The sequence below is a fragment of the Marinomonas sp. THO17 genome (assembly GCF_040436405.1).
Lineage (GTDB): Bacteria > Pseudomonadota > Gammaproteobacteria > Pseudomonadales > Marinomonadaceae > Marinomonas.
The window spans coordinates 1,139,215-1,196,885 of the sequence record NZ_AP031575.1; the positions used below are offsets into that span (position 1 = coordinate 1,139,215).

At 43.5% G+C, this 57,671-nt stretch carries 58 protein-coding genes (1 of these 58 running past the window's edge); 43 read left to right on the forward strand and 15 right to left on the reverse strand.

Going from position 1 to position 57,671, the window contains the following annotated elements; genetic code table 11:
- The 8 genes from ABXS85_RS05350 to ABXS85_RS05385 all read left to right on the forward strand — a co-directional run.
- Window positions 1-363, forward strand: the 3' portion of a protein-coding gene (locus tag ABXS85_RS05350) for a response regulator (protein WP_353669006.1). The gene continues 315 nt to the left of window position 1, outside the view; 363 of the gene's 678 nt are visible here — the last part of the coding sequence; its start codon lies off the left edge, out of view; it ends in the stop codon at window positions 361-363.
- Between the two features lie 35 nt (window positions 364-398).
- Window positions 399-1,349 carry an AEC family transporter gene (locus tag ABXS85_RS05355; protein ID WP_353669007.1) on the forward strand — a complete coding sequence of 317 codons (951 nt, stop codon included), beginning with the start codon at window positions 399-401 and terminating at the stop codon, window positions 1,347-1,349.
- A 60-nt stretch (window positions 1,350-1,409) separates the two neighbouring features.
- On the forward strand, window positions 1,410-3,485 hold the full coding sequence (locus tag ABXS85_RS05360) for an ATP-binding protein (RefSeq protein ID WP_353669008.1): 2,076 nt from the start codon (window positions 1,410-1,412) through the stop codon (window positions 3,483-3,485).
- Between the two features lie 7 nt (window positions 3,486-3,492).
- Window positions 3,493-4,854: a sigma-54 dependent transcriptional regulator gene (locus ABXS85_RS05365; RefSeq protein ID WP_353669009.1), complete on the forward strand. Its 1,362-nt coding sequence runs from the start codon at window positions 3,493-3,495 to the stop codon at window positions 4,852-4,854.
- A 216-nt stretch (window positions 4,855-5,070) separates the two neighbouring features.
- On the forward strand, window positions 5,071-5,964 hold the full coding sequence (locus ABXS85_RS05370) for an AraC family transcriptional regulator (protein WP_353669010.1): 894 nt from the start codon (window positions 5,071-5,073) through the stop codon (window positions 5,962-5,964).
- A gap of 21 nt (window positions 5,965-5,985) precedes the next feature.
- Window positions 5,986-6,522, forward strand: a complete 537-nt coding sequence (locus ABXS85_RS05375; RefSeq protein WP_353669011.1) for a flavodoxin — start codon at window positions 5,986-5,988, stop codon at window positions 6,520-6,522.
- A gap of 309 nt (window positions 6,523-6,831) precedes the next feature.
- Complete coding sequence (locus ABXS85_RS05380) at window positions 6,832-7,146, forward strand: DUF3301 domain-containing protein (RefSeq protein ID WP_353669012.1); 315 nt, start codon at window positions 6,832-6,834, stop codon at window positions 7,144-7,146.
- A 283-nt stretch (window positions 7,147-7,429) separates the two neighbouring features.
- Window positions 7,430-9,316, forward strand: coding sequence for a methyl-accepting chemotaxis protein (locus tag ABXS85_RS05385; protein WP_353669013.1), 1,887 nt, complete (start codon window positions 7,430-7,432; stop codon window positions 9,314-9,316).
- 75 nt (window positions 9,317-9,391) lie between these two features.
- Here ABXS85_RS05385 and gltX read toward each other — a convergent pair whose 3' ends face one another.
- Window positions 9,392-10,873: a glutamate--tRNA ligase gene (gene gltX, locus ABXS85_RS05390; protein WP_353669014.1), complete on the reverse strand. Its 1,482-nt coding sequence runs from the start codon at window positions 10,871-10,873 to the stop codon at window positions 9,392-9,394.
- Between the two features lie 471 nt (window positions 10,874-11,344).
- On the opposite strand from gltX, the gene ABXS85_RS05395 reads away from it, so the two are divergent.
- Together ABXS85_RS05395 and ABXS85_RS05400 are read left to right on the forward strand one after the other, a co-directional pair.
- Window positions 11,345-12,508: a methyl-accepting chemotaxis protein gene (locus ABXS85_RS05395; RefSeq protein WP_353669015.1), complete on the forward strand. Its 1,164-nt coding sequence runs from the start codon at window positions 11,345-11,347 to the stop codon at window positions 12,506-12,508.
- A complete protein-coding gene (locus tag ABXS85_RS05400; protein ID WP_353669016.1) occupies window positions 12,505-13,323 on the forward strand; it encodes a hypothetical protein in 819 nt (272 codons plus the stop codon). The genes ABXS85_RS05395 and ABXS85_RS05400 overlap by 4 nt, the downstream gene beginning before the upstream one ends.
- Here the strand turns inward: ABXS85_RS05400 and xni are convergent.
- A complete protein-coding gene (gene xni, locus ABXS85_RS05405; RefSeq protein WP_353669017.1) occupies window positions 13,317-14,093 on the reverse strand; it encodes a flap endonuclease Xni in 777 nt (258 codons plus the stop codon). The two genes, ABXS85_RS05400 and xni, sit on opposite strands and share 7 nt — an antisense overlap.
- A 99-nt stretch (window positions 14,094-14,192) precedes the next feature.
- On the opposite strand from xni, the gene ABXS85_RS05410 reads away from it, so the two are divergent.
- The gene (locus tag ABXS85_RS05410; RefSeq protein WP_353669018.1) at window positions 14,193-15,413 is read left to right on the forward strand and encodes a hypothetical protein; all 1,221 of its coding nucleotides are present in this window, start codon (window positions 14,193-14,195) and stop codon (window positions 15,411-15,413) included.
- A gap of 204 nt (window positions 15,414-15,617) precedes the next feature.
- Window positions 15,618-16,943, forward strand: a complete 1,326-nt coding sequence (locus ABXS85_RS05415; protein ID WP_353669019.1) for a TolC family outer membrane protein — start codon at window positions 15,618-15,620, stop codon at window positions 16,941-16,943.
- Between the two features lie 83 nt (window positions 16,944-17,026).
- Here the strand turns inward: ABXS85_RS05415 and ABXS85_RS05420 are convergent, their stop codons facing one another.
- Entirely contained in the window at window positions 17,027-18,325 is a 1,299-nt protein-coding gene (locus ABXS85_RS05420) for a M18 family aminopeptidase (RefSeq protein WP_353669020.1), read from the reverse strand.
- Window positions 18,326-18,446: 121 nt separating this feature from the next.
- On the opposite strand from ABXS85_RS05420, the gene ABXS85_RS05425 reads away from it, so the two are divergent.
- From ABXS85_RS05425 to ABXS85_RS05445, 5 genes are all read left to right on the forward strand, one after another.
- Complete coding sequence (locus tag ABXS85_RS05425) at window positions 18,447-20,495, forward strand: carboxy terminal-processing peptidase (RefSeq protein ID WP_353669021.1); 2,049 nt, start codon at window positions 18,447-18,449, stop codon at window positions 20,493-20,495.
- Between the two features lie 67 nt (window positions 20,496-20,562).
- A complete protein-coding gene (gene ybfE / locus ABXS85_RS05430; RefSeq protein ID WP_353669022.1) occupies window positions 20,563-20,859 on the forward strand; it encodes a LexA regulated protein in 297 nt (98 codons plus the stop codon).
- 103 nt (window positions 20,860-20,962) lie between these two features.
- Window positions 20,963-21,541 carry a thymidine kinase gene (locus ABXS85_RS05435; protein ID WP_353669754.1) on the forward strand — a complete coding sequence of 193 codons (579 nt, stop codon included), beginning with the start codon at window positions 20,963-20,965 and terminating at the stop codon, window positions 21,539-21,541.
- Window positions 21,542-21,543: 2 nt separating this feature from the next.
- Complete coding sequence (locus ABXS85_RS05440) at window positions 21,544-22,440, forward strand: recombination-associated protein RdgC (protein WP_353669023.1); 897 nt, start codon at window positions 21,544-21,546, stop codon at window positions 22,438-22,440.
- A 177-nt stretch (window positions 22,441-22,617) separates the two neighbouring features.
- Window positions 22,618-23,781 carry a cation diffusion facilitator family transporter gene (locus ABXS85_RS05445; protein ID WP_353669024.1) on the forward strand — a complete coding sequence of 388 codons (1,164 nt, stop codon included), beginning with the start codon at window positions 22,618-22,620 and terminating at the stop codon, window positions 23,779-23,781.
- A gap of 44 nt (window positions 23,782-23,825) precedes the next feature.
- On the opposite strand, the gene rmuC is transcribed toward ABXS85_RS05445, so the two are convergent.
- Entirely contained in the window at window positions 23,826-25,133 is a 1,308-nt protein-coding gene (gene rmuC, locus ABXS85_RS05450) for a DNA recombination protein RmuC (RefSeq protein ID WP_353669025.1), read from the reverse strand.
- 121 nt (window positions 25,134-25,254) lie between these two features.
- Between rmuC and ABXS85_RS05455 the strand changes: the two genes are divergently transcribed.
- The 5 genes from ABXS85_RS05455 (at window position 25,255) to ABXS85_RS05475 (ending at window position 31,621) form a co-directional block, all read left to right on the forward strand.
- Window positions 25,255-25,872 (forward strand): YigZ family protein, encoded by a 618-nt coding sequence (locus ABXS85_RS05455; RefSeq protein ID WP_353669026.1) that lies wholly within the window; start codon window positions 25,255-25,257, stop codon window positions 25,870-25,872.
- 59 nt (window positions 25,873-25,931) lie between these two features.
- Window positions 25,932-28,703 (forward strand): RNA polymerase-associated protein RapA, encoded by a 2,772-nt coding sequence (gene rapA / locus ABXS85_RS05460; RefSeq protein WP_353669027.1) that lies wholly within the window; start codon window positions 25,932-25,934, stop codon window positions 28,701-28,703.
- Between the two features lie 4 nt (window positions 28,704-28,707).
- Window positions 28,708-29,346, forward strand: coding sequence for an RluA family pseudouridine synthase (locus ABXS85_RS05465; protein ID WP_353669028.1), 639 nt, complete (start codon window positions 28,708-28,710; stop codon window positions 29,344-29,346).
- 1,123 nt (window positions 29,347-30,469) lie between these two features.
- Window positions 30,470-30,766, forward strand: a complete 297-nt coding sequence (locus tag ABXS85_RS05470) for a DUF3144 domain-containing protein (protein ID WP_353669029.1) — start codon at window positions 30,470-30,472, stop codon at window positions 30,764-30,766.
- A gap of 135 nt (window positions 30,767-30,901) precedes the next feature.
- Window positions 30,902-31,621, forward strand: a complete 720-nt coding sequence (locus tag ABXS85_RS05475; RefSeq protein WP_353669030.1) for a SinI family restriction endonuclease — start codon at window positions 30,902-30,904, stop codon at window positions 31,619-31,621.
- A gap of 19 nt (window positions 31,622-31,640) precedes the next feature.
- On the opposite strand, the gene ABXS85_RS05480 is transcribed toward ABXS85_RS05475, so the two are convergent.
- On the reverse strand, window positions 31,641-33,062 hold the full coding sequence (locus tag ABXS85_RS05480) for a DNA cytosine methyltransferase (RefSeq protein ID WP_353669031.1): 1,422 nt from the start codon (window positions 33,060-33,062) through the stop codon (window positions 31,641-31,643).
- Window positions 33,063-33,208: 146 nt separating this feature from the next.
- Here ABXS85_RS05480 and ABXS85_RS05485 point away from each other — a divergent pair, with 146 nt between their 5' ends.
- Together ABXS85_RS05485 and ABXS85_RS05490 are read left to right on the forward strand one after the other, a co-directional pair.
- Complete coding sequence (locus tag ABXS85_RS05485; protein ID WP_353669032.1) at window positions 33,209-33,550, forward strand: hypothetical protein; 342 nt, start codon at window positions 33,209-33,211, stop codon at window positions 33,548-33,550.
- A 97-nt stretch (window positions 33,551-33,647) separates the two neighbouring features.
- A complete protein-coding gene (locus ABXS85_RS05490) occupies window positions 33,648-34,022 on the forward strand; it encodes a nuclear transport factor 2 family protein (protein WP_353669033.1) in 375 nt (124 codons plus the stop codon).
- 63 nt (window positions 34,023-34,085) lie between these two features.
- Here ABXS85_RS05490 and ABXS85_RS05495 read toward each other — a convergent pair whose 3' ends face one another.
- Both ABXS85_RS05495 and ABXS85_RS05500 read right to left on the reverse strand, forming a co-directional pair.
- Window positions 34,086-34,367, reverse strand: a complete 282-nt coding sequence (locus ABXS85_RS05495) for a type II toxin-antitoxin system RelE/ParE family toxin (protein WP_353669034.1) — start codon at window positions 34,365-34,367, stop codon at window positions 34,086-34,088.
- Window positions 34,364-34,648 (reverse strand): damage-inducible protein J, encoded by a 285-nt coding sequence (locus ABXS85_RS05500; RefSeq protein ID WP_353669035.1) that lies wholly within the window; start codon window positions 34,646-34,648, stop codon window positions 34,364-34,366. The genes ABXS85_RS05495 and ABXS85_RS05500 overlap by 4 nt, the downstream gene beginning before the upstream one ends.
- Window positions 34,649-35,136: 488 nt before the next feature.
- On the opposite strand from ABXS85_RS05500, the gene ABXS85_RS05505 reads away from it, so the two are divergent.
- The 10 genes from ABXS85_RS05505 (at window position 35,137) to ABXS85_RS05550 (ending at window position 42,183) form a co-directional block, all read left to right on the forward strand.
- A complete protein-coding gene (locus ABXS85_RS05505) occupies window positions 35,137-35,634 on the forward strand; it encodes a DUF2867 domain-containing protein (protein WP_353669036.1) in 498 nt (165 codons plus the stop codon).
- Between the two features lie 113 nt (window positions 35,635-35,747).
- Window positions 35,748-36,113: a cupin domain-containing protein gene (locus ABXS85_RS05510; protein ID WP_353669037.1), complete on the forward strand. Its 366-nt coding sequence runs from the start codon at window positions 35,748-35,750 to the stop codon at window positions 36,111-36,113.
- A 236-nt stretch (window positions 36,114-36,349) separates the two neighbouring features.
- Complete coding sequence (locus tag ABXS85_RS05515; RefSeq protein WP_353669038.1) at window positions 36,350-36,673, forward strand: hypothetical protein; 324 nt, start codon at window positions 36,350-36,352, stop codon at window positions 36,671-36,673.
- Window positions 36,674-36,769: 96 nt separating this feature from the next.
- A complete protein-coding gene (locus tag ABXS85_RS05520) occupies window positions 36,770-37,048 on the forward strand; it encodes a type II toxin-antitoxin system RelE/ParE family toxin (RefSeq protein ID WP_353669755.1) in 279 nt (92 codons plus the stop codon).
- On the forward strand, window positions 37,048-37,341 hold the full coding sequence (locus ABXS85_RS05525; RefSeq protein WP_353669039.1) for a HigA family addiction module antitoxin: 294 nt from the start codon (window positions 37,048-37,050) through the stop codon (window positions 37,339-37,341). The genes ABXS85_RS05520 and ABXS85_RS05525 overlap by 1 nt, the downstream gene beginning before the upstream one ends.
- Before the next feature lie 1,164 nt (window positions 37,342-38,505).
- Complete coding sequence (locus tag ABXS85_RS05530) at window positions 38,506-39,333, forward strand: helix-turn-helix domain-containing protein (protein WP_353669040.1); 828 nt, start codon at window positions 38,506-38,508, stop codon at window positions 39,331-39,333.
- Between the two features lie 42 nt (window positions 39,334-39,375).
- A complete protein-coding gene (locus ABXS85_RS05535) occupies window positions 39,376-39,774 on the forward strand; it encodes a VOC family protein (protein ID WP_353669041.1) in 399 nt (132 codons plus the stop codon).
- 28 nt (window positions 39,775-39,802) lie between these two features.
- Window positions 39,803-40,174: a VOC family protein gene (locus tag ABXS85_RS05540; RefSeq protein WP_353669042.1), complete on the forward strand. Its 372-nt coding sequence runs from the start codon at window positions 39,803-39,805 to the stop codon at window positions 40,172-40,174.
- Window positions 40,175-40,292: 118 nt separating this feature from the next.
- Entirely contained in the window at window positions 40,293-40,622 is a 330-nt protein-coding gene (locus tag ABXS85_RS05545; RefSeq protein ID WP_353669043.1) for a hypothetical protein, read from the forward strand.
- A 286-nt stretch (window positions 40,623-40,908) separates the two neighbouring features.
- Window positions 40,909-42,183 carry a GGDEF domain-containing protein gene (locus ABXS85_RS05550; protein ID WP_353669044.1) on the forward strand — a complete coding sequence of 425 codons (1,275 nt, stop codon included), beginning with the start codon at window positions 40,909-40,911 and terminating at the stop codon, window positions 42,181-42,183.
- Between the two features lie 134 nt (window positions 42,184-42,317).
- Here ABXS85_RS05550 and ABXS85_RS05555 read toward each other — a convergent pair whose 3' ends face one another.
- On the reverse strand, window positions 42,318-42,413 hold the full coding sequence (locus ABXS85_RS05555; RefSeq protein WP_353669045.1) for a DUF2798 domain-containing protein: 96 nt from the start codon (window positions 42,411-42,413) through the stop codon (window positions 42,318-42,320).
- A gap of 314 nt (window positions 42,414-42,727) precedes the next feature.
- On the opposite strand from ABXS85_RS05555, the gene ABXS85_RS05560 reads away from it, so the two are divergent.
- Together ABXS85_RS05560 and ABXS85_RS05565 are read left to right on the forward strand one after the other, a co-directional pair.
- Window positions 42,728-43,654, forward strand: a complete 927-nt coding sequence (locus ABXS85_RS05560) for an Mbeg1-like protein (RefSeq protein ID WP_353669046.1) — start codon at window positions 42,728-42,730, stop codon at window positions 43,652-43,654.
- A 123-nt stretch (window positions 43,655-43,777) separates the two neighbouring features.
- Entirely contained in the window at window positions 43,778-44,413 is a 636-nt protein-coding gene (locus tag ABXS85_RS05565) for an NAD(P)H-binding protein (protein ID WP_353669047.1), read from the forward strand.
- Window positions 44,414-44,781: 368 nt separating this feature from the next.
- On the opposite strand, the gene ABXS85_RS05570 is transcribed toward ABXS85_RS05565, so the two are convergent.
- The 5 genes from ABXS85_RS05570 to ABXS85_RS05590 all read right to left on the reverse strand — a co-directional run bounded on the left by ABXS85_RS05570 (window position 44,782) and on the right by ABXS85_RS05590 (window position 48,944).
- The gene (locus ABXS85_RS05570) at window positions 44,782-45,297 is read right to left on the reverse strand and encodes an adenylate kinase (RefSeq protein WP_353669048.1); all 516 of its coding nucleotides are present in this window, start codon (window positions 45,295-45,297) and stop codon (window positions 44,782-44,784) included.
- 199 nt (window positions 45,298-45,496) lie between these two features.
- Complete coding sequence (locus ABXS85_RS05575) at window positions 45,497-45,880, reverse strand: carboxymuconolactone decarboxylase family protein (RefSeq protein WP_353669049.1); 384 nt, start codon at window positions 45,878-45,880, stop codon at window positions 45,497-45,499.
- A 57-nt stretch (window positions 45,881-45,937) separates the two neighbouring features.
- Window positions 45,938-46,294 carry a MerR family transcriptional regulator gene (locus ABXS85_RS05580; RefSeq protein ID WP_353669050.1) on the reverse strand — a complete coding sequence of 119 codons (357 nt, stop codon included), beginning with the start codon at window positions 46,292-46,294 and terminating at the stop codon, window positions 45,938-45,940.
- A gap of 392 nt (window positions 46,295-46,686) precedes the next feature.
- Window positions 46,687-47,712, reverse strand: coding sequence for a histone deacetylase (locus ABXS85_RS05585; RefSeq protein WP_353669051.1), 1,026 nt, complete (start codon window positions 47,710-47,712; stop codon window positions 46,687-46,689).
- A gap of 125 nt (window positions 47,713-47,837) precedes the next feature.
- Window positions 47,838-48,944, reverse strand: a complete 1,107-nt coding sequence (locus tag ABXS85_RS05590) for an HD domain-containing phosphohydrolase (RefSeq protein WP_353669052.1) — start codon at window positions 48,942-48,944, stop codon at window positions 47,838-47,840.
- A 168-nt stretch (window positions 48,945-49,112) separates the two neighbouring features.
- On the opposite strand from ABXS85_RS05590, the gene ABXS85_RS05595 reads away from it, so the two are divergent.
- Together ABXS85_RS05595 and ABXS85_RS05600 are read left to right on the forward strand one after the other, a co-directional pair.
- The gene (locus ABXS85_RS05595) at window positions 49,113-49,565 is read left to right on the forward strand and encodes an EVE domain-containing protein (RefSeq protein ID WP_353669053.1); all 453 of its coding nucleotides are present in this window, start codon (window positions 49,113-49,115) and stop codon (window positions 49,563-49,565) included.
- 127 nt (window positions 49,566-49,692) lie between these two features.
- Complete coding sequence (locus ABXS85_RS05600; protein WP_353669054.1) at window positions 49,693-50,766, forward strand: OmpA family protein; 1,074 nt, start codon at window positions 49,693-49,695, stop codon at window positions 50,764-50,766.
- 50 nt (window positions 50,767-50,816) lie between these two features.
- Here ABXS85_RS05600 and ABXS85_RS05605 read toward each other — a convergent pair whose 3' ends face one another.
- Window positions 50,817-51,500, reverse strand: a complete 684-nt coding sequence (locus ABXS85_RS05605; RefSeq protein ID WP_353669055.1) for a hypothetical protein — start codon at window positions 51,498-51,500, stop codon at window positions 50,817-50,819.
- Between the two features lie 202 nt (window positions 51,501-51,702).
- Between ABXS85_RS05605 and miaB the strand changes: the two genes are divergently transcribed.
- From miaB to lnt, 5 genes are read left to right on the forward strand one after another with little or no spacing between them, the layout of a single operon-like run.
- On the forward strand, window positions 51,703-53,058 hold the full coding sequence (gene miaB / locus ABXS85_RS05610; RefSeq protein ID WP_353669056.1) for a tRNA (N6-isopentenyl adenosine(37)-C2)-methylthiotransferase MiaB: 1,356 nt from the start codon (window positions 51,703-51,705) through the stop codon (window positions 53,056-53,058).
- Window positions 53,059-53,071: 13 nt separating this feature from the next.
- On the forward strand, window positions 53,072-54,142 hold the full coding sequence (locus tag ABXS85_RS05615) for a PhoH family protein (RefSeq protein WP_353669057.1): 1,071 nt from the start codon (window positions 53,072-53,074) through the stop codon (window positions 54,140-54,142).
- Window positions 54,142-54,606 (forward strand): rRNA maturation RNase YbeY, encoded by a 465-nt coding sequence (ybeY, locus tag ABXS85_RS05620; RefSeq protein ID WP_353669058.1) that lies wholly within the window; start codon window positions 54,142-54,144, stop codon window positions 54,604-54,606. Before ABXS85_RS05615 ends, ybeY begins: the two co-directional genes overlap by 1 nt.
- A gap of 12 nt (window positions 54,607-54,618) precedes the next feature.
- Entirely contained in the window at window positions 54,619-55,488 is an 870-nt protein-coding gene (locus tag ABXS85_RS05625) for a transporter associated domain-containing protein (protein ID WP_353669059.1), read from the forward strand.
- Window positions 55,489-57,057, forward strand: a complete 1,569-nt coding sequence (gene lnt / locus ABXS85_RS05630; protein ID WP_353669060.1) for an apolipoprotein N-acyltransferase — start codon at window positions 55,489-55,491, stop codon at window positions 57,055-57,057.
- Window positions 57,058-57,072: 15 nt separating this feature from the next.
- On the opposite strand, the gene ABXS85_RS05635 is transcribed toward lnt, so the two are convergent.
- Window positions 57,073-57,489 carry a hypothetical protein gene (locus ABXS85_RS05635; RefSeq protein WP_353669061.1) on the reverse strand — a complete coding sequence of 139 codons (417 nt, stop codon included), beginning with the start codon at window positions 57,487-57,489 and terminating at the stop codon, window positions 57,073-57,075.
- Window positions 57,490-57,671 lie beyond the last annotated feature (182 nt).

Below are 57,671 nucleotides of genomic sequence, written 5' to 3' on the forward strand. Positions count from 1 at the left end.
CGTGAAATCGTCGCTCGCGTGAAAGCTAACTTGCGCCGCGTTGAACTTGACCAAGAAGAATCACCACGTACTGATGGCTTTGATCTTGATGTGGATCGCCTTCGTGCTACTTATAAAGGTGAACTGATTGATCTGACCACCGTTGAGTTCCAATTATTACAGCTTTTGATCAAAGAACCTGGACGGGTCTTTGGTCGTGATCTGATCATGAAAAGCATTTACACCGATAGCCGTGTGGTAAGTGATCGTACCATCGACAGTCATATTAAGAAGTTACGTAAGAAAATTTCGGCTGTTGCCCCCGAACTGAATGTTATTCATTCTGTATATGGTGCGGGATACCGTTTCGAAAACAACGACTAATTCTCACCAAGTGTGAACAGTAAAAGGGAAACAAGTTGGGCAACTTTTTAGACGTATTGGCATTTTCTTTTTCTATTACAATGCCAATATTTTTAATATTGGCATTGGGGGTCATTCTTTATCGATTACGCATCATCAATGACAATTTTATCGATACTGCGTCTAAATTGGTGTTCAATGTTACCTTGCCCGCCTTACTCTTTATCAGTATTTCTAAAACCAGCTTAACCAGTGAAACGGATTTTTCACTGGTGATTTATGCCATGCTGGCGGTGATCGTCACCTATGTTGCTTTAGAGCTCATTATGGCGGTCTGGATCCCAAACAAAGCGGAACGTGCCGTACTGGTTCAGGGGGCATTTCGCTCTAACATGGGCATCATAGGCTTGGCTTATTGTGTCAATGCTTACGGCGATAACGTATTCGCCGTCGCCTCAGTGTATTTAGGGGGCGTCACTGTTTTATTCAACATTCTATCAGTAATAGGCCTGACTCGTGGACTTGGTGGCAACACCAATTTCAAAGGCATCTTCAAGGGTATTATGAAAAACCCTTTGATCATTGCCATTGTGGCCGCCTTTGTGTTTTCCATTTTTGGACTTCACTTACCTACTACTTTGCATAAAGCCGGTGATTATTTTGCGCAAATGACCTTACCACTTGCACTCTTGTGTGCTGGTGCCTCATTAAGTTTTAGCTCAATGCGTAGGGATTTATTTGGTGCGGTATTGTCTTCTTGTGGCAAACTAATCTTTATTCCTGTTGTGCTGACTTTTGGTGGATATTTATTAGGCTATCGCGGAATGGAATTAGGCGTTCTCTTCTTAATGTCTTCAGCACCCAGCGCATCCGCCAGCTATATTATGGTAAGAGCGATGAATGGTAACGCCACCTTGGCGGCGAATATTATTGTCATCACCACCCTAGCTTCCTTGATTACCACCAGTATTGGGGTTACTTTGTTACGCAGTTTGGCGCTTATCTAAAGCTTGTTATCAGACTCTGGTAAGTGCTGTATTAACAAACCTTACCATGAGAAAGACTCATTGATCGCCTCTTTTCAAAAGCATAAATTTTGGTTTGTCAGCCTAGCTTTGGCCTGCTCAATCAGTTTATTCATCATTGTCAATAAACTTGCCTATCAATTTTTAGTGATCGAAAAGCATACTCAAGGCCAAGATAGGTTATTGAATTATGTTATCGAGCTTCGCAACGAACTAAAAGACTATCAAATACTCCCTTATGCTTTAGCTGACAACCCAACACTCTTGGCTTTCATGTCCGATCCCAACAACACTTTAATTCGGCGTCAAATGCAACGCCAATTGGAAGATTTAAAGCAAGTTTCCAATACACAGGATTGGCTTATCTTATCTGTTCAAGGTGAAGCCATCTTGTCTAGCGATCAATCGTCTAACTTCATCTTATCCGATTATTTTCACCTTCAAAATCTAAGCCAAACACTGCAAGAACACCAAGGAGAATACTTGCTGATTTCAGGTTATAAACCTACAACCTACCAATCTGTTCACTTAGCACTGGCTCCAGTGTATGACAGCGCAGGCCATTTATCGGGGGCTATAGCCATTAAAATTGATGTTAGTGAACTGATTGAACGTTGGAACCTACTGGATGACTTGGTGTTTATAACGGACCAAAACAATCTGGTATTTGTTACCAACAAGCTCAATCAAATCATTAGCAGTGATTGGTTAAGCAAACAAAGGACTGTAGAATTTTTTGACCAAACCCAAGCGAAAACCTATCGATTCAACCAACAAGATTATCTAGTGCAAGATGTACTATTAGATGATCTTCAATGGCAAATTCATTACCTGTCGAGTCTGGATACCATCAAAAAACGAGCACGCGATCTGGCTTGGATCAGCTTAGGCGTTTTTGCCTTGCTGTTTGTATTTTGGTTATATCGCCGCGAGCGCTCCTTGAAAATCGCCTCGGAACTCGAAAATCAAACTTTAATTGCCAATAGTGCTTTGCAACAGAGGGTATTGATTGAAAATACCCATGTTGGCCTGTTGCTGTTAACCGCTGACGGCAAAGTGACCTTTGTGAACCCAATGGGCAAGCGTTATTTTGGTGAAGACGCCCAACTGATTTCTTACAACCTCTTAGACTTCCTTCCCGACACCGATGAAAACCAACGGGCTCGTCAGTTCCTTTCCTCTTTACCCCACCAGGATTACCAAGCAAAAGCGGATTTTCTGGAACAAGAAGTGATGTTGGTAAAACACAATGGCGACACCTTTCCAGCCCTGCTCTCAGTATCACCTTTGCAATGGAACCATGAGCTTGGTTATCTAGTGACATTATTAAACATCAGCAAACGTAAGTTAGCCGAATTGAAATTACTGGAAGCCAATGCTCAGTTGGAAGACCGTGTATTGGAACGTACTCAAGCTTTAGAACAAGCTCAACAAGAACTGCTACGTACCGAAAAGCTAGCCGCCATCGGACAAATGTCCACAGCCATAGCCCATGAACTTAATCAGCCACTGACAGGCATTCGCACTCTTACTTATACAGCGGAACTCTTATTAAAACGTCAAGACTCAGAACAAGCCTTAAAAGTGGTCACCGATTTGGAATCCTTGGTAACCAGAATGCAGACCCTTACCAGCGAATTAAAAGTTTTCGCGTTTCGACGCCCGGAACAACTCGTCAGCACCTCGATAAGAGACTGCTTTAACAAGGCAATTGATCGACTGGGCGAGGAAGCAAAATTCCTAGATTACCAAATACAAATAACAGAATACGATGCAGTTCTGGCCGAACCCAGCCGTTTAGAACAGATTTTCAGTAATCTCATCAGCAACAGCATTCAAGCTTGTGCAGAAACAGACATCAAGCCGATAATCTCACTGTGCAGTAAAGCCGTTGGAGAACAAATTCTGATAGAATTCAAAGACAATGGTCCTGGTATAGAAGAAGACAAACTCGCGCATATTTTTGAACCTTTTTTTACCACCAAACCCATTGGCAAAGGTCTGGGATTAGGCATGGCCATCAGCGCGAATTTGGCGAAAGACATGAATGGTAAACTACAAGCCAATTACAATAACCAAGCCGAACTGGTGTTCACTTTAGTTTTACAAAAGGCATGACATGCAAATGGATACCCAAGCAATAGAAATCTGGTTACTGGATGACGATGACATTGTCCGCTCAACCACAGCTCAATGGTTGAGATTATCAGACTTTGAGGTACGAGAGTTCCAAGACGCACGCACCTTACTTAGCCAATTTCATGCCGACTTGCCCTGTATTATTGTCAGTGATATCCGCATGACGCCTATGGACGGATTAACACTCATGGCAGAGTGTTTATTACAAGACCCTAACTTGTCTTTCATCCTGATCACAGGCCACGGCGATGTTGACACCGCGGTAAGCGCTCTTCGCGATGGTGCGTTCGACTTTTTAGAAAAACCCTTTGATCCAAATCGTCTTATTCAAACCGCCAGAAAAGCTATTCAGACTCGCAAAGCACAACTGCAATTGGCCACCCAGAGGCAATATCTGGGGGACTTACATGGTTTAGAAGAAACCATCATAGGTCAAGATGAACAAATGGTTCGAGTACGTCAGCAGATTCAAACCTTCGCCAACATAGACACCCATGTCATCGTCTATGGTAAAACGGGCTGTGGAAAAGAGCTCGTCGCCAAAGCCTTACACGATGCCAGCCCCCGTAAAGACAAACCTTTTATTGCCATCAACTGTGCCGCCATTCCAAGCGATTTATTTGAAAGTGAATTATTCGGCCATGAAGCCGGCGCTTTTACCAGTGCCCACAAACAGCGTGTCGGTAAACTTGAGCTGGCCAGCGAAGGGACTTTGTTTTTGGATGAAATTGAAAGCATGCCCTTTTCCATGCAAATTAAGCTACTACGTGTTTTACAAGAAAATCAATTGGAACGTATTGGCAGTAATCAAACCATTCACATCAACCTCAGAGTGGTTGCTGCGGCAAAACAAGACTTACAAAATATGGCAGATTTTCGCCAAGACTTGTTTTTCCGCCTCAATGTATCGCAAATTCATCTGCCTGAATTACGCCATCGTGGTTCTGATATCCCTCTATTGTTTGAGCACTTTTGCCGACACGCGATTGAAGAAAGAGGCGGAGAGTTTAAACCTCTTAGTCCAATTGATTTAGAAACCCTGACATTATATGGCTGGCCTGGAAACGTTCGTGAACTACGTAATGTGGCGTTACGTTATGCTCTAGAAGCCAACACCAGTGTGGCTAAAATTCTCGCCGGCTATCAAGCGCAAGAGCAAATTAACACACAAAGCCCTTTGCCTTTGAGTGTGAAGGTTCAAGAATACGAGCGCAGCTTAATCGATGCCTGCTTGCGACAGCAAAAAGGCAACATCCAGCACGTTCTAGAAGAGCTGCAACTGCCCAGACGAACACTCAATCAAAAAATGCAAAAATATGGCCTAAATCGTGGCGATTATTTGGATTGACATCAAACCACACACTGGGCTTTTTGCTTCAATTAAAAAGCTCACTCTCACACTGAAACCTTGATCTCATTTCCCCCACCTCTCACCTTATGACGGAAAAATATTAACTCAAGCAAATTAATTTATATTTTTTAATGAGAATCACTTGCATTAATATAAAAAACATTCTTTAATGATAACCATTATCAGATCAGAGAAAAAACAGAGGCTAGGTTGATGCAAATGCAAATCCACATGCTAGACATTTATGACACCCAAGGACAGGTTCGTGAATCTGTCGAGGCTGCCTTATCTGGTCATAAGCAGGCCTATGCTCTACTGCCTAATCTGCATTTGCTCAATCAGCATATCCATGCCAAACAAAGCATGTCCATTCATGAAGTGGCACAAGCAGGATTGTATTTTTCTTTTTTAGGTCACAAGGCTATCCGTTCAGTACAAGACATAGAGTCAGTACAAATACATTATCAAGCCAGTCCATTAAGTGGCGAATTCAGCATGCAAAAAGGTCAGCAACAAAGTTTGTTGCAGGTACGCATTGCACCAAGCTTATTGGCCGCTGTACTGGGTGAGACAGAAGAACAAGTCATTCAACACTTTTCGTTAATGCAAAAAGCATTAGCAGACAATGGTGCGCCAATTAGGTTGCCTATAACCCATAAAATAGAACAAATACTCAAACCTGTTTTGACTCATAAGGGCAGTTCAATCAGTCTAGCGGGACAGATTTATGGGGTGATTTTTACTCTAATTGAACAACTGCAAATGCTTAATCATTTGTCCCGTTGTGAAGATTGTCAGAGCAAATTGTTTCATGCTCAAAATCTGATTGAAGCCCAAGAGCAAGACACACTCTCTATTTCAAGTCTTGCTGAACAAGTGGGTCTAAATGACGAAGCCTTAACCATAGGCTTTTATTTAATCGTCGGACAATCCATTGAAAGCTATTGTATGCAAAGCAAGATAAAATATGCCGCGGCGAGATTGAGAGAAGATCCTTCTGCAAAGTCTCATATTGTCGCGGAAAGTGGCTTTTCAGAAGCTCAATTTGAAGCGGCTTTTATTAAACATTTTGGCGTGAGCAGTCAGCATTACGGCCAAATTCATTAAGTTACAGGAAAAAAGTTAACCATGGCGCAAGCATCAATAGCCCTGATTTACGGTACAGACACAAACAACACAGAAGAAGTTGGCCACAAAATAGCAAAGCAATGGGAAGAATTGGGTGAACAAGTCGATATCTTCAACATCAAAGATATTGAATTAAGCCAACTAGAAGAATACAACACTCTGATAATGGGTATCCCGACTTGGGACTTTGGTGGCATCCAGTCTGATTGGGAAGACATTGGCGACAGTCTGTCAGAATTGTCTTTGGAAAATACCACCATTGCTTTGTACGGTTTAGGTGACCAATTTGGTTACGGAGATTATTTTGTTGATGCGATGGGCTGGTTGTATGAAAAATTGCTACCTACCCAAGCCACTTTCATTGGCCAATGGTCAACAGAAGGTTACGAGTTTGAAGCATCGCGTGCTTGTATCGAAAATAAAGAAAATTTTATTGGTCTTGCCATAGACGAAGACCAACAATTTGAACTCACTGACGAACGTATTGAGCAGTGGGTTATCCAGCTTTACGCTGAAAGAGCTGTGGAGGCCGCATAATAACCACTGACTGGCCATTGTTCTAAGTAAACGACTCAAATTTGGATTCCCACACATTCGCTGCCCCGAATGCCCAAATTTTACTTAGCAACAATGAGGTTATTATACGACTTGCTCTTGTTTGCGTAAAGAACGTGGCTACCTCTCCTTTCTCTCCTGCTTGGAGGTAGCCACGTATTCCCTTTCTCTATCATCACCTAATCTAACTATTCTTAGTTCATAATTGACGTTAAGCGTTAAAATCTTACCCTACCGATATTACCTTAGTTCCCACATATTGGATATCATGAGAGGAATGTGAGGAGTATTATGAACCTACAACTGTCTGATATTGTTATTGCGCTTATACTTTTTAGCTTAGCTTATGCCTGGTGGCGTAATACCGCTATTCGAGAACAAGCAACCAAATCGGCCAAACAACATTGTCAGTCACTTCATCTTCAGTTATTGGATGAAAGCGTGGCAGGCATTACTTGGCGTCCTTGCTTGTATCACGGCGCTCCTGCCATTAAACGCACTTACAAATTCGAATTCAGTTCTTCTGGTATTGCTAGGTACACAGGTACCATTACCTACATAGGCGCGCAGCAAACTAAAATTTGGCTGAGCCCACATGATATTTAAGTTTAGGAAGGTGCGAAAAATGGGATTTTTGTAGCAAAAAATGAGTAAATAAAGCGGTAGAATCAAAACTTGTCTATACTTAAAAAATGCAATTTACCCGCTTAAAAAGCGCTTAATATGATTGCATTCATAGTGGATCGCGCAATAATATACTTTAGTTACTTTTGTTCACATTTGTATGAAATGATCTGAAAGAATCATGTAACATCAAACTCTGACAATGGTAATGAATTAATCTAAATGATTATTTCAAAGATAAATAATAATAAATGCAGGATTTCATATGTTGGCAAATCTAAGTTTTCGCACTAAGTTACTCTCTCTCTTGATTGCAGCAGTTCTTGGCTTTGTGGTAGTAACTGCCGTAGCAATGCAAGGATTACATGTACAAGAAAACTCCTCATCTCAATTTGATAGACTGACCACAGTCGATAAAGATCTTTCCTCATTAACCATCATATTAATGGAAGAATACGAATCACTTTCCAGTATTGACGATGCCAGTTTCGATACCTTCGTTACGACACTAGACAACAACTACAATAATTTCACTGAGATCCTCAATAAGGATCAAGATTTATTGCAAGATGCAGAAGCCAAAGAGCTTTTGGGCACAATTTCCACTTCTTTGGAGAATTACAACTCATCACTCAAACAATTGGTGTTGCAAAGGCAAAAGGTAGGTTTTAATGGTTCTTCAGGTTTGAAAGGTCAAATTTCTGCTTTTGGCGAGCAAGTTACTGAAGAAATTTCTTTCTTGAGCCTAGTAAAACAAGAGTTTCTACCAGTACGAGAAGCAGAAAAAAATTATATTTTTGAACCTATTGAAGCCAATAAACAATCCTTTATGGAACGTTTCGACAAATTTAACAAGCGTGTGGTTAATTTTGGTTTAGAAGAGCGTTTTGGCGGATCAATCAATCAATATCTGACCGCGGTACAAAACTTTGATAACGAGAACCAAGTACTGAGTCAGCTACAAAATCAATTTGAAACAGCAAAAACAGAATTCAGCAACACTCGTTTAACCGCAGCCAATTATATGCAACAAGCGGTTGTTGAAGCCCGTCAACAAGCGTCTGCAAGCTCACAACAAGCCAGTATTAGTCTGATTATTGTCAGTATTGCCGTCACTATCATTGCCGCTTTGATGATCGCCAGTATTGGTCGCAGTGTGAACAAGACCCTAACACAGATCATCAGTGATCTTGCCAAGGTGAAAAATGGTGATTTGACGGCGCGTTTATTAGTAAACAGCAAGCGTAACGATGAATTTGATTCTTTATGTGGCTCGGTCAATGAAATGACAACTGGCTTAAGCTCGGTTATTAGCGATGTTGCTAGCACAACACGCGGAGTTAGCAATATGGTAACTGAGTTAAATACCTCAGTGTCTAACATTGCCCACAGTAATCGCTCGGTCAGTGAACAAACCAATTCATTGGCAGCGGCGACGGAAGAAATCTCCACCACCATTTCAAGTATTTCTCATACCACAGAAGACTTAAGCTCACAGTCACAAAATACCTATGAGTCCGCCAAACTTGGTTCCGAAACCATTAGCGGCGCCTTATCAAATCTGTCAACCACCATTGAAGTGGTCAACAAAACCAGCACTCAATTAAATGAGCTAGGTCAGTTGTCCAAAGACATCGATAATGTGATTGCCATGATTAATGATTTGGCTAACCAAACTAACTTGCTTGCCTTAAATGCTGCCATTGAGGCTGCTCGTGCTGGCGAAGCGGGACGCGGTTTTTCCGTAGTGGCCGATGAAGTACGCTCTTTGGCTGAGAAAACGGTGGATGCGACCGCCAAGATCACCGACATAGTTAGTACCATCCAATCTTCAACGCAGAATGCCATCGAGACCATGCAAAATGGTCAAGAGAACCTTCATGCCATTGAAGAATTTAGTGAAAAAGCCGAGCAAGCCATTCGAGAAATTGAGAAAAATGCTCAAACCAGCTCATCCTCTTCCGTTGAGATGGCGCGCTCCATTCAAGAAGTCGCGAAAACCGCTATTCATATGAGCGAGGAGATGGACAAGATTGCACAACAGCTGCAACGAGATAACAACAACATCAACAATATTGAGGGGAATACCCGAGATATCCATAATCAAGTATCGAGCTTGGACGACAAGACCAGCGTCTTTACTACAGATTAAACATCAAGTTCTACTTTTTATTGAATCAAAAAAGCCGGCTTTGCCGGCTTTTTTAATGAGTAGAACCAATCCATCTTAAAGGGCTGCGTACTCTTTTTCCCAACGTTTTGCTTCTTTCTTAGAAGGGCTACCCAAAGCATTTACGGCTGTGCGCATACGAGCCCGGGAAATATCTGACCCTAAAATCGCCATAGCATCAAAGACGGATACTGAAGCCGTTGTGCCAGAAATAGCAACAAACAAAGGTGCAAAGAAATCTTTAGGCTTGATCTCCATAGCTTGCGCTAAGGATTTCATTTCGTTAAAGATGTTGTCTTTTTCCCATTTGTTCAATGCTTCTAAGCGCCATAAAGCACACTGCATGGCTTTACGTAACACCTCTTCTTCCATCTTAATACTGGAAAAATCTTCTTTGGTTAACGGCAATAAACCTTTTAGAAAGAAACCTGCTACATCCGCTACATCCGAGAAAGTCTCCACTCGCGGCATCACTAAGGGCAGAATTTTCATCAGGTACTCTGGGTTCAACGCCCACTCCATGTATTTCTGAGCAAAGCTTTCAGGTGTCAAGTTTTCACGAATCCACATGCCATTCAACCAGCTTAGCTTCTCAACATCAAAAACCGGGCCACCCAGTGAAACACGTTGAATATCGAAATGCTCAATCATCTCTTCGAGAGAGAATTTCTCACGTTCATCCGGCATGGACCATCCCATACGACCTAGGTAATTAATAACGGCTTCCGCCATATACCCCATGCGTTGATAGTACAAAATACTGGTTGGATTTTTACGTTTTGATAATTTGGATTTATCTGGATTGCGCAACAAAGGCATGTGACATAAGGTCGGCATTTCCCAGCCGAAGTATTGGTACAACAAAATATGTTTAGGCGCCGAATTAATCCATTCCTCACCACGAATAACATGGGTGATTTTCATCAAGTGATCGTCGACAACATTAGCAAGATGATAGGTTGGCATGCCATCGGCTTTTAAAAGCACTTGCATGTCCACCTGGGCCCAATCAATCTCTATGGTGCCGCGTAGCATATCATGCACCACACACACCCCTTCTTCAGGCACTTTCATACGGATGACATAAGGCACTCCAGCATCCAACTTGGCTTGAACTTCTTCTGCTGTCAGTTTAAGGGCGCGACCATCGTATTTTTGCGGTAAACCTTGCTCTTTTTGGTCGGCGCGCATTTGGTCTAACTCTTCTGGCGTTTCAAAGGCGTAAAAGGCATGACCTTTTGCAACCAATTCCCGAGCGTATTGACCATAGATATCACCACGTTCACTCTGACGATAAGGACCATACTCCCCGCCTACATCTGGACCTTCTGCCCAATCTAAGCCTAACCAACGCAAAGCATCCAAAATCATCTGTTCTGATTCAGGCGTACTACGAGTTTGGTCCGTGTCTTCAATACGCAAAATGAACTTACCACCCATTTTACGAGCGAAAGCCATATTAAAGAGTGCAATGTAGGCCGTTCCAACGTGAGGATCACCTGTTGGAGACGGAGCAATACGTGTTCTTACCTCAGACATAAATTTCTCAATTATCCACTTGCTGAAAAATGTGCCTATTATAAGCATCTCCCTTTCGTTGAGTAAGGGGCTATCACCATCTTTTCCTAAGTAGCAGAAGTTTTTCTCTTCTCTTTTATGTGCTTTCCAGCAACCATAGCCTGCATGTAGTGATATCACGCACCAATGTACTACTCATCTTCCCTTTAATCGCACAAAAATAAAACACTCCTTCCTCAGCAAGGACAAACCGTGAGTCACATCAGGGTTATGACTAAAAAAACTAAAAAAAATAATACGCTTCCCCTCCCAACAGCGATGAATAAAGGAGCTTAGAAGCAGATGAAATCAATATAAGTATTATTTATGCCCTGTTATGTTCCTTTCTTTGAACAAAATTTGCACTAAATTAAAACATTTATGCCTAAATGGTCTGTTTATTGCTTGTTATGCCCTTAAAAACAACATTATTAACTACTAGGAGGGAATAGGATGCTGCTAAAACCCGGTACCATACTCATAGCTGCACTACCCTATTACGCTAGAATTGCTATTATGCTTTTGCTCGGCCTGGTTTGTATTTCAGCTTTGTATTGGTCGTTTCTTCAACCGCAGGCAAATACTCTGATTTTAATTGGTACGGGCTTGTTGATGTATTTTGCCATGTCAGCCAACTATTTGACGCGGCAGCGTATCAGAGAACTCAATCATCATCTTAAAGATTTTGATACCGATCAGGTATTAGAACTGTCCTACAATGATAAAGAGTTCAATCAACTGGCCAGTAAAATCAACAGTTTATTGCGTAACATTCATCGCAAACAACACCTACTCAAAAGCTGCTCTCAAGAGACACAATACACAGCCAATGAATTGCATAATTCGTCCAATAAAGTGGCGCACGGTGCCGAACAGGAACATCAGGCGTTGGACTCCTTGGTCAATGAAAGCACAAAGATGAGTTTGGCCATTAATGACATCTTAACTCACGTTCAAAGCACCTTGGATACCGCGCACCAAACCCATCGCCAATCAGAGGAAGGGCAAGTTGCGCTTGACAATTTACGCCAGCAAATCACCAGCATGCATACAACGGTAACAAACAATCAAACACAAATGCAGGAGCTGATTGAAACAACGGAGAAAATCAAAAATTTCGTCGCCACCATAGAACAAATCACCTCACAAATTAATTTATTGTCCCTCAATGCCGCGATTGAATCAGCTCGAGCAGGTGAAGCAGGTCGCGGCTTCGCTGTGGTAGCCAATGAAGTCAGAGAACTGGCATCACGAACAGAAGTGGCCGCTCAAGATATAGATTTGATGGTAAACTCGATTGCTTCTCAAGTGCATACCTCTGAAAAAACCAGCCTCAAGTTAATCGACTTCGCTAATCAAGCCTCACTAGGATCAGAAGAAGCCAGCATGGCTTTATCCGAAATATATCAAGCCGCCCAATCCACACAAAGTGAGGTAAAGCAATCATTAGAAGGAATCAGTGAATTTCAGTTCACCAACAATCAAATGTCAGAACGACTTAAAGACATAGCTGAGGTCAGTGAACAACACAGTAAAGCCAGTAAAGACGCAAAAGACATGGTCAAATATTTGGAATGGTTGTCATCGCGCTTGGATCAAAAGGAAGCCTTACTATGAATATTATCTTACTGCTTATTACGACCTGCTTTGCCATCATTGGTTTGGCCTTGATCCGACACACCTATGCAAGAACACAAGCCAAGCAACGCACCATAGATGGCATTCAAGGGGTAAACCATTTTGTTGAGTTAATCAAACTAACCCAGCAACATAGGGGAATGCATTCTGGCTACTTAAATGGCAACACAGACTTCAAAAGCAAATTGACCGCACTGGAAAAAACCATTCAAGCGGAATATGAACAGCTGCTAAATTTTGAACAAAAACACCGCTACCCAAGCCAATTAAGCATTCAATTCACCCATAAGCAATGGCAACGACTCTTGCAAAAAGAAGACTTACAAAGCAGCCAAAGCTTTCAACTTCATACTAGTCTGATTAACCGTCAGTTAGAGGCTTTGTGGGATTTAGCAGATGAGTTTGCCTTAACTACTAATCGCCAACAGAAGGTACGTCTCACCTCCCAACAATTAGTAAAAACCTTACCCGAATTAGCCGAAGCCATAGGACAAATTCGAGCGCTAAGCATACAAGTGGCGAGCAAACAGGATTTAAGTTCCGACAAAAAATTGCAGCTGATTTTCACCTTGAGCAAAATCTCAGAACACCATAGCCAATTAAGACAAGTACTCCCCACTGACAGCAATCAGGGGTTACAAGCGTTTGTTGCAGACATTAAAAACAGTGTCGAACATGACACCTTAAGCCAGCGAGACCCTGACAATCTATTTCAAGAAGCTAGTCAGATTATTAACCAACTATTTGCTTTTATAAATAATCGCTTACATCAGTTAAAAGAAAACCTTCACTGATACTTAAGTTTGGATAAGCGAAAACCCAGAGACACATCGGTTTTCAAGGTCACTAGGGAGCGGGACAAAATGCATTGTTCATAATTGCCCGCTAACTGCTTTTGGATACGTTCAGGAAATCGAGAGTGTTGCGCATAAATGGCTTCTATTGTGTTGGCTTGCGCCAGAATGTTCAGCGCTGTTTTCGGACCAATGCCTTTCACTCCAGGAATACGGTTAGTGGTATCACCTACTAATGCCCAATAATCCACTAACTGTTCCGCTTCCACACCGTATTTCCCTGGCACCCAAGCTTTGTCATAACCCAACTTAGCAAAGTAGTCATATTGCAATATGTATTCGTTTGACAATAGCTGGGTGAAACCTTTGTCAGTGGACACTATGTAGGCTTTCATCTGATTTCGAGCGGCTTTTACCGCCAGCGTTGCAATCAGATCATCGGCTTCCCAGCCTTCCATGCGCAAACAAGGAAAATGGTTATAGCGAAATACTCTTGCAAATTCTTCCAAGGCATCTAATAAGGTATCGTCCATCGGCACTCGGCCCAGCTTGTATTCGGGATAGACTTGATGGCGCCAGGTTTTACCACTTGAATCAAACACAACCACAGCATAATCAGGCGAGAATTGTTTGGCCAACTTAACAAGTGCATCGATCGAGATACTCTGAGTTCGTTCAATTCGCCTTTGAGTATCTTGTTCTGATTCCAAAGCCGCATACAAACGACGAATCAGGTTTAAACCGTCAATAATAAGTAATGATTTCGCCACACAAATACCCTATATTTCAAAATTTCTCGGTATGCTTATAGGGTAACATGACGACATAAACATCACGATCTAACCACAAGAATTAAAAAGGACAGTCATATGCAAACGACCCAACAGATGCTCACAGGGCTTATTCTGAGTGCCATTTGTCAACCCCTGTTGGCAGACCCTATTACGGCTGTTATCGGTTTAAACAGCAGCCAAATTGTGGAAGACAATAAGCAACTTAGTCTTACTCCCGTTGTCGGTAGCCTATTGCCACTTACCACCGACTTTCGCCCTTTAAGCTATCAAGACCAATCTTCCCAAAATCAGTGGTTTCATCAAATACAGCATCAAGTTCGAGTTGAGCATAAACAAAGAGAACTGAGTTTTACTGGCAAACTCGTTAAGGTCGACCTAGGTCAACAGCAATTCACACTGCTGGTCGATAGCCGTCCCCTACAGCTACCAATAGATGACTTTTATCTACTACCACTTGAACAGCAGCCACTGCCTCAGAACAATCTTGAGGTTCCAGTAAGTTACCAAACTGAACAATTGTCTTGGTTGCCTCAACTCAGTCTGATTTTTCATGGCAACAAAGTCACCCTTGCCCAACAAGCCTTATTGCAAAACCATGCCAACCAACCACTGATAATAGACAAAGGCTTACTGCATTATTCCCATCACGAAACCATGCCTCAACTTAAAATGGAACGCACCATGACCTTAATGGATTCAGCGGCGCCTCAAGTAACTTACCAAGACAATGAGGCGAGTTTTAAGCTTACTGAACAAATTGAAATCGCACCTTATGGTAAATTGCTTTATCCCCTACCGAGCAGCGAATTACCAATCAAGCACCACCAACACATCGCCCAACAGTTCACTCACGCAAGCCAAACAGGCAGTATTGCACTGGACTTTAACAATCAGTTGAGCTTTACCCTTAATCAAGACAGCATGCCGGGTACGTACAAAACATTTTGGCAACGGGATGGTCTGCTAATACCAGCCAAGGTCACGTCTTTTGAAACCATGCGAGAAGGACAAGAGGTTCAAGTCATAACCAATAAAAGCCAAACGATAAAAGGCCAACTCACCTTGGTCAGTGCCACATCAAAACAACTGCCCAGCCGTCAAATGTGGCGTTTAACGGTTAAAAATCTTGATAAAAAGTCCGCTGAATTTGCCCTCACGCAAAGCACCAATGGCGTATTAGACATAATTCAAGGCAATGGAATCCAAAAAGTGTCAGCCAACAGTCTTTTGATTGCTGGAAAATTAAATCCCAACCAAGAAAAAGTCATCAACTATACTTTGCAGGTGAATAAATAACAGCATTTAGGGGGGTTAACAGGACAAGGCAATCTAATAAAGACTCATGCTTGCTATAAGTTTTCACATTAAAAGACTATTTAAAGCATTTCGTTATGATATGGTCAGTAGTCATAATAGATATAGCGAAAATGGCACTGCAACCCGACCGAAAGTTACGCTAGTATTATAACTAAATTTCATACTATGGGCCTACAGAAATCTATGAAAAAGCATATTATCTCATCTTTGATCACAGCAGCCGTTCTGTCCAGCACTGTAACACATGCTGAAAGCATCTACGAAGTTTACAAACTGGCAAAACAAAATGACCCAGGTCTTAGAGCTGCAGCGGCCACTTATCAAGCGGAAAAAGAAGGGGTCACTGTCACTAAGGGTAACCTTTACCCACAAATCAGTTTCAGCGGCAACCTTGGTTACACCAATATAGACAGCCCTTCTGTGGAATACAATAACAATTCCAACACCTTATCCTTAGAGTTGAATTACCCTATTTACTCACCAGCACTTGACTATGCGGTTGACGCAGTTGAAATCAGCAGTCAAAGTTCAGGCGTCAGTTACGAAAATTCTGAAGAAGATTTGGCACTGACCACCCTAAACGAATACTTCAACCTATTGATCGCTCAATCAACGTTACAAACCACTGAAGCCTTGGTGAAGAGTACTGCCAGTCAGCTTGATCGTGCCAAAAAACAATACGAAGTGGGTTTGGCGTCCATTACAGATCTACAAGATGCTCAAGCCGAATACGACTCAGTACGTGTCAACGAACTAAGCGCACGTTCTAGTGTTGCCTACGCTCAAAAAGCCTTATACCAAAGAACAGGACGGGTCATAGAAAGCATCCCAACCTTATCAGCTGATTATCCAATTGAGCTAGACCCCAATATGACTGTGGAAAGCTTAATCGCTAAGGCGCGAAAAGATAACAAAGAGCTCCAGATTCTTAGTCTCTCGGTTGACAGTGCAGAAAATAACGTCAACATTCAAAAAGCCAATGGTCGTACTCCCACCTTCTCGATTGGCGGCTCTATTTCACGTACCGATAATGACTACAGTATTACCACTCAATCATTGACCAGTGGTGCAACCAACACATCGGCCGTGTCACTCAGTGTTAGCATTCCTCTTTACAGTGGTGGTGCCATCAACGCATCTGTTCGTCAAGCCTCTGCCCAAGCGGAATCTGCCATTGAACAAAGAGCCAGCACCCTACAATCTATTGAACTAAACATTCGTAGCTTGTACCTTGATTTGCAAACCTCTGTTGCACAGATCGCCGCACAGCGACAGTTAATACGTTCACGTCAAAGTGCCTTAGAGGCGACTCAAGCAGGCTATGATGTGGGTACACGTAATTTAGTTGAGCTCTTAGCAGCGCAGTCTAACCTATACGATGCGCAAAACACTTACGAACAATATCGTTACAACTTTGTGCTGCAACAACTTAGATTGCTAGAAGCCACTGGAGACCTCACAGAAAGCAAGATCAAAGAATTGGATAGATGGTTAGTGGCGAAAAACTAACCCCTCTTCATAATAGGCTCAAAAAAGCGCAACATGATGTCATGTTGCGCTTTTTTGTTTATGTATCGACTCAACTCTAGAGTTTAACGACTAATCAACTTTTCACGCTTGGTAAAGCGCGTTAACACCTTATACAAACCATGAGCATCATGGCTGCCTGCCAACTCACGAATCGAATGCATACCAAAGGTCGGCAAACCGATATCTATGGTTGGTACCCCAATCTCACCCGATGTAATTGGACCAATGGTACTGCCACACCCCATGTCACTGCGTACCACGAAAGTTTGTACATCATAATCTTCTTGCGCCGCCACATCACGGTAGATACTGGCTGTTTCACTGTTCGTTGCGTAGCGCTGATTGGCATTCACCTTGATTACAGCGCCTTTGTTAATAGCAGGAGCGTGATTATTATCATGACGGCTGGCATAGTTAGGATGCAAGGCATGGGCGTTATCCGCAGACACCAACATAGAACGCTGCACAGCCTGTACAAATTGCTCAGGATTGGGTGTTAAGCGACGTAATACATCCTCTAAGAAAGGCCCATTAGCGCCGCAAGCGGACAAACTACCTATCTCTTCATGATCGGTACAAATCAACAAGCTTGGACGTTCGTTGTTAGCACTTAACAAGGCTTGTAACCCCACATAACAACTCAACAAGTTATCCAGCCTTGCCGAACAAATGTATTCTTTGTGCAAACCCACCAAGGCGGCTGGTTGCGTGTCATATAGGCTTAACTCAAAATCTAGAACCTGTTCTACTGCTAAATCTTCATACTGCTTTTGCAATTGCTCTAATAGCATTTGCTTGAGATCAAACTCATTATCCGCACCACAGAGAATCGGCAAAATCTCTTCTTGTGGATTAACAGAAAAGCCTTCATTTACTTTACGATTCAGGTGAATCGCCAGATTAGGCACCACTGCAATCGGTTCTTTAAAATCGATTAAGCGACTTTCAATATCGCCAGATCGAGTTTTAAAGGTGACTCGACCCGCAATCGATAAATCACGATCCAACCAAGTGTGCAGTAATACGCCACCGTACACTTCAACACCAAGCTGATGATAGCCAAAACGATCCACATGCGCGTTAGGTTTCAACTTCAAACAAGGACTGTCCGTATGGGCACCAATCATGCGCCAACCGGTTTGACTGACATCCAAAGTCGGTGTGGTAAAAGCAATTAAGGAAGATTCATTGCGAGTAACAAAATACTTGCCCCCCTCTTCAATCACCCAATTATCCTCTTCAAACAGCTCCTCATAACCTGCTGCTAGTAACTCTGAACGCATGCTATCAGTGGCATGAAAGGGAGTTGGTGACACTTGTAAGAAGGACAATAAGCTGTCATTAAATTTTGAATATTCCATATTTTTCCATAAGCAAAATGTTACAAAAGTGACTTTTTCACACTTAAGCTGGCCATACAGCCCAGTGTCTAATATGATTTTAACAATGATGTACTAAATAAACAGAGAGACACGACACCGGATGAACTTAAAACGCCTCATGCTTTGCCTGGTAACAGGCTATACTTTTGCCGTCTCCCCGGTATTCGCTTATCAAGAGTTACAGCCGCCTCATGAATACGATGACGTTTCACGAGAATTGGTTGAAATGCTCGAAGGCATTCATTACAACCGTCCTCATATTGATGACGCCATCTCCTCTATGGCCTTCGATTATTACATCGATGCCCTAGATCCAACCAAAAGTTTCTTTCTGCAAAGTGACATAGACGAATTGGAGCAATACCGTTATCAATTCGATGACGCACTTCGCGATGGAAACACTCAGGTGGCCTACACCATTTACAATCTCTACCTGAAACGCTTTGAAAAACGTCTGCAAGACTTGCAAGCTAATTTGCCTGACATGGTGAAAAACTTCAATTATGAAATTGATGAAAGCTTAAATAATGACCCTGATAATCAACATTGGGCAAAAAGCATGGTGGAATTGGACGATTATTGGCGTAAGCGTCTTAAAAATCGTGCCCTCATTCTCAAAATGAATGGCGAAGATCCAGACAAAATTGTTTCTGTTTTGGAACGTCGCTACAAAAATCAATTAAAACAAGTGGATCAAACGGATGCGGTAGACGTCTTCCAAACCTTCGCTAATGCCGTCACGGCAGCGCTTGATCCTCATACCACCTACTTTGCCCCGCGCGCCTCAGAAACCTTTAACATCAATATGAGTTTGTCCCTAGAAGGCATAGGTGCGGTTTTGCAAATGGACGACGACTACACCAAAGTCGTGCGTTTGGTTCCCGGTGGCCCGGCAGCCACCCAAAGTGACCTGGCTCCCAATGATCGTATCATTGCCGTTGGCCAAGAAGATGGCCCTATGGTTGACGTAGTGGGCATGCGTTTAGACGACGTGGTAGACATGATTCGTGGCGAACGTGACACCACAGTTCGCTTAGAAATTACCCCCAGCAAAGGCAATACCCAAGCCAGCAAAGTCATCAACATAGTACGCAAAAAAGTCAAACTGGAAGATCAATCCGCGAAAAAAGAAATTGTCGAAGTAGAACGTGGTGGCGAAACCTACAAGGTTGGCGTCATTACCCTGCCAACCTTTTACTCGGATTTCGCTGCCATTCAAGCGGGAGAAAAAGATTATAAAAGCTCTACCCGTGATACTAAAAAACTGATTGAAGAACTGCGTAAAGAAGACATTTCTGCGCTGATCCTGGATTTACGTAATAACGGTGGCGGTTCATTACAAGAAGCCAACGCCCTAGCAGGCCTTTTTATTCCTTCTGGCCCAACCGTGCAAATTCGTGATCAAAGTGGCCGTGTGACTCCCCTTGGCGATTCTGACCCAAGCATCACTTACAGCGGTCCTATGGCAGTACTGGTAAATCGTATGAGTGCCTCGGCATCAGAGATTGTGGCAGGCGTGTTACAAGATTACGGCCGCGCTTTAATCCTAGGTGACCAAACCTTTGGTAAAGGCACAGTGCAAGTACTACAAGAAATGGACAAAGGTCAGCTAAAAGTCACGCAAGCCAAGTTCTACCGCGTATCAGGTGAAAGTACACAACACAAAGGTGTCATGCCAGACATTATGTTCCCCTCTTTGATTGATAAAGAATCGGTGGGTGAAAGTGCACTGGATAACCCTTTGCCTTGGGATAAAATCCACGAAACCCGCTACCCTGTGTACTGGAACATGCCAGCTTATTTACCAATTTTGACACCGCGTCATGAGGCCAGAATGGCAAAAGATCCCAACTTCGTCGCCATTAATGCGCAAATTGCGGATTTTAAAGAGCAAGTGGAAAAATACAAAACCATCTCTTTACAAGAAAGTAAGCGTGAACAACTCAGAGAAGAGAACGACCAACGTGATTTAGATCGAGAAAACACACGCCGTAAGGCGTTGGGGTTAGACACTTTGGCTTCAGTAGATGACATCGAACCCATTGAAGAAGACACCTACGCCAAAGAAGCGTCTGAAATTCTGCTCGACTTTATTGCCACCAATCAAATGGCGCAAAAACAAGCGGAAAAACAAACTGCTCAAAAATAATCTATTCTAACGACTAGGACACAAGCCCTTGGCTTGTGTCCTGCTTTGATGTAAGACTGACACTCCCATGGCAAAAGCGTCCACCGACCGTAATACCATCGATCTATTTGGCAAATCTCCCGGCCGTCCTAGAACCAGCAATCTATCTCGCAAAGATCAACTTAAACACAATAAACGAGCACAACGCCAAAAAGAGAAAGCCCTCGGCATGAAGCGTTTGGAAGTCATAATTGATCAAGACACCCTAGACTTACTTGATCAATTATGTGAGAACTCAGGATTAAAACGCGCTGAATGGTTAACCCAGCAGATTCAAAACAGCGCCAAAAAGCTCAAAAAGCGCCCGCTAAAAGCCGCTAAATAAACTGACCAAGAAAAGCTACCAATAGCCTTGCCAAGAAAAGCCGCCATTGCCAATAGACTTTTGCTATACTGTTCGGCCATTTCATTTGATCGAACATGGCTTTATGGCAAAACTCTATTTTTATTACTCAGCGATGAACGCGGGCAAATCCACCGTGCTTCTACAATCGGCACACAATTATCAAGAACGAGGTATGCAGGTTCTACTGCTCACCGCGGCCATTGATGATCGCTTTGAAACGGGCAAAATTGCCTCTCGCATCGGTATTTCAGCACAAGCCAGTCTGTTTGATAAAACGACCCAAATCGCCGAACTGATTCGGTCTGAGAACAAGCAAGAAGCTCTCAGCTGTATTCTCATCGACGAAGCGCAATTCTTAACCAAAAAACAAGTTTATGAATTATCCGAAATTGTCGATAAAATGGGCATTCCGGTTTTGGCCTTTGGCATTCGTACCGACTTCCAAGGAGAATTGTTCGAAGGCAGCCAAGCCTTATTAGCTTGGTCAGACAAACTAATAGAGTTAAAAACCGTGTGTCACTGTGGCAGCAAAGCCACTATGGTGATTCGCGTAAACGAGCAAGGAATTCCTGTAAAGGAAGGGGCTCAGGTAGAAATTGGTGGCAATGACCGCTATTTATCTGTGTGCCGAAAACACTTTAAAGAAGCTGTGAGAGATTGATTATGTGGTTTAAAAATGCCCAAATATTCCAACTAAGTGACACGGAATCATTGGATACCAATGAGCTGATTCAAAAAATACCCGAGTTTCCATTACAGGAATGTGGTTCTCAGGAAGAATTTTCCTTCGGCTGGTTGCCCCTGATTCGTAACAGTGAACAATGGAGTTTGGCGAGCGACCGCTGTCTTTTGTTTCGTGCCGGAAAAGAAGAAAAAGTCTTACCATCTGCCGTCGTGCGTGAAGAACTGGAAGCCAAAGTGGCTGAGATCGAACTGATCGAAGGTCGCAAAGTCGGCCGCAAAGAAAAAGGCGACATGAAAGACGAACTGGTCTTCTCTTTGCGCCCGAAAGCCTTCTCTAAACGTTCTGATATTTGGGCCTACATTGACTTAAATGCCAAGATTTTGGTACTGAATAGCACCAATGCAGGCATGACAGAATTACTTTTTAAACAGTTGCAAACCACCCTTGGCAGCTTCCCAATGACCCCTTTACAGGCACAAGTGTCACCCGCTGGCCTAATGACCGACTGGCTAACGAAAAATGACGTACCAGCTAGCCTAGAAACCGGTGAAGAATGCGAAATCCAAGACAGCTCAGAAGACAAAGCCAGCATCCGCTTTAAAGCGTTAGAACCGCTTTCTGAAGACGTCACCCGACATCTTGAACAAGGCATGTCCGTGAAAAATCTGGCGCTGCGTTGGACAGATAAAATGAGCTTTGTGCTACACGATGATCTCACCTTACGTAAGATCAAATTTGACGACGCTCTAAAAGAAGCCGCTTTCAACGATTCTCAAGGGGGTGGCCTATCGGATATGGACGCAAACTTTTCTTTAATGTCATTAACCATGAGAGAGTTTTTTGCGTCATTCAGCAACTGGTTTGAGATCAAATAGCCCCTCTCAAACTCAAGTGTTATCTTACTCCACAAGCCTTTTCCACAGATTGCGTGGATAAGCTTGGGGAGAAAGCTCGGCAAGCCAGATAAGCTGGTATTGCGCCCTAAATAGCACACTAATTAGCCAGCCTTTCACAAGGCATTTGCGTGCCAATCTTGTATAGCGAGTGGATAAATGACAAAACTCAAGCAAGAACAACAGATAGCCAAAAAAGTCACCTTGGTCGGTGCTATTTGGGATGCCCTGTTGGGCCTTGCCAAAATTCTTGCGGGTCATTTTTCTCACTCCAATGCTCTGCTGGCCGATGGCATTCATTCCTTGTCTGATCTGGTCACAGACATCTTTGTCTACTTCACTTCTGCCAATGCCCGCCGTGGGCCAGACGAAAATCATCCTTATGGGCATTTACGCTTTGAAACCCTTACCACAGTCGCATTAGGCTTCATCTTGATGTTAGTCGCAATTGGCATTGCCTTTGACGCCTTTGCTAGTGAAGGGCAAAACGCCCAATTTACTTGGTACGGTTTGGCCGCCATCCTCATCACCATAGTGGTTAAAGAAGGCATCTTTCATTACACCAAACTGGCAGGTGAAAAGATTCAGAGCAAGATGCTGATCGCCAATGCCTGGCACAGTCGCAGTGATGCTTTGTCGTCCGTGGCGGTATTGGCGGGTTTAGTGGGTATTTATCTGGGCATTCCTTGGGCCGATCTCGCCGCCGCAGTGGTTGTGGCCTTGCTGATTGCCAAAATGGCCATTGGCATGATCTGGGAAAACCTTGCTGAATTGGTGGATACCGCACCCGATCCAAAGCTGATGGCGCAAATAAAAGACACGGCGAATAGTCTAAAACACGTCATGGCACCACACGATATGCGCGCCCGTTCCATGGCAGGCAAAATCTATCTCGATATGCACATTCATGTGCCCAGCCACGCCACGGTAAGTGAAGGTCATTACCTTGGGGATTTGGTCGCCTACACTATCAAGCAAGCCCACCCACAAGTGGCCGATGTGATGGTTCATATTGATACCGACGACAGCATTCAAACCGACAGTTTCCGTGAGGAAAAAGGCAAACCACCGCAACTAAAACTGCCCGCTCGTCAGCAAATTTTGGCCGACTTAGGTTACTTATTAAGAGAGCACAAGGCTTACATAAACCTAGAGAATACCCGCTTGCATTATCTTAACAAGCAATTGGAAATGGAAATCATAGCACAAGCCGAGCAACTGCCGGTGGAGCAACAAGCGGCCGCCAGCCAGCAAATACTCTTCATTTTGAATCAAGTAAGCTATCTGCATCAGGCCAGTGTGCACTGGGTACACAACGCCTAATCGCTCATTGAATCAAACTCTTATTTTGAGCAGGCTTTGGAAAATCAATCCGTTTGATCTTCCAAAGCCTGATTAAGATGACCATCCGGTAAACTTTTACTGGTTTTAGCACCCATCTGTTTCAGCTTCTCGGCACGAGACAACAAATTGCCTCGCCCCGTCGTCAGCTTTTTCAACGCCGCATCGTGACTGCGATTCACCGCCTCTAGCTTGCTGCCAATGTCATCCATGTCTTGCACAAAGCCCGCAAATTTATCGTACATGGCTCCCGCTTGACGGGCGATCTCAATGGCATTTTGACTTTGTTTTTCATTGCGCCAAATGTTTTGCACCGTGCGCAATGTCGCTAATAAATTCGATGGCCCAACAATGATGATATTGTGTTCAAAGGCTTCACTGAACAAACCATTGTCCGCTTGTAACGCCAAACCAAACGCCGCCTCAATGGGAATAAAGAGCAACACAAAATCTAATGACGACACGTCCGGTAGGTCATGATAAGACTTGGCACTCAGCTCCTTCATGTGGCGTCTTACCGCTTCCAAATGCTGCTTCAAAGCACGGCTCTTATCTTCCTCTGTTTGCGTTTCCATGTAAGCCAGATAGCTTACCAAGACCATTTTCGAATCCACCACAATTTGTTTATTGTCTGGCAGATGAATCACCACATCTGGCTGCAAGCGACGACCGTCCTCGGTCTGATAAGACGCCTGCACTTGATATTCACGGCCCTTTTCTAAGCCTGAGCGCTCTAAAATTCGCTCCAAAATCACCTCTCCCCAACCGCCTTGTAGCTTATTCTGCCCTTTTAGAGCGTGGGTAAGGTTGACCGCATCGTCACTGATTTTTTGATTGAGTTGTTGTAGATTTTTGATTTCTTTCGCCAAGGAGAAACGCTCGCGGGCTTCTTCTTGATAACTCTTTTCCACCCGTTCTTGAAATTTTTGAATCTGACTGCCCAGTGGGGTTAACAAAGAACCTAATTGACGCTCGTTCTCTTGCGCCAAATGACGACCTTGTTGCGCCATAATTTCATGGGCAAGCTGTTTAAATTCCACCTCATTTTGCTTTTTTTGTTCGCGATAAAAGGCTTCTTTTTCTTGCCACACTTGTTGTGCCGCTGCAAATTGCTGCTCTAAGGTGATGGCTTCTTTCTCTAAATAATGTAATTGATCCTTCGACTGGGACAAAAGTCGTTGTAATTCTTCATTTTGTTGCAGAATTTTTGCCTGCTCCTGCTGCCACTTGCGACGCATAGCCTGTACAATAAGCAAGGCAACAAGAGACACCAACAGGGTCGCGGTAAAAAAACCAGAAAGCGCCCAAATGGATTGCCCAAGCCAATCAATCATAAAATATACAACCTACTATTTTTAAAAAGAAAAGATTAAAGGATAAGAGACCTTTTAAGCACCAAAGTGATGTCAGCACCTTAGTGACGCATAATGGCCGAACAAGTCTTAGTAAGTTTACATGGATTACTATCTTAGCCCAACACACAGACAACGCTTTGAACTGGAAATCAAAAACAGCCAGTTCATTACCACTGTCTGTCGTACTCAAGGCCGTGACGCAGCGAAACAATGCATAGATGAGATTAGAAACGAATTTCCCGATGCTAATCACCATTGCTGGGCGTTCGTGGCAGGCGCGCCCAATAATGTTCACTTATGGGATCAAAGTGACGACGGCGAACCCAAAGGCACGGCAGGCAAACCCATGTTGAACGTCTTACAGCACTCTGACTTTGGCGAAATCACCGTAGTGGTCACTCGCTATTTTGGCGGCATCAAATTGGGCGCAGGCGGTTTAGTAAGGGCTTACAGTCAAGCCGTACAAGAAGCCTTAACTCAAACCCTATATGAAAATGTTTACCCACGCCGCCCTGTGCAACTAAAAATCGCCTACCCTTTATTGGGCAAGGTAGAATATTGGCTAGAACAGAGCGATATTGAAGTCACCAACAAAACATACAGCGACAGCATCATTCTTGACCTTGCTGTCATTGAACGTACTTGGCCAGAACAAAAGTCCGCCCTAACGGACCTCTGCCAAGGCAGCTTAACCTTAACAGAACTGGACAACGCATAACCATGTACCAAACTGGACAAAGATGGAGTAGCCGCAACGAGCCTGATCTCGGCGTCGGCATGATAGTCGAAAAACAAGCCAAATCCTTCACCCTGCACTTTGCTGATGCTGAAACGGACCGTCAATACTCAAACGATCAAACCAGCTTGGTAAGACGCACCTTAACAGTGGGTGACCAACTGCATTTTCAAGACGAAACCTTCACCGTTTTAGAAGTGGAAGAAATCGATGGTTTGATCGAATATCGTGTCAGCGACGACGATGACTGGCTCGAAGAGTCCATAATTCAGTTCCCACGTAATGACAAGAACGAATTGGATTCCTTACTGGCCTTATCCCCAGCCCGGCGCATGTGGTTTGACTTGCGCCGTCATACCCTAGAACACCAAGCCGCCAACGCCGCCTCACCAGTACGCGGTTTAATGGGCCTCAAAGCCGAACTCTTGCCGCACCAAATTTACCTTGCCCATGACATTGCCAGTCGCCCCAAAGCCCGTGCTTTGCTGTGTGACGAAGTAGGCATGGGCAAAACCTTAGAAGCCGGCTTGATTCTGCACCAACGCCTACTCAATGGTTTATGCAAACGGGTTTTGATCCTGACGCCAACCAACCTACAACACCAATGGTTAGTGGAAATGCTGCGTCGTTTTCATCAACCCTTTTCCCTCATCAATGAATCTGTCTACGAAGACTTCATGGAAGGCGACGATAACCCATTTGAGCAACAGCCTTTTGCCATTGCCCCCATTGATTGGGCCAGCCAACACCGCCACGCGGCGCAACACATGCTGTCTGCCGAGTGGGACATGGTGATCGTTGACGAAGCGCACCACCTAGCTTGGCACCCAGACACCCCCAGCATGGGTTATCAACTTGTCGCCCGTTTGGCGGCGCAAAGCGAATCCCTCCTGTTGCTCAGTGCGACCCCCGAACAAACCGGTGAACGCGAGCACTTTTCGCGTTTGCAATTAATTGACCCAGACCACTACCACGACTTTGATCGTTACTTGGCGCAGCAACAAGAATTCAAACAAGCAGCGGAATTGGCAGAAAGTTTATTGCCTTACAGCCAAGAGAATCATGGCCTTGCTGCCAAAGATTGGACAGCAGCATTCGCTCAATACCTAGATGAAGTGCAAGGCAAAGACTGGTTTGCTCAACTGCAACAAAGCCAAGGCGCCACTCAGGTTAGTGCCGCGCAAGACGCCATTAACTGGTTGATCGACCGTCATGGCACGGGCCGCGAAATGTTCCGTAATACCCGCGCTGCGGTAGGCGGTTTCCCCGACCGTTACCTGCACTCCTACCCACTGGAAAACAACGAATTTTTTGTCTCAGCCACACACCATGTGCAACCAGAGCATGAGGTGGCACACGGCCTATGGGAAAAAGACCCGCGTTGGGTCTGGCTGAGAGAATTCCTCGAATGTCAGGCGGACAAAGTCTTAGTCATTTGTCATACCGCTGACATGGCCCAGTGGCTTAACGATCAACTCACCTTTGCTGGCTTCCAAAGTGCCGACTTCCATGAGCAAATGCCACTCATTCACCGTGACCGTGCTGCCGCTTACTTTGCTGACGAAGACGGCGCGCAAATTCTTGTCTGTTCAGAAATTGGCAGTGAGGGTCGTAACTTCCAATTCAGTCATCACTTAGTCATGTACGACTTACCTGAGCACCCTGACCTGCTAGAACAGCGCATTGGTCGTCTGGACCGTTTAGGCCAGCTCAACGACGTACAAATCCACGTACCCTATCTCAAAGACAGCGTACAAGAACGCCTGTTTCACTGGTATCACCAGGCTCTTAATGCCTTCTGTCGCACTACAGGGTCTGGCGATAAGGTGGCGGAAGCCTTCCGCGAAAGCCTACACGCTTACTTGCATGGTCAGGACGATGACAGGGATTTACTTCAAGAAGCCCATGTTTACCATGAAGCCTTGTTGAAGCAGATGGACGAAGGTCGTAACCGCTTGTTGGAAATGAGTTCCTGCCGCCCTGAGCAAGCTCGCCAATTGATTGATCAGATCAATCATCAAGCCACCAAGGGCTTGCACCATTACATTGAGCAAGTAACCCATGCGTTTAACATCTACGCCGATTGCCAAAATGACGATGCTGATGCGGCTGCTTGGTTTATCCGCCCTTCTACCGACATGATGCTCGAAGCCCTGCCTGGCATCGAAGAAGAAGGCAAAATGCTGATGCTGGATCGTCGCCAAGCCAGCCAACGTGAAGACGTGGCCTTTGCCACTTGGGAGCATCCTCTCATCACCATGTTGATGGACGAAGTACAAGGTTTTGACTCAGGCAAACTGACCTCTGCTATCCTGCCCATTGCCGCCTTACCAGAAGGCACAGTGTTGGTCGAAAGCATGTTCGTGATTGAAGCCACCGCACACCCGCGCCTCAAACTGGCTCAGTCATTACCCATGACACCAATGTGGCAATTGTCCGACGCCAAAGGCAAGTTCCTACATCAGCAATTCACCGCTGACAAATGGTCTGAAAAACTGAAAAGCGTGCCCAATCGCGTGGCAGAACAATGGGTTGCCGCCTTGCGAAAAGACCTAATCGAAGTGCTGCAAGCGCACCAATTGAATGCCCAAGATCAAGCGCGCCCTATTGTTCATGCAGCCAAGACGGCCTATCAGCATCGCTGTGAAAACGAAATCGACCGTCTGCGCGAACTCAAAGCCTACAACAGCTTAATTCGTGATGAAGACATCGACGCCTTGGAAAACAACATGCAAGAAGGTTTAGTGCGCATTGATGAACATCAGATTCGCCTAGACGCGATTCGCATCATCTTGACCACCAAACCGGAATAACTCAGTGATCGACGACCCTTCCTTATTGGAGATACTGTACGAAGATGACTGGTTCGCCGTCATCAACAAACCAGCAAACTGCTTGTCTGTGCCCGGTCGTGGCCCAGACAAGCAAGACTCCATCCTCCATCGAGCTGAGCAAACCTTCGGCCAAGCCTTTGCCATTCATCGCTTAGACGAAGCCACCTCTGGCTTAATCTTGGTGGCCAAAACCCACGACTGCCAAAAGCGCATGTACGCCCATTTTCGTGAGCGAGAAGTGAAAAAAGAATACCGCGCCCTGCTGCGTGGTCGCCTCCAAGGCGAACACGGTGAAGTGCGCAAACCCCTTCGCTGTGACTGGCCGAACCGCCCTAGACAAATCGTCTGCACCGACCAATGGAGCAAAGACGCCATCACCTTCTGGCAAGTACTCGACTACCAAGACAACACCACCCGCGTGCGACTCACCCCATACACAGGCCGCTCGCACCAACTGCGCGTCCACATGCAAAGCCTAGGGCATAGCATCATAGGCGACGAATTCTACGATCCAGAATATTCCAGCGCGGATGAAAGATTGCTGCTGCACGCCTATCGATTGGAGTTTCGTCATCCTTTTACTGGGGCATGGGTGGCGTTTGTGGCACCAATTCCTTTTTAGGGGTTTTGTTTTGCCCGATATTTTGTGAGTTCCTCGGTTTGGCTTTGGTTGGGGAGGTTTTTTTAGTCTCTGCCCGAGGGAACTTATGTTTCCTCGAAATGGCTTTGGTTGGGGAGCTTTTTTCCGCCCTGCTAGGCGGGTAACTTTTGTCTAGCGCCACAAAAGTAATCAAAAGGCCGCTTAAATCCTTTCGCGCAATCGGGATCGCGTCGAGGGTTACCTCAAGAAGCGAATTATCTCTTTTTACGTTTAAAAGCGTTTCACACCTGATGAACTCTCATGTCTCCTCCCCTTTCCAAGGGGAGGGTTAGGGTGGGGTTAGCCCAGCAACCAAAAATTCACTTTGCCTGAGGGTATTCTGGATTCTTCTCATTGGCTTTGTTTGGGGAGCTTTTTTCCGCCCTGCTGGGCGGGTAACTTTTGTCTAGCGCCACAAAAGTAACCAAAAAGTCGCTTTTATCCTTTCGCGCAATCGGGATCGCGTCGAGGATTTTCACCAGTGGCTCGTTACCTCTTTTTACTTTTAAAAGCGCTTCACACCTGACAAAATCTCAAGATCCTTCCCATTACCTAAAAGAAAACTTCTTCAAGGGGCTAGGATGGGGTTAGCCCAGCAACTTCAGACAAATTCAAAGTAAACCGCGAAAAAATGTAGGTCTGATAAGCGCAGCGCCATCAGACAAAATTTGTGTGCCTAGGCGTTAAAAAAACAACGAGTTGAAACACAACTTAAAATAACAATAAAAGTTGTTTTTTGGTGTTTATAGTGCCTGAAACTAAATATTTAGGGATAGTCGACAAGTTGTTTTCACTAAATTTGTGTTGAAAGGATATGATTCACTAGAAGCAAGTAAAGTTAAAAAACAGGAAGAAATACATCACAAACTCCTTGTGTATATGTTTAAAAAAACTGTACAAATATACAGTTTATTTTTTGAGTTGCCAATTTTTGGCTCGCTTTGCCTGATAAATAATCACAGTATTGCGCGTTTGCGCTGGTAGAAAAATAAAAAGTCTTTTAGTATCAATGGATAAGAATATCCATAGTAAAAATAACGCGCTGTGGATAAATGGAATAACGCGCATGCGCACTATTAAAATGTTATGCATCAAAGAGGAATTCATGCAAGAAGTAGACGAAGAGTTTTACGATCGAGCTGATACACATATTCACTTATCTAATGATCAAATAAATGAAAAAGTTGGCATGGGTAAAGTGAGCGCATCAAATATGTATGCTACTGCCAGGTTTAATGCCTGGGTTAGTGCCTGCGGTTGGCAATCAGGCCAAGAAATGGCCGAAGCCAAGGAAGAAACTCTCGAATATTTCGTCGCCGAGTACCGAAAGATGCTCGAAGATAATCTTAACGACTATATCGATAATTTCGAGTCCTATATGCAGGTAAACAAAAATGCATAACAAGGCGCATCACAAATTGCCGCTATGCGGCAAGGACGCTCAATACGTGGCTTCGCCACTCCAATCGCGCCTGTGTGCGCGGCGTTAGGGCTCCCTCAAGTAGGATATTCCTCAAAATATTTAAAGGTATGTAAATTGATATTTGATAAAGAAAAAGCAAAAGACATAGCAGCAGACCACTGTATCAATGATGAAGAAAGAGCGCTTATTCCTTCATTCGCTGAAGTTTGCAGTTTTCTTTCAGAATTTCCTAGTGAGCTTTCATGGAAAACGAAGAAGAATAACCCAATAAAACCCGATCCAAATACTGATGAAGGGTTAAATATCTTAGCTAGTAAATATTTTGAATCTTACCGTAGGTCCGATTTCCCAGCTGAACCTTCGACCGTTCCTGACGAAATGGTATCCGTAATAATGGAGCAAGCCTATGGTTACACCGCCGAGGAGTGCAAAAGAATTAAGTTAGAGCATCAATACTCTATGTGTGCGGAGAATTGTGTTGGCAATTTACTTGAACGGTATATCAATTCTAAATTGAGCAAAAGTCATTGGAATTGGTGCTGTGGTGAGTTTGTGAGAGCAGTTGATTTTATTGGTAGAAATGAGAAAAACGAATGGATAGCGCTACAAATAAAAAACAGGGATAACTCAGAAAACTCGTCAAGCAGCGCCATTAGAGATGGAACAAGAATTCAAAAATGGTATCGTTCGTTTTCTAAAGACACAAAAAAAGGAAGGCCTAGCTTTACACGTTGGGATAAGTTGCCGCCTCTTATGCAAGGTTATGGTCTAAATGAAGAAGATTTTAAAAAATTTGTGACATCATATATTGCCAAAGAAAAGACTAAAAAATAACAGCGAAGTTAGGGTTTGGCTAGCCAAACCCTAACTCTCCCTGCTCAGCTCGAGAATTATGCCCATCTACAAGTTTCTGAAACTCCTTTTTCCATTCGGTATTTGTAGTGTTTTTATAACGTGAGTATTTAAAATCTTCATACTGTGCATTATCAAAACCATTCAATAAATTTAAAACTAAAGTTCCAACAGCCTTGCCCAGGCTGACCGGCACGGCATTGCCAACTTGCTTGTATTGCTGAATTAAAGGGCCGGCCAACTCCCAGCTATCAGGAAACTCCTGTATCTTCTTGTACTCTTGAATGGATAGGGGTCTGTCTTCTTCTGGATGAGCAAGATCCGTTGCAGGCATAGCAGGATGGGTGACCAGCGTTGGGGAAGGCTTATCCCATGCCAATCGTCTAAGAAAACCGGTCTTTCCTCCACCAGAGTAAAACGATTTGCCCATGGCTTCTTTTTGTAACTCCACGGGAAGATTTTTCCAATTTTCGCCGGACTTCAACAGTCTGTAATATTTCAGCCTCTTCTCTGGGAAAGTAAGGTGATCATGTTTATTGATCCTCAAAAGACATTTCTTCAAAGTGTTCCATTTTGGCAAACCATACTCACCATTTTCAGAATGCGTAGGAGTTAGAAATGGCGGTGTTTTTCCGTCACGAGCGCAGACAATAATTACTCGCTCTCTAACTTGAGGAGTTCCAAAGTTCGCGGAATTATATAAGTTAAATGAATAGCCATATCCAGATTTTTCAAGCCTTTTTATAATGAAGTTTAGAGCGCCACCTTTCAGTTCATCTTCGCTAAGGTCTGGAAAATCTTTTCCTCTTTGCTCATGAGGTCTATGCTCCATTGGGCATGATAAAAGTCCTCGAACATTTTCAATTACAAAATATTTGGGTCTTAACTCAAGACACAAATCCAGATATTTTAAAAAGACGTTACCACGCTCATCGTTAAAGCCTTTCCTATTACCTGCTGTACTAAAAGCTTGGCAAGGTGGCCCTCCAACAATCAAATCAATATCATCGCTTTTATTTAATCCGGCTTCACTCCTAATACGTGCAGCATCGTAGTCATTGATATCTGTTAAAAGAGCAATGTCAGGTTTATTCAAGGCAATAGTTTGCCTACAAAACTTATCTATTTCACAGGCAAGCCGAATGTCGAAACCAGCCTTCTCTATTCCCAAGTCAAGCCCCATTGCCCCTGAGAAGAAACTTAGTGCAATAGGTTTTGTGCTATTTGTTAAATATGCTGGGTGATCTTCGGCTACATTGTGAGCTGTTTTTAGTCCATATCTATTCAGGCTAATGGGGTCTATCACCCAAGAATTGCCAATTTTTCTGGCAGCCAAATCTCCTTGGCGGCACAATGTTCTAACTCTTTGCTCGCTAATATCAAGTTGCAGAGCTGCTTCTTTGATGGTAATTTCGGTACTCATTTGTAGTTTCCTTGTCGAAACCTGTAATAGGTACCAATATAACTGTATAAAAATACATGTCAAGCCCTAACAAGGCGCTGCGCTCACTGGCAATTTTACGCTGCGCTACAAATTGCCAGTGAGCGCAGCGTTAGGCATCTATATAAATGAAGATACGAAAAGAACAAACAGTTTGCGAATGGATAGGTGTTAATCCAAATGAACCCTTAGCTGGCACAAAGCTAGGTATTGCTCTAAGTACTTTAGGCAAAGAACCAATTAATGGCTTAAGGCACAAAGAAGAAAATGGGACAAACGGTTGGTATATTTGGTGCGGTGAAGAACTATCAGAAAATCCTGATTTTTTCTCACCGTTGCATGTTGAGCATGTATCTAAATATCTCCCACAAATACTAGAATATTTGGCTCTACCAGCTGGCTATCGCTTCTTAATAGACAGCAACAACTACGAAGATGTTTGGTTTGATGGCGAATTACTCAATGCATAACAAGTACATTAAAAGTCGCCCGCTAAAAGCGTGGGCTGGACTCGCTGTCGCTCGCGCCTGCTTGCGATGTTAGTTGTATAAAAGTCTGGAGATATTAATGACGCCAAAAGAGGTAGTGATTTTATTTTGGGAAGCAATGGAGTCCAATGATTTTGCCAAAGCTAGTCAATGGCTTTCCGAAGATTTTGAAGGGTTTTGGCCTCAGAGTTCGGAGCTTATTGTTGGACGTGAAAATTTCACAGCAATAAACCATTATTATCCTGCAAGCGGTAAATGGTTATTTGACATCAATTCTATTGTTTGTGAGGAAAATACGGTTGTAACGGATGTATCAATAACTGATGGTGAAGTCAAAGCAAGAGCAATTACATTTCATACCGTAGAAAATGATCTAATCAGGAAACAAGTAGAATTTTGGCCAGAAGATTATCCAGCACCGGAGTGGCGCTCGAAATGGATCAAAAAGGTCTAGAGGTATGAAATACAACTAACAAATCGCATCAATTGACATAATGTAGTGGTCAATATTGTGGCGTTAGTTGCTTTCAGGGAATTTTTGCTTTTGGTGTAAGACTCGGAGAATGTGAAGGGTTTCGTCTTTTATGAAATAGGAAACTATCATTGAGACTTCAGGAATAATTAATAATCTTCCCGGTATACCTTCTCTCTCAACGCCCATTAGAGGTTGTTGATTCAAGTTTTCGATTTTTTTCTCAATTATTGCGTCCGTTTTTTCTGCTGCTAATGGGTTAAATTCGTACAAGAATTCGAAAATAGCCTCACGATCGTTCAGCGAACTTTTTTCCCAAACGATCATTTTTTGGCTTTATTCCTAATTTTCATTTTTCGAGCTTCCATGTCCAAGTTGGCCTCTTCATGGCTAACAAACTCACTCTGCCCTTTTTCTAACTTGTTAAACGCAGCATTTACTTCATCAGTAAGCCACTGGTCATGTGTCATTATTTTGCGTTGCTGTTCAGCAAGTTCTTCAGTAAGTTCTCTACAAGCGTCACTTAAAGTACGCCCTTGGCTTTCAGCCATTGTCTGAGCCAAGCGTTTGGTTTCTTCATCCACTCTAAATTGTATGCGAGTATCCATGGTAGACTCCTTAGACATGTACGCACAAATGTTAGCACGCACATTGAATTAACGACAACTATCTTCGAAACTTGTCGCCATACTGGTAGAAAAAACGCTGAAGATTCCTCAGGGTCAGAGTAAAATTAAATATGATTCCGCGAATTCTACTCTGACACCTTTTAATTACCTTTTAATCCATATTGCGAAGATATTTCTCGTTTTGTGCCATTCAATAGTCAAGAAAATGCGCGTTTTGCACTGGCAAGAAATGAAAAAGCGTTTTAGTATCAATGGGTAAGAATCTTCGCAGAAAAAATAACAGGCTGTGCTCACCTAAAAGAAAGATGAAATAACGCGCACACTCGTTTTTCCATTTTTGGGTTTTGTGAATAGGTTTATAAAAGCATTATTTTTCAGTTACTTATAGAATATTTGGCGAAATTTTGGCATTGTCTAAACGCGCATGCGCACTATTAAAAATGTTATATGCTCCAAGGAGGTTTAGCATGGTTTCAGAAATAGATTTCCCAGTAGAAACGAAGATTAATGGTAAAGAATTAAACTCATATTACCGAGATTCATTTAAAGTACAGGTTAATAAAGTCGACCTAGAAGCGAAAAATGTATATCACAGCATATTTGGTTTTTTGCCAAAACCAATTCAGCTAGCATTATCGTTACGTAATTCAATTGTTAAATACATTGGCTTTTCTGCTAGCAATACTGAAATGAGTTTGCCTCTAGAAGATATAGAATCAGGTAAAAAAGCAGGTTTTCTCATTATTGAGTCTGTCGAACCTGATGAAGTTGTTTGTGGCGCTTATGAGCCTAATATGGATATGTGGTTATCAGTTTTAAAATTGTCAGAGCGCGATTTTGCCGTTTCCACTTTAGTAAATTTAAAAACTAAAACTAGCAAGATATATATGGTGTTTATAAAACCATTTCATAAATTGGTTGCTAAATATTGTATTAAACAAGCGCTCAAAGCAGGTCGCATATAACAAACGCTTCAACAAAGGACGCAAAAAAGCTTGGCTTGCGTCACTTCGTTCCTTAATTTTAGTCAAGCTTTTTTGCGCCTGTTAAGCGGGCGCTATGCATCCAGGAAAGTTAAATGGAAAAAATAAATATCAGTGAAAAGTTTTCTTTGTTCAGCGAAACGTGGACCCCTAAAATTATTGCCGAATCCAATGGCCAACTTGTCAAAATTGCAAAAGGCGAAGGCGAACTCGTTTGGCATTCACATGAAAATGAAGATGAGCTATTTATAGTTTTTAAAGGCAAGCTTACATTAATGTTACGGGATCGTTCTGTAACACTGCTTCCTGGAGAGTTGTTTGTCGTCCCAAAAGGAGTAGAACATTGTCCCGTTGCTGAAGAAAATACACACTTCATGATGATTGAGCCAGCAAGTACTGCACATACAGGAACGGTTGTATCAGAACAGACTGTCGGCCTTAACAAACAATCGCGTATATGATGCATAACAAAGCGCTTAACTCGTTCACTGCGTTCACTGGGACACAAATGCGGCGCGCCTTCGGCATTATCGCGCCACGTTCGTGCCCGTTAGCTTAGCGTTATATCCGAGTTTAAATAATGATCTACAAACTTCTCAAAAGCCATTTGGATACAGATGTGCTTGGATGCTGGAAGAAACATTTGTCGCACTTTAATAAGGTTATTGGATACTCAGCCACAGGAACAATTTTTCTTATGTCTTCCGAGACAAATGAATACATAGCCTTTTATCCGAGTATGCCTGGTAATAATTGTAAAAATTACGGTGTATTTAAAAGCGAAGATGAGTTTGAAAATACAATTTTGAAAGAACCTTCATTCCCGCAGTATTGCTTGTACCCAATTAACCCAGAAGATCTGCAAGTTCTGGAATCGAACCTAGGGCCACTCGACAATGAGCAAGTTTACTACCCTATTCTCGATCCCATTCTTGGTGGCTCTTTAGAGCTAGGCCGATTTGATAAAGGCAATGTTTGGATCAGGACAGAAATTGTCGGGCAAAATCGGGGCATCGAGTAATGCACATAACAAGCGCATTGCGATTCACACCAGTTGACAATGTGGACAGCAGCGACTAGTTTGCACCTCGTTGCGCAACACGCTACACTCAATCAGATGATTAAGTCATTTAAACATAAAGGTCTGAAGTTGTTTTTCGAAACAGGAAAAACGTCAGGCATTCAGACAATGCACGCGAAGAAACTTCGTATGCAATTAGCGGCTATCCATACCGCACAAACCATCGATGACATTAATCTACCCGGTTTTTCCCTTCATCAACTTAAGGGAGACAGGGCCAATATTTGGTCAATATCAATTAACGGTAATTGGAGAGTTACTTTCGAGTTCACGGATGGTAATGCTTACATCTTAAATTACGAGGATTATCACTAATGAATATGCATAACCCACCACACCCAGGTGAATTTATCGAAACCATTTACATGGCACCACATGGCATCAGTTGCCGAGCATTAGCGAAGCATCTTGGTGTGGCGGCCTCAACCCTTAATCGAATCGTCAAAGGCAAAAGTGCTGTCACGCCAGAAATGGCTTTAAGGCTATCAAAAGTATTGGGACGAAGCCCCGAAAGTTGGCTTAGCATGCAGGACAATTATGAACTTTGGCAGGCCAAGCAAAACATCAACTTAGACAATGTTCAGCCAATCGATCTGACGGCAGCCTAACAGGCTTGATAGCTTTTTGGGATTTGTTTTGCCCGATATTTTGTGAGTTTCTTCTGAATGGTTTTGGTCGGGGAGGTTTTTTAATCTCTGCCCGAGGGAGCTTTTGCTTCCTCTAAATGGCTTTGGTTGGGGGCTATATTACCTCTGCCCGAGGGAGTTTCGAGTTCCTCGGATTGGCTTTGGTTGGGGGGCTTTTTTTAATCTCTGCCCAAGGGAACTTTTGCTTCCTCTGAATGGCTTTGGTTGGGGAGCATTTTTCCGCCTTTTAATTCTGGGAAAGGCTAGGCGGGTAACTTTTGCCAATCGATGCAACACTCTCTTTCAATAGGAACGCAAAAAATCTTTTGGGTCCTTTCGCGCATTCCATTACTGCATTAAAAAGCGCGTCGAGCATTTTTTGCTGACAGGCTCGTTGCCTCTTTTTACGTTTAAAAGTGTTTCACATCTGATGAAATCTTATGTTCCTTTCCCTTTTTAAATACAACTTTAGCTTACAATAAAAGTTGTATTTTGGTTTTCTATAGAGCAAGTCTAATGTTTAATCTGCCTGAGGGTTCTTGGTTTTCCTCTGGTTGGCTCTGGTTGGGGGCTATATTACCTCTGCCCGAGGGAGTTTCGAGTTCCTCGGATTGGCTTTGGTTGGGGAGCTTTTTTCCGCTTATAAATTCTGGGAAAGGCTAAGCGGGTAACTTCTTATTTGAATTTAAGAGTAGCGCCACAAAGCTCACTTTCTAAAGGTAAGCAAAAGGTCGCTTTCATCCTTTCGCGCAATCCATTACTGCATTAAAAAGCGTGTCGAGAGTTGCCTCAAGAAGCTCATTATCTCTTTTTACGTTTAAAAGCGTTTCACATCTGACAAAATCTCATGTTCCCTCCCCCTTTTCTTTAAGAGGAAAGCTAGGATGAGGGGGATTCCAGTATTCTCAAGAAAATGATTTCCGACTGGCGAAGTACAAAACACTGTTCTAGATTGAATCCAATATAGGAATCATTAAGGTCTGAGTGATTGGAAAGGGTGATAGGAAAGGACAAAGGCAATCAGTGCACTTTAAATAGCAATAAATGGCGGCCAAGCGCTTCTTGTTAGGTATTGATTTTGCTAATAAAAATTGGCTTGCCAACAGAAGAGAGATTGGATGAGAACGAGTCGTCGGGAAGGCTTATATGTTGGACATCAGTTCTAAAATATTTTTAGATTATAATCCGCTTCAAGGAAAAGTCGCTGATGGTCGCATTTTTAAAACCCAGCAACCATCCGTTGCCATGACCCCTTGGGTGCAATCCTATTGGCAGCTCACGGTGCCCAAAGGCCTGTTTCACTACCACAGTGTGCCGGACAATTGTGTTGATTGGATTATCAATCTGGATTGCTTCGAAGATAATTTTCTTATTCCGCCATTTCTGTCATCGACTGTGTTTCACATTGATGGCCCAGGGTCGTTTTTTGCTATACGTTTTCGAGTTCTAGGTCATAAAAGCTTAATTTCTGTACCTTTAGGGGAATGGGGTGAGCTGGGTATGATAAAGGCAGAAGATGTATTACCTAGGGAGGTCCTTTATTCTGTATTTGACACCATTCATAGGGCAGAACATTTTGATAAGCGCTGTCGTAATTTGTCGGCTTTGTTGCTCTCGGTCATCAAGCTGCCAGAGATAGATCCGCGCCTAGGGAATTTTATTCGCTTCTGTTATGAAAATATCGGCTCTCATCTTGATTTGTCAGATGGCCAAAGCTCTGAATTCGGTGTGTCTGCTCGTCAGCTTAGACGCTTGGCCAAACAGCATGTTGGCTTATCTCCGAAAGATTTTTACCAAGTAATAAGGTTTCAAAACACCCTCAAAACCATGAAGGCATGGCCACAGAATAAAGCTTATTTGGATCATTACTACGACCAGCCTCACTTTGCACGCGAATTTAAACGCCTGTCTGGTGTCACGCCGACACAATTCAGAAATATGTCCGTTTTGTACAATCACGACTCTTATGAATGAAAAATAATGCGATTCCAGCAATGAATAATAGGAGCTAATAAGATGATTAACATTGACGCCATGTTTCCTGTGATGGTGACAGCAAATTTGGAAGCGGTGAAAGCATTCTATGAATCTGTGTTTGGCTTTCATGCCGTATTTTACGACCCTGATTTTTACTTGCATTTGGTATCGGCCAATTCTGGTGTTCAGCTCGGTTTCTTGATGCCAGAGCTTGCCAGTCAGCCTGACTTTCTTCGACCATTAATGTCGGCCGATGGCTATGTGATATCGTTAGAAGTTAAGGATGCCGCTCACGCCTATGCGCAAGCTCAAAAAATGAGTTTGACGATTGCGATGGCACTCAAAGAAGAAACCTGGGGACAAGTGCATTTTATGCTTCAAGACCCAGCAGGTTTTCGAATCGATCTGGTCCAACATATAGAGGTTTCTGACCACTAGTCACAACACTCTGTAATCGGAGAAAATTATGCAGCTTGGATGTTTCTCAGTCAGTTTAGCCGTTAATGATTTAGACAAATCGAAAGATTTTTATGAAAAATTAGGCTTTGAGGTTTTTGCAGGTGATCCATCCCATGGATTTTTGATCATGAAGAATGGAGACACAAATATTGGGTTATTTCAGGGTATGTTTGAAAATAATATACTGACCTTTAATCCTGGTTGGGATCAAAATGCCAAGTCGGTTTCATCATTCGATGACGTTCGAGCGCTTCATAAAAAGCTTCAGTCTGAAGGAATAGAGATCATTCAAGACGCCATCACAGGAGAGCAAGGACCTGCCAGTTTTTCGGTCATTGACCCTGATGGTAATCAAATACTTATAGATCAACATGTTTAAGAAGACCAACACTCTTGCACAGGATTCATTAGATTATTAGGGGCAAAGTAAAATTAAATACCATTTTGCTTTGCCGTCTTTTATCTTAAATATAAGTTTATGAAAACAGGGTGATGATATGCCTATAGCAAATTGTTTGGTCTCTTCTAAGTGTCAACCTGGCAACACAAATTTGATCGATTTGTGGGCGAATGCATCCGGGCAATCATCAGAACAGATGACCGTTACCATCAGTCATTACGATCAACAATTTGGTCATGACTATGAGGTGATCGTGAATCTGTATTTACCTTCCCTATGGTCAAAAAACACTATTTCTCTTTTACAAACGGGCTTATCAAAAGCCCTATCAGAACACTTTAGCTTGCCCATTGAACAGGTTTTCATCATGACAAGCCTAATTGATTCGGGTTTTGTTGTAGAATCCGGAGAAGCAGTTAACTGGTAAAAAACTAGCTGGTAAAGAAAGCTTATGGGCTATCTGCGGCCCTAAAACCTGCCAACTCCTTCACTTCATCTCATCGTTTCAAACATTGGCACCCTTGCATTTTCTCTCACTAGCCAAATAAGAATTATCAACTACACTCAATGACTATGGCCTAATAAAAATAACAAGGTATCGGTCAAGGTAATTGCCTAACTACAGTAAGATACCTGCAAAAGACGTTACCAGACCTTAACCGCATTTTTTGTGCGTCTTTTCGATATAACACAGACATGGTTATGGAGGATTTATGTTTTGGCCCCATCATAAGATACCCCATCTCCCCCCTTTGTTGACTCAAAAATGGGATGAAATATACACCCCCAGCCAGCTCATTCGCAGCATGTTTATTCTATTGTGCATCTTGGGCAGTGCTATTCTGATTTTTTCCGCCCTCACCATTTACTGGGTTTCAAAAGCCTACATTCTTGATCGAGCCGAAGCGGAAGCCATTAGCATCAGCCAATCTTTTACCAACAATCATTATGAATTGGTACTCGCCAGTGAGAATGCCAATATTGATATTAGTAACATGGCAGAGGACAAATTAGACACAGCCTTTCGCCAGACATTAGCGCCTTTTCATATGATCAAGGTGAAGGTCTTCACACCGGATAGAACCATTGCCTACAGTACGGATAAAAGCATTATCGGCACCACAAATATTGGCAATGATTCCCTTGAAAAAGCGCTACTAGGGGAAGATGTTTCTAAGATGTACACTAAAAACAGCGAAATGGATTTACGCTTTGAACAACATTTTGATATTGACGTGGTGGCGACTTACACACCCGTTTTTAATCAAGCAGGACAGATCGCTGGTGCCTTCGAAATCTACCAAGATGTGACTCGCTTTCGCGATGACATGAACACGGCCATCCTTACTGGCACTTTGATTGTGCTGACCAATCTATTGATTATTTTTTTCATCGCCTATCGATTTATGAGACTGCCACTGTCTGCCCTAAAAGTAGCCCATAAAAAGTTACAGAGGATGGCAACAAAAGACAGTTTAACGCAGATAGATAATCGCTCTCAGGCATTGTCTTTTTTTGATAAGGAAATATACCGTTTGAATCAGTTTGGCGGCAAACTCAGCATTATTTTAATGGATTTAGATAAGTTTAAATTAATCAATGATACCTATGGACACCCCGCGGGGGATGAAGTGATCAAGCAATGCGCAAAAGCCATTCGCGCTTGCCTTCGCCAAGGAGACTGTGTGGGCCGCTATGGGGGCGAAGAATTTATCATCATATTACCCCACGCGAATGAACAGCAAGCCTTTAATGTGGCTGAACGAATCCGTAACGTCATCAAAAACCTAAAGATAGTGTACGATGGAAAAACCATTCCGGTTTCCATCAGTGCAGGCATCACTGAAGTGCTCTCAACAGAAGAAAACACAGATGAGGTTATAAACACGGATGACCTTATTAAAGAGGCGGATCAAGCGCTTTACGATGCCAAAGCGAAAGGGCGTAATTGCAGTATTTGCGCATCCCAGTTTGCCATGGCCAAATAACAGCAATAGCCAAATAACAGCAATGGTCAAATAACAGCAATAAACAAGTTACCAGCTATGGCTGGACGATTTTCACAAGAACACCGCAGTTTGGCCCTGCGGTGTTGGTTATTTATTGCATCCTAGGGCTCTGTCTACTGAGTTATTTTCGCCACTATTTTTCTGACCAAAGGTGCGACAATGGCAACCGTGGGGAAAGCAATTGGCCATGTGGTGATACAAGTTCTCAACCACTGTTGAGCAAAACCTGTGTGAATGCCTTGTGACTTTGATAAGTCGAAATCAAAGTAAAATGTCTTTCCATATCAATCCTCCCTAGTGGCAAATAATGTCTCTCATCATATTGGCAATATTCTTCCCTCTCTTCTAAGCTGAATTGATGAGCTCTTCCGAGTTCGTATCATGGATTCCAATAATAATCACCGTCACTTTTTCGTTATTTTTTTTAATACTGCCAGAGTTCACACGACTCAATGTGAAGAGACGTTTTGTCTGATTTCGGCTTTTAATCTTATCCATCACTCTGCTTCTTAAGGAGAAATCTATGAAACGATTCTTCATTTTTATATCCTTAATAGGGCTTGTAGGCTGTGCTCCATTAAAACAAGAGGTTGTATTATTTCCTGATGAGTATGCCCCATCCACACATGAGGTAGTGGACTTCAATAAACCCAGTGATCGACCGAGATTTCTCAGTTGCAACTACGAACATTATGCAGATGCTTACAGTAATCAGGTGCCAGATAATAAAAACCACAATAAAGCCGCCGTAGCCGCTTATAAATTCGCTTTAATGGCTAGCAATAGTTATCACGATAATGCTTTTTTTACGATTAAAGATTGGCACTATGTTAAGCACTATCGTGGTAAAGAAGGAAGCCATCAAGAAATAGAGTTTCAAGCCGACATCTGGGAATACAGACAGCAAGATCAAGTTGAGAAAATTGCCATTGTGTTTCGTGGTACAGATGGAAAAGGTGATTGGGATGCTAATTTAAAGCTGGCTACGGAACACTCTGGCCGGATGCCAGCCCAATATCAAATCGCAAAGACATTATACAATCAGCTTAAATCCCGTGATGAGTATAAGCAGGCAAGGGTTTATTTAGTAGGACATTCTTTAGGCGGCAGTCTTGCTTATCATGTGTCTTGGTATCATGAGAATGTGCTTGCATTTACCTTTAACGCTTCAGAAAGAAAATGGGTATCTGGTAAGGCGACAAAAGCGACACGATATGTTCTAAGAGAAAATGACGAAATACTGACCAGAATAAAGTTTATTCGCTATTTTTCGCCATTAGCACCTGATACGGTCACAGCTGAAGAGTACGATTTTTCTTTAGGAAATAGTATTCGACAACACAATATGTACAACTTCGCCAGAGGCCTGTTGCTCCTAGCAGCAGCGAATGGTGATTCAGACGCAAAAGCCATTCTAAACGATAACCTCATGTGTGAACTGGCTTTGTGAATCGTGTTGGTATTAACAAAATTTTTCAAACTTACCTTTATGATAGTACTTACTTTAAGTAAGCAAATGATATTATGATCATGCTTTGAACGATAAAAAAAATTATTCAGTTTGGAGTAAAGTATGAAAATTGCCATTTTGGGTGCTACAGGTTTTGTTGGCCGAGCAGTATTACAACAAGCTATCGAAGAAGGCTATGATGTAAAAGTCCTAGTGAGAAACCCTGCAAAATTAGCTATCTCAAGTGACAAAATAAAAGTCATACAAGGCAGTTTAGAAGACAAAGAGAAAGTAGAGGAAACACTGGCTGGTTGCAGTGCCGTTGTTAATGCAGCTGGCGGTGTGAAAGGCTCGGATCAATATGAAGCCTTCATCAAAATTACAGGGATTTTAGTGAACGCCATGAAGCGCGTTGGCATCAAAAAATTAGTCAGCATTAACGGTACAGGCACCATTTTACCTAATGAATATGTTGGTTTTAAGCGTCGTTTTTTAAGCACCATTGTCGGTATTTTTTTAAAGCACATGAAGGATGCGAAGAAAGCGGAAATGCGAATATTATTAAAACAAACAGACATTGACTGGGTAAGTGTCCGCGCCAATTTAATTCTGAAAAAGCCAGCCACAGGAAAGGTGGTGGCCGACGATCAAAAAATGCCAGGCGGTAAGATTACCCTACCCGATCTCGCCAAATTTATGCTCGATCAAATTGACAATGACCAATGGATTCATAAGGCGCCATTTGTTGCCATAGCCTAACAAAACTGAACACCAGGGAAGGTACCAGTCCACTGACTAGGGCAACGTGCTCCCGCCCTAATGCCCTACCTCCATGTAGATCTCCTTTGGGTCTTTATCAAGATTCAAAACTTGAATATGCTGATATCAGCTTTCGGCGTCTTATGCCAGCAAGTGCATCATAAAATTACTGCTGTGTTGAGGCTGATAAACATCTTGCAACATAAAGGCACAACTACCCAATGTAAAATAGGCCAGCATGAAAATAAGACACCATTTCAAACCTCATTTTTTGGGTAAAAAAATCGCCCCTTCAAAATCCTTAGCTGGAACAAAGGCTGTTATTTCGACTAAATTCAAATTTTTCATACTGCCCACTGCCTTATCCATTATTGAAAATTCCGTGTCGCGAACTGATTCAATTCAGCAACCGATTTGATGACATAGACTTGCTTCTCAGCAGAATAAGCCTCTAATTTGAGACTAAAATCTTGATTCCAAAATAACGGACAAAGGCGTAAGGTTTTATAACTTTGCCAACTGCCCTTAAGGATAGAACTGCCCTCAGGCCAACCTTCTGGTGTAACAAACACACCTTTGAGCAAGCGTTTGATCACAAACCAATAGCTGGTTGCATAGGCAAGATCCACATAGATCAGGGTGTCTGCAATCTCTAGCCGCTGATAAAAAGCGCTGATCGGACCAAAACCGTCGATGATCCAAGTATTCGTCGACAAGAGTGCGGCGTGCGCTTGATCAAAGACTTCGCGTGGCACCAAGTCGCCATTAGCTTGATAAACCAAGCTATCCAATGGGTGTAAAGGCAAGCCGGTTTGCGCAGCCAAGGCTTTACTTAAGGTGGATTTGCCACTACCAGGCTTGCCAAATACCGCGACTTTTTTCATGGTTTCTCCTCAATTTTTTCTATGAAAATGACCTTGAGGGAGTTTTAAATGCACATAAAAAAACCCACCTCAAGGGTGGGTTTTAACAATTTTGCACACATCAAATCCCACCATTCCTATGGAATGATGATAATTCGAGCGACCTGATGTGATGGATTCGTATTCATGTCTTTATACTGCGTTAGTTAGCGTCGTTAAGTCAACCTATTTCACTGCGTTCTTGTAGGACATCTTGAAAGGCAAACATGCCATTTAAGGCCGCTGGAAATCCAGCATACACTGACATTTGCAATATCACTTCTTTAATTTGCGTCTCACTGCAACCTACATTAAGTGCAGCATTAAGATGGACTTTAAGCTGTGGCTGACAATGTCCCAATGCCGTCAGTGCCGCCACAGTAGCAATTTCGCGGGATTGCAAATCCAAACCCGGTCGAGCATAAATGTCACCAAATGGGTATTCAATGGTATATTGGGCTAGGTCAGGACAAATGTCTTGCAGGCTTTCGATCACCTTTTCGCCCGCTTCGCCATCAATTTTTGCCAGCTGTTCCAGACCAATTTCGTAGCGCGTACTTTGCATCTTGATGCTCCTGAGTAGATAAAGTGCATCAGCTTACAGCTTAGAGTTCACTCTAAGTCAATCCTGTATTTGTTGTTTATAGAAGTTAATTTTCTCTTGCAACGCCTCTAAGTGCGACTGTTGAGATTGTATGTAAGCTTCTAACTCGGTCTTATGCGCTTCCAATAACTGCATTCTCGCCACGAGAGAGTCATCTCCCTGTTCCCGATATTCTGCGTAACGGAGGATATTTTCCAATGACATACCTGTGGCTTTTAAGCGCTGAATAAAGCCCATCCATGCCAGATCTTTCTCAGTGTAATCTCGGTGGCCGCTGACATTACGGTGGACATTCTTCAGTAAACCCATTTTTTCATAGTATCTGAGTGTATGGGGGGAAACACCCGTTAATTGTGAAAATTCACGCACTTGCATTATGTCGTCCTTATGGGGTCAAGCAACCAGTTTTAATGACTCGTCAGGATAAATAAAGAGCCACTTGCCAACATAGAATACACCCCTTTAAAGCTAGGGAAGGTACGAACAAGTCCACTGACTACGGCAACGTGCTCCTGCGTTGCTCTAACCCCCTACATCCATGTAGGGGTCAGCGTGTGGATAACTCTCTTTTATTCGAGACAAGTTTCGCCGTCCAATATAAGCATATTGGCAAGAAGCTTAACAAAGAATAAAGAGAGCTTAGACCACGCTCGGCAGCAAGCTCCTGCGCTGCCCTAATGCCCTACATCCATGTAGGTCTCCTTCGGGTCTTTCAGAGAAACGGCCTCTCTGTGTTAAGAGTGATTGAAAGGTATTAACATTCCTGCTCACTCTTGCCTTGATAGACCGTTTCTCTGATAAGACTGATGTTCAGAAGGCTTATTCACACCTTCCCTAGACCAGTTTATTGCTTTAGGTATCTGACCCACTTTGGGGTGTGATTGCCAGACCTGTTGCGCCGCTTGGTGCAATAAACTGTGTCGCCACGCCACCTTGTCTTCCTGTCTATCGTAGCCTCCACCTATCACACAAGCCGTCGCAATGCCCATGTCTAAACAGCTTTCGATGACGTATTTGTCCCTCGCCAAGACGCCCTGATCGCTGAGGTTAACGTGCCCCAAGCGATCATCTTGATGCACATCTGCACCCGCATCGTAAAACACGAAATCCGCTTGATGCTGGGTTAAAATACTGGGTAAGGTGCGTTTCATGATGTCTAAATAGGTTTGATCATCCGCCCCTTTTGGAATGGCGATATTAATGCCTGCGGTTTGTTTTTGATTAGGATAGTTTTCTTCGCAATGCCAAGAAACGGGCACCACTTGTTGGTGATCGGCAAAAAACGCAACTGTGCCATCCCCTTGGTGCACATCACAATCCAAAATAAGTATCTTTTTAGCTTTGCCAGTATTGATTAGATTCAAGGCGGCCACCGCCAAATCATTAAAAATGCAAAATCCTGCCCCGTGGGCTGGATGAGCATGGTGCGTGCCACCAGCAAGATGACAAGCCAGTCCCTGCTGTAAGGCCAATTCACTGGTCAAAATAGTGCCTGAAACCGCTCTCAAGGTTCGTTCGACTAACCATTCAGACCAAGGTAAACCAATCTCTTTTTCTTCTTGCTTGGTCAAATCACCACGGATAAAACGCTGCACATAAGCCTTATCATGAGCCGCCATCAAAACGGACAAAGACAGAGGTTCTGGTGTATGCAAATTATCCTCTGTTAGTATGCCCTGCTGTCGTAATGTCTCTGCCAGCAAACGAAATTTGTGCATGGGAAATCTGTGCCCTGCAGGAAAAGGGATACTGTAATGAGGGTGAAACACCAAAGGCAATAAAGCAGATTTCATAAAGCTCTAATCTGTTCAGAAGGCAATTCGTTTAATAATAAATCAATGGGCAAACCAGCCATGATATTATCAGGGATTCACTGAATACGCAGGTTCTCTTTGCTTGGCTTACTGTTTCCAGTGCATTATTTGCGTTTGGCAACCAAGACTTTACGAATGGCAGAGTTAAAGGATTCAATCAAGTGCGGCGGGAAGCCTTTGCCGCTTTCGAAATTCACCAATTGCACCGCACGCATGGCACTTTTATTGTATTCACTGCCCGATTTACCCCATACGCTGTCAATAAACATGACCGCCATAGATAAGATAAAAGCGCCTTGTGGAATCAAAGGGCCAACTAAGCCCTCCGGAAAGCCAGTCCCGTCAAAGCGTTCTTTGTGAGACTGCACCATGCTAACGGCTTCTTCCCAACCATCATGTTTGGCCAACAATTTGGCCCCTACCATAGGGTGATTCCTTTGTGCTGCCTGCTTGGCTTCTTCATCGTCTTGGCAGTTAAGAATCAACGCCATGCCCATATTATGCATATAAGCCGCCGCACTCAGTTGACAAGAGTCCACCGGGGTGTTGGTTTCCACATTAATAAGCTGACACAGTTTTAGGATGCGCTCACTGCGCTCAGCAGAATAGCCCAACAGACGATTTAACTTGTGACTGAACCCAGCAAACAAATCAATATCAGCTTGCTGTTGTTCACTGAATTCCACCTTAATAATAAGAGCGGCAGCGTCACTGTCGGCATCATCCTCTTCTTCTACCACTTGATCTGAACACTGCTTTAAAAGTTGCACGGCAAGATGAGGACGTTCTGAGTCCTCTTCATGCGCATAGATGGTATCTAAGCCTTGTTGTAAGGTGTCACGCAATTCACTTTCTGCTACATGGGATTGATAAATCTCTTTAAGAAGGGAATAGACTTTTTCGATGACGATATTAATCAAATCCCCTAAATGGGAATGATATTTGATGTAACCGCCGCGCATACCATCGACAATTTCTTCTAGTTTATGCAGCACATCCACCAGTGGATCAAGAAAGCACACCGAGCAGTTGCCCTTCATACTGTGCAAGGAGCGAAACAACTGATCCAATTTATCAAAGGAAAATCCTTCACTTTCGATGCTGTTGATGATCTCTTCAATCTCTTGCTGTGCTTCTACATAGCATTCCAACAAATCATCTTTAAGCTCTTTTTCCAGCGCTGAAAACTCTTTACAAGCAAAATGGCTCATTCTTATCTTCCGAAATATTTCACCGCAAAACATTGAGGCCTATCATGGCTTTGGCTATTTTTAATAACAGTTGGGTTTTCTTAATAGCGTCAGACTTTTAGTGTAGTTAGAATCTGGCTAATGGGAAACAAACAGAATGTTTCATTGTGCAAACAGAGCGAGTTTATTATGCCAAATTACTGGTTAATGAAGTCTGAACCAGATGCCTTTTCTATTGATGATCTTGCGGACATGCAGGTGTCACCTTGGGATGGGGTGCGTAATTATCAGGCAAGAAATTTTATGAAAGACATGCAAGTGGGCGACTTGGTTTTCTTCTATCATTCCAGTTGCAAACCTGCGGGGATAGTCGGGGTAGCAAAAGTCGTCAAGGAAGCTTATCCTGACCACACAAGTTGGGACCCTAATAGCCCTTATTATGACGCAAAGTCCACTCCACAAAACCCGAGATGGTTTATGGTAGACCTTGCTTTTGTTGAGAAATGGCCGCGCTTGGTGACGCTGGCCGAATTAAAAGCCGATGCCCTTTTAGCCGAATTACCTTTGGTAAAAAAAGGCAGTCGTTTGTCTATTATGCCGATCAACAAGGCTCATTGGGAGCACATTATAAAGACGTATTAAGCGTTAAGGCTGAACACCACAGCATGACTTATCATTGAGGAAGTGTCACCTTGTTCGTTACCTTTGTTGTCACTGCTATTATTTCGAATCTAGACAAACGCTTAAGCGAGCGTTTAGATTAACTTCCATGCCATCATCAGCATGGAAAGCGTTACCCGAGCTCAACAAAAACTTGCCCTCAAGGCGAGGATTATTGCTGTGCCTACTCTTGTGTCTGTTAACCGCTTTATCCACCACAAAACTGTGCGCGCAAGCCTTATATCCCTCAACGCTTAAGCAACAGCTGCAAGACAGTGACAAAGATGGCGTCATTAATGCCCGTGACCTTTGTCCGGATACGCCTGCTGGCAGCGCCATAGACAACACTGGCTGTCCAAACACACGCACGGAATATTATCAGATCCACTTTCAGATTCACTTCGCCAGTGCCGATGCCAAGCTGCAGCCAGAACAGCATCAGCAAATCACACAAATTGGCCAGTTTCTACAGCAAAACCCGCAAAGTATCATTTGTTTAGAAGGCCATACGGATAACCAAGGGCCAAATTGGTTTAATCAAGGTCTTTCCTATCAAAGAGCCAACGCCATCGCCGAGCATTTAGTCCGTCAATACGGTATTAAGGATCGCCGTATTCTGCGTTTAGCCTATGGTGCAAGTCGCCCTTTATTCGAAAATAACAATGAGCAAAACCGCTTCCAGAATCGACGCGTCAATGGCACCATTTTGCTTCCCGTTAACGCCCCAAAAAACCAATGGCAAATCCCCTTTGCACTGAATCAATTTCGACTCAATACAGAGCAAAAAAATGCCTTGGCTGAACTGCCACAGAAAATAAGCACAGCTCAATCTGCCTTCATTCTCATCACAGGTCATACAGACAAAAGTGGCCGACCAAGCTTAAACCAATTGCTCTCGGAAAAACGTGCGCAACAGGTTGCGCATTATTTGCAGTCGATTACGTCACTGAATGAAGCCCAAATAAAAGTCAAAGGTTACGGAGCAGACCGCCCAATTGGTCTAGAGGATTCGCTCATAAGTCGCGCGAAAAATCGCCGTGTTGAAGTACAGCTTTTTGAAGAGCCTGCGTTATCCAAGCAATTTATTGAGGCCAAATGGACCATTTGGAGTGTTGATGACCTTGATCTTACCAATGCGCCAAGCCCTCGCGACCTGCCGTTATTCCGTCCTTTTCAACCCTAGCATGACCAAGTATTAGAAGGATTAGCTAGTAGAATAATTCCATAAAGTGACTAATAATAACGACGCTCACGCGTTTTTAAGCTCACCTTGTAATCAAAGAAATATTGCAACATGACCCCCAAATAATCGTACTCTTCATTTGTCCTTAAAATCACCCCGATACTGGCAAGATCATGATATTTAGGGGGCTGATAGAATGACTCCAAACGCCAAACTTTGGGCAAGTCATTAAATTTTTCACGATAAAAAGACACTCTCAAATTGTCATCAAAATAATAACCCATGCCAAAACGCGAGCTGGTGGTGCTACTCAAAGTAGCGTTGTTAGATTGGATATTAGCAATGAGGGAAACCTTGCCAATAAAAAGATCTCCACTAACTTGACCTATCACTTCACGATCAACTGGCAAATCTTTGTCCATGGGTTCCAGCTCACTGTACCCCAATCCCAATCCTAAGCGCCCATGCTCATTGCCAAGATACCAATTGGAAAAAAACTCAGATTGCGCAAAGCTGCCACTGTTAGAACCAATAATCAAATAGTTGCTATTCAATAAAACCTGAGCGGTTAAATAGTCGTTGACTGGCATATTGATTTTCATATCTAGGTTCAGTAAAGACTTGCTATCCAATAGCCCATAGCCTAAGCCTACGACAAAATTGGGCTTTTCCTCTTCTGCATACAGATCCACTGACACACAAAGCAGCAAAATACATCCTAGCAACCACTTCAACTCTTCGCCTCCCGCTACACTAACGCCATATCATTCCATATTGTGAGGTGAATCCCGATAAAGCGCCACCAAAACGTGCAATGAGGGTGATATTTGCATTAAAAATAACCGGAATGTCTCACAAGTCTGGGATTCAGAAGCAAAGCCCAATATAATAGCCGCAAAGTCGAAATGACGAACTCTTTTTAGGTTTATAGGTTACATGGCAAAAAAACTCTTTATCCAAACTCATGGCTGTCAGATGAACGAATACGACTCTTCACGTATGGCTGACTTGTTAGGCGAAAGCCATGAAATGGAGCTTACCGAAAACGCAGAAGAAGCGGATGTGCTGTTATTAAATACCTGCTCTATCCGTGAAAAGGCCCAAGATAAAGTCTTTCATCAACTGGGGCGTTGGAAAAAACTAAAGCAAAAGAATCCGGATCTAGTAATTGGTGTGGGCGGTTGTGTGGCGAGTCAGGAAGGCGACAACATTCGTAAACGCGCAAAACACGTGGACATGATTTTCGGCCCGCAAACCTTGCACAAGTTGCCTGAAATGGTGAATGCCGCGGCCACACACATTCCCATTACTGATGTCACCTTTCCCGAGATTGAAAAGTTTGACCACTTGCCTGCACCGCGTGTTGAAGGGGCAGAAGCTTTTGTTTCCATAATGGAAGGATGCAGTAAATACTGTACTTTCTGTGTGGTGCCTTACACTCGTGGTGAAGAAGTCAGCCGTCCATTTGACGGCATCTTACTAGAAGCCGCCCAACTGGCTGAACAAGGGGTGCGAGAGATACATTTATTAGGTCAAAACGTCAACGCTTACCGTGGTGAAACCGCAGAAGGTGACGAAGCGGATCTGGCCGATGTCATTCACGCGGTCGCACGCATTGACGGTATTGAACGTATTCGTTTCACCACTTCTCACCCAGTGGAGTTTACCGACAGCCTAATTGAAGCCTTCCGTACCGAGCCTAAATTGGTCAGTCACTTACACTTGCCAGTGCAAAGTGGTGCCGATAAAGTGCTGAGCGCCATGAAACGCGGCCACGATCGCCAATACTATATTGATAAGATTAACCGTATTAAAGCCGCTCGTCCTGGTATCAGTCTGTCATCAGACTTCATTATTGGCTTCCCGGGTGAAACGGATGAAGATTTTGTCGACACTATGAATTTGATCCAAGAAATTGGCTTCGACCACTCCTTCAGCTTTGTTTACAGTCAGCGCCCTGGTACGCCAGCGTCTGACTTAGCAGACGATACTCCAGAAGAGGTGAAGAAAGAGCGTTTAGCTATTTTACAGCGTCGTATCAGTCAGCAAGCCTATGACATTAGCTTGGCCATGGTGGGAGAAGTACAACGTATTTTGATCAGCGGCTACTCGCCACGTGATCCAGGCCAACTTCAAGGTCGTACGGAAAATAATCGTATTGTCAATTTCCGCGCATCTGATCCACAATTAATTGGTAAGTTTGCCGATGTCATTATTACGGATGCGTATCCAAACTCTTTATTGGGCGAGTTAATCAGTTCAGAACTCGACAATGATTTTGTTATTCAATAAATACAGGTAGCCCTTGGAAACCACACAAACAACCCAACAAATCCGACTTGAACCCGCCAATGCAGCAGCCTTGGCAGGTTTGTGCGGACAACTCGATGAAAACATCAAACAAATCGAAAAGCGCCTTGAGGTTAACATTCGCAATCGCGCAGAACTTTTCGATATTTCAGGTGACAATGCCGAACATGTCATGGCCACCAAAACCTTGTTGCAAAATCTTTATCGTGAAGCTTTGGCAAACCCTCAGATTTCTCCCGAGACGGTACACTTGTACCTGCAGGAGTCAGCCATTGAATCACTGACCAGCAGCAAAAAAGGTGACCAGAATCAAGTCGTTATTAAGACCCGTAAAGCCTTCATTAAACCCAAGGGCAAAAACCAGCAAAGATACGTGACGCAAATTCGCAAACACGATATCAACTTTGGCATAGGGCCAGCGGGGACAGGTAAAACCTACTTAGCCGTGGCTTGCGCTGTTGAAGCCTTAGAAGCAGATCTGGTCGAGCGTATTATGTTGGTGCGTCCTGCGGTGGAAGCGGGTGAAAAACTGGGCTTTTTACCGGGTGACTTATCTCAAAAAATCGACCCTTATTTACGTCCTTTGTACGATGCCTTGTACGAAATGCTGGGCTTTGAACTGGTCGATAAACTGATCGAAAAAAATGTCATTGAAATAGCGCCCCTGGCTTTCATGCGTGGTCGTACTTTGAATAACGCTTTTATCATTCTGGATGAAAGTCAGAACACCACGCGCGAACAGATGAAGATGTTCTTAACACGTATTGGCTTTGGCTCTACTGCCGTGATTACCGGGGACCGAACTCAGGTGGATTTGCCCCGCGGTACCGCGTCTGGTTTGGCGCACGCTATGCACGTGCTGAAAGACGTTAACGGCATCAGTATGACCACCTTCAACGCCGCCGATGTGGTACGTCATCCTTTGGTGCAACGCATTGTGGAAGCTTACGATAAATACGACGACGAAGCCGAAGCCGAAAAAAAAGCACGTAATGAAGCCCGCGCCGCAGAAAAAATTCAGGCGGCGGATCCTGCCGTTGTAACAACGGAAGCGCAGAAAAGCTGATGCCTGACTTAGAACTCGACTTACAAATTGCCTGTGAATCAACCGATCAGCTTCCCAGTGAAGCAGATTTTCGCGTATGGGTAGAGAAAGCCCTGCCCAGCTCAGGTGATCTCTATGAAGTCACCATTCGGATTGTGGACCAAGCAGAAAGCCAAGCGCTCAATCACGAATATCGCGGCAAAGATAAACCCACCAATGTATTATCTTTTCCATTTGAAGCTCCACCTGGTATTGAGTTGCCTTTATTAGGTGATTTGGTTATCTGCCAGCAAGTGGTAGCAAAAGAAGCCATTGAACAAGGAAAAGCCCTGTTTGACCATTGGGCGCATATGACGATTCATGGCATCTTGCATTTACGTGGTTATGACCATATAAAGGATGATGATGCAGATGAAATGGAAAGTTTAGAAACCGAATTATTGGCTTCTTTGTCAATTTCCGACCCTTATTTGATAAAAGAGTGAGTTAACCCCCTAATGAGCGAAGACCGATCGAGCTTACCCAACGATCAACAAAAATCTTGGTTTGAACGTTTTCTTCAAGCCTTCAATGATGAGCCACGCAGTCGTGCTGACATCATTACTTTACTGGAAACCGCGGTGCAGTCCGATGTCATCGATCGTGATGCCTTCACCATAGTGGAAGGTGCTTTGGAGGTATCCGAAGTACAGGCCAGAGACATCATGATTCCACCATCGCAAATGGTGATTATTAAATCCGAAGACGATCCGAAAACCTCCATTCGTAAAGTCATCGACTCTTCTCACTCTCGTTTCCCTGTGGTGGGTGAGGATTCCGACGAAATTCTCGGTGTCCTACTCGCTAAAGATTTATTGCCCCTGCTGTTCAAAGAAGGCGATATTACTAACGAGGATATTTTGGCTCGACTTCGCCCTGCCAACTTCATTCCAGAAAGTAAACGCCTTAATGTATTACTGAATGACTTCCGTACCAAACGCTACCACATGGCATTAGTGCTGGATGAATACGGCAGTGTCTCTGGTCTGGTAACCATTGAAGACGTGTTGGAGCAAATTGTTGGTGAGATCGAAGACGAAACCGACAAACATGAACACGAAGGCATTCAGGTGACCAGCGAATCTGGTGTTTACCTAGTACCCGCCCTTTGCACCATTGAAGACTTCAATGAGTTTTTCAAAGCGGAACTTGACGAAGAAGACTTTGATACTATCGGCGGCATTTTAGTACAGCAGTTTGGTCACGTGCCATTGCGAGATGAAACCATACTGTTTAACGATTTCCACTTTAAAGTGGTAAAATCGGATGGCCGACGCGTTAAGACCATCCAAGTCTCTAAATCCGTAACCGAAGAGGTTGTTGAGTAAATGTCTATCATTCGTCCCGGTTCCAGCAAACCAATAACGGGGCGAATCGCTCATTTTTTTGCCAATTTACCACAGGCTGTTGCCCTTCCCCTTGGCCTAATCTTAGGTGCGGTTGGCGTTACCAGCTTTGCTCCCTTACATTTTTGGCCTGGCTATTTTATTAGTCTGATTGCTTTTAGTCTTTTCATCATCTCAGCGAAAAGCGCCAAAGCGGCCACTTGGCGAGCCAGTGCGGTGGCCTTTGGCCTGTTCGGCAGCAGTGTCTCTTGGGTGTTTGTCAGTATTGCCGAGTACGGCCAAGTGGGCGACCTGATTGCCGGTTTGATTACCTTTGCTTTTATTGCTGCATTGTGTGCATTCTGGAGTCTGGCGGCTTGGTTCAGCTGGCATCTCATGTCCCGCTATGCCTTTTTACCAAGCAGCTTGTGGGTCGCCATTGCTTTATTATTGGCAGAGTTATTACGCAGTGTACTTTTCACAGGTTTCCCTTGGTTGTTACCTGGCTATGCCACTGAACACACTTGGCTGTTTGAATTGCTGCCGCTTGGTGGTATTTGGCTCACCAGCCTACTTGTGGTACTCACTGCCACCAGCCTTGCTGGTCTATTGCTCAAACAAAGTAATCAAACCATGCCGATACTTATCTGTCTTATTGGCTGGGGTGGCGGGGCATATTTAAGCTACGCTCCGGTGCAATGGGTGCAACAAACCGGACAGATTAAAACCACCTTAGTACAAGGCAATATTGAGCAAGATCAAAAATGGCTCCCCCAAACCGCAGCCAGTTCCCTTGCTTATTACCAACAAGTCACGCAACAACATCTCGACAGCGACCTTGTGGTGTGGCCAGAAACCGCCGTGACTTATGCTTATTCTCAGGTTAAACCTTATTTGGCCAATTTCAGCGACCAACTTGCTGCGTCCAAAACCACCCTTATTACAGGCATACCGGATGTATTAGAGGGTGGTCAGGTGTATTACAACGCCATTTGGACAACGGGCAATGGTTTTGGTCTTTACTACAAGAAACATCTGGTGCCATTTGGAGAGTACTTGCCATTGGCCAGCTACATAGGCCCTCTTCTGGATATTTTTGGTATGCCGATGTCAAACTTCCAAGCCGGTGACGACAACCAACCTGTATTGCAGGTAGGAGATTGGGGGGTTGCGCCTTTTATTTGCTATGAAATCGTCTATCCAGAACAAGTAAGAGAGATGGTACGTGACAGTGATTTGCTGGTGACCATCAGTAATGATGCTTGGTTTGGTAGTTCCTTTGGCCCTTGGCAACATTTACAAATTGCCCAATTTCGCGCCAAGGAAGCAGGTCGTTATGTAATACGAGCCACTAATACGGGTGTCACAGCCTTTATTAATGAGCAAGGTGAAATCGTGGCGCAAGCACCTCAATTTACTCGCACAACACTGACTGCTGAAGCCAAAACCTTTATCGGCAATACCCCTTATGTCACTTGGGGATATTGGCCGAGTATAGTCTTGTTACTATTGTGCATTCTGTTTAGCTCGGCCAATCATGGTTTTTCCCGCCAATCGCTCCGTTTTGCTTAATTAGTTTTTTCTCTGTTAATTGTGTGAAGACAGCAAACCATAGTGACAAATTTCACAGGTTGGCAGGGCTTGCGCTTTAAGCAGGGAATTTTTGTGAGCACAGGCCATACAGATGTATTCACCGGCTGGCACTTGTGTACCAGCAACATGACATTCTTCTAAGGGCACAGGATTGTTATTCACATGGTTGATCAACCAAAGTAAGGCAGCGTCTTCTTTCTCATCCAACTCATCGGCTAACTCTTGAGCACCATCGAGTACCAAATGCCAATTGGCATCGACCCATGCTTCGGTATAACCCATTTTATCGTGCCAATATGCCTGCATCAGTGCTACGTCTTCCAGCAACCAATCCTTTGCCCCTTGCAAGGTTTTGCGGGCTTCTTCCACTAAGTTCAAATCTGAATCTGGGTTTTGCAGATCTTTTTTCATAGAATTCATCACTCCTTCTCTATGCACCTTCTAATTAGAGTCCCATCTCTATAAAATAGCGAATATTTTCAGACTCTGTTGACCTTTGCTCCCCTATTTTGAGTTAGGTCGGTATAATGCTGAATTTTCGAATTACTGTTCATATTAAACTGTCCATATTAAAGAAAGAACAGGTCTTATGA

Excerpts from the sequence above, each read along its gene's own strand:
- ABXS85_RS05565 (WP_353669047.1), top strand. The coding sequence starts at position 43,778 with ATGAAAATTGCCATTTTGGGTGCTACAGGTTTTGTTGGCCGAGCAGTA.
- ABXS85_RS05570 (WP_353669048.1), bottom strand. The coding sequence starts at position 45,297 with ATGAAAAAAGTCGCGGTATTTGGCAAGCCTGGTAGTGGCAAATCCACC.
- ybeY (WP_353669058.1), top strand. The coding sequence starts at position 54,142 with ATGCCTGACTTAGAACTCGACTTACAAATTGCCTGTGAATCAACCGAT.
- ABXS85_RS05370 (WP_353669010.1), top strand. The coding sequence starts at position 5,071 with ATGCAAATGCAAATCCACATGCTAGACATTTATGACACCCAAGGACAG.
- ABXS85_RS05535 (WP_353669041.1), top strand. The coding sequence starts at position 39,376 with ATGATTAACATTGACGCCATGTTTCCTGTGATGGTGACAGCAAATTTG.
- ABXS85_RS05635 (WP_353669061.1), bottom strand. The coding sequence starts at position 57,489 with ATGAAAAAAGATCTGCAAAACCCAGATTCAGATTTGAACTTAGTGGAA.
- ABXS85_RS05445 (WP_353669024.1), top strand. The coding sequence starts at position 22,618 with ATGACAAAACTCAAGCAAGAACAACAGATAGCCAAAAAAGTCACCTTG.
- ABXS85_RS05580 (WP_353669050.1), bottom strand. The coding sequence starts at position 46,294 with ATGCAAGTGCGTGAATTTTCACAATTAACGGGTGTTTCCCCCCATACA.
- ABXS85_RS05585 (WP_353669051.1), bottom strand. The coding sequence starts at position 47,712 with ATGAAATCTGCTTTATTGCCTTTGGTGTTTCACCCTCATTACAGTATC.
- ABXS85_RS05485 (WP_353669032.1), top strand. The coding sequence starts at position 33,209 with ATGAAGATACGAAAAGAACAAACAGTTTGCGAATGGATAGGTGTTAAT.
- ABXS85_RS05365 (WP_353669009.1), top strand. The coding sequence starts at position 3,493 with ATGGATACCCAAGCAATAGAAATCTGGTTACTGGATGACGATGACATT.
- ABXS85_RS05600 (WP_353669054.1), top strand. The coding sequence starts at position 49,693 with ATGCCATCATCAGCATGGAAAGCGTTACCCGAGCTCAACAAAAACTTG.
- ABXS85_RS05530 (WP_353669040.1), top strand. The coding sequence starts at position 38,506 with ATGTTGGACATCAGTTCTAAAATATTTTTAGATTATAATCCGCTTCAA.
- ABXS85_RS05415 (WP_353669019.1), top strand. The coding sequence starts at position 15,618 with ATGAAAAAGCATATTATCTCATCTTTGATCACAGCAGCCGTTCTGTCC.
- ABXS85_RS05490 (WP_353669033.1), top strand. The coding sequence starts at position 33,648 with ATGACGCCAAAAGAGGTAGTGATTTTATTTTGGGAAGCAATGGAGTCC.
- ABXS85_RS05510 (WP_353669037.1), top strand. The coding sequence starts at position 35,748 with ATGGAAAAAATAAATATCAGTGAAAAGTTTTCTTTGTTCAGCGAAACG.
- ABXS85_RS05410 (WP_353669018.1), top strand. The coding sequence starts at position 14,193 with ATGCAAACGACCCAACAGATGCTCACAGGGCTTATTCTGAGTGCCATT.
- ABXS85_RS05380 (WP_353669012.1), top strand. The coding sequence starts at position 6,832 with ATGAACCTACAACTGTCTGATATTGTTATTGCGCTTATACTTTTTAGC.
- lnt (WP_353669060.1), top strand. The coding sequence starts at position 55,489 with ATGTCTATCATTCGTCCCGGTTCCAGCAAACCAATAACGGGGCGAATC.
- ABXS85_RS05495 (WP_353669034.1), bottom strand. The coding sequence starts at position 34,367 with ATGATCGTTTGGGAAAAAAGTTCGCTGAACGATCGTGAGGCTATTTTC.
- ABXS85_RS05625 (WP_353669059.1), top strand. The coding sequence starts at position 54,619 with ATGAGCGAAGACCGATCGAGCTTACCCAACGATCAACAAAAATCTTGG.
- ABXS85_RS05395 (WP_353669015.1), top strand. The coding sequence starts at position 11,345 with ATGCTGCTAAAACCCGGTACCATACTCATAGCTGCACTACCCTATTAC.
- ABXS85_RS05515 (WP_353669038.1), top strand. The coding sequence starts at position 36,350 with ATGTCTTCCGAGACAAATGAATACATAGCCTTTTATCCGAGTATGCCT.
- rapA (WP_353669027.1), top strand. The coding sequence starts at position 25,932 with ATGATAGTCGAAAAACAAGCCAAATCCTTCACCCTGCACTTTGCTGAT.
- gltX (WP_353669014.1), bottom strand. The coding sequence starts at position 10,873 with ATGTCTGAGGTAAGAACACGTATTGCTCCGTCTCCAACAGGTGATCCT.
- ABXS85_RS05385 (WP_353669013.1), top strand. The coding sequence starts at position 7,430 with ATGTTGGCAAATCTAAGTTTTCGCACTAAGTTACTCTCTCTCTTGATT.
- ABXS85_RS05480 (WP_353669031.1), bottom strand. The coding sequence starts at position 33,062 with ATGAGTACCGAAATTACCATCAAAGAAGCAGCTCTGCAACTTGATATT.
- ABXS85_RS05455 (WP_353669026.1), top strand. The coding sequence starts at position 25,255 with ATGGATTACTATCTTAGCCCAACACACAGACAACGCTTTGAACTGGAA.
- ybfE (WP_353669022.1), top strand. The coding sequence starts at position 20,563 with ATGGCAAAAGCGTCCACCGACCGTAATACCATCGATCTATTTGGCAAA.
- rmuC (WP_353669025.1), bottom strand. The coding sequence starts at position 25,133 with ATGATTGATTGGCTTGGGCAATCCATTTGGGCGCTTTCTGGTTTTTTT.
- ABXS85_RS05500 (WP_353669035.1), bottom strand. The coding sequence starts at position 34,648 with ATGGATACTCGCATACAATTTAGAGTGGATGAAGAAACCAAACGCTTG.
- ABXS85_RS05545 (WP_353669043.1), top strand. The coding sequence starts at position 40,293 with ATGCCTATAGCAAATTGTTTGGTCTCTTCTAAGTGTCAACCTGGCAAC.
- ABXS85_RS05525 (WP_353669039.1), top strand. The coding sequence starts at position 37,048 with ATGAATATGCATAACCCACCACACCCAGGTGAATTTATCGAAACCATT.
- ABXS85_RS05520 (WP_353669755.1), top strand. The coding sequence starts at position 36,770 with ATGATTAAGTCATTTAAACATAAAGGTCTGAAGTTGTTTTTCGAAACA.
- ABXS85_RS05420 (WP_353669020.1), bottom strand. The coding sequence starts at position 18,325 with ATGGAATATTCAAAATTTAATGACAGCTTATTGTCCTTCTTACAAGTG.
- ABXS85_RS05435 (WP_353669754.1), top strand. The coding sequence starts at position 20,963 with ATGGCAAAACTCTATTTTTATTACTCAGCGATGAACGCGGGCAAATCC.
- ABXS85_RS05575 (WP_353669049.1), bottom strand. The coding sequence starts at position 45,880 with ATGCAAAGTACGCGCTACGAAATTGGTCTGGAACAGCTGGCAAAAATT.
- ABXS85_RS05425 (WP_353669021.1), top strand. The coding sequence starts at position 18,447 with ATGAACTTAAAACGCCTCATGCTTTGCCTGGTAACAGGCTATACTTTT.
- ABXS85_RS05540 (WP_353669042.1), top strand. The coding sequence starts at position 39,803 with ATGCAGCTTGGATGTTTCTCAGTCAGTTTAGCCGTTAATGATTTAGAC.
- ABXS85_RS05440 (WP_353669023.1), top strand. The coding sequence starts at position 21,544 with ATGTGGTTTAAAAATGCCCAAATATTCCAACTAAGTGACACGGAATCA.
- ABXS85_RS05595 (WP_353669053.1), top strand. The coding sequence starts at position 49,113 with ATGCCAAATTACTGGTTAATGAAGTCTGAACCAGATGCCTTTTCTATT.
- ABXS85_RS05470 (WP_353669029.1), top strand. The coding sequence starts at position 30,470 with ATGCAAGAAGTAGACGAAGAGTTTTACGATCGAGCTGATACACATATT.
- ABXS85_RS05375 (WP_353669011.1), top strand. The coding sequence starts at position 5,986 with ATGGCGCAAGCATCAATAGCCCTGATTTACGGTACAGACACAAACAAC.
- ABXS85_RS05550 (WP_353669044.1), top strand. The coding sequence starts at position 40,909 with ATGTTTTGGCCCCATCATAAGATACCCCATCTCCCCCCTTTGTTGACT.
- ABXS85_RS05590 (WP_353669052.1), bottom strand. The coding sequence starts at position 48,944 with ATGAGCCATTTTGCTTGTAAAGAGTTTTCAGCGCTGGAAAAAGAGCTT.
- ABXS85_RS05560 (WP_353669046.1), top strand. The coding sequence starts at position 42,728 with ATGAAACGATTCTTCATTTTTATATCCTTAATAGGGCTTGTAGGCTGT.
- ABXS85_RS05505 (WP_353669036.1), top strand. The coding sequence starts at position 35,137 with ATGGTTTCAGAAATAGATTTCCCAGTAGAAACGAAGATTAATGGTAAA.
- ABXS85_RS05400 (WP_353669016.1), top strand. The coding sequence starts at position 12,505 with ATGAATATTATCTTACTGCTTATTACGACCTGCTTTGCCATCATTGGT.
- miaB (WP_353669056.1), top strand. The coding sequence starts at position 51,703 with ATGGCAAAAAAACTCTTTATCCAAACTCATGGCTGTCAGATGAACGAA.